This is a genomic window from Staphylococcus sp. MSU001, assembly GCF_052976705.1.
This window is the reverse complement of sequence record NZ_JBRIKK010000001.1, coordinates 115,343-173,013: the sequence shown is the minus strand read 5'-3', so window position 1 is coordinate 173,013 and position 57,671 is coordinate 115,343. Positions and strand designations below refer to the sequence as shown.

26 protein-coding genes, 1 other RNA gene and 1 pseudogene (2 of these 28 running past the window's edge) are annotated in these 57,671 nt (G+C 31.8%); 4 read left to right on the top strand and 24 right to left on the bottom strand.

Features of this window, described 5'->3' with window-relative positions; translation table 11 throughout:
• The 5 genes and pseudogenes from ACVBFA_RS00730 to ACVBFA_RS00710 all read right to left on the bottom strand — a co-directional run.
• On the bottom strand, nt 1–526 hold the 5' portion of the coding sequence (locus ACVBFA_RS00730; protein WP_447158756.1) for an ABC transporter ATP-binding protein. 137 nt of this gene lie to the left of the window's left edge; 526 of the gene's 663 nt are visible here — the first part of the coding sequence; the start codon lies at nt 524–526; its stop codon lies off the left edge, out of view.
• Nucleotides 527–541: 15 nt separating this feature from the next.
• A pseudogene (locus ACVBFA_RS00725) lies at nt 542–1,590 on the bottom strand (ABC transporter permease).
• Nucleotides 1,591–1,791: 201 nt separating this feature from the next.
• A complete protein-coding gene (brxA, locus tag ACVBFA_RS00720) occupies nt 1,792–2,229 on the bottom strand; it encodes a bacilliredoxin BrxA (RefSeq protein WP_002457670.1) in 438 nt (145 codons plus the stop codon).
• A gap of 51 nt (nt 2,230–2,280) precedes the next feature.
• Complete coding sequence (locus ACVBFA_RS00715; protein WP_001831110.1) at nt 2,281–2,541, bottom strand: NifU N-terminal domain-containing protein; 261 nt, start codon at nt 2,539–2,541, stop codon at nt 2,281–2,283.
• An 11-nt stretch (nt 2,542–2,552) separates the two neighbouring features.
• Nucleotides 2,553–2,747 carry a zinc-finger domain-containing protein gene (locus ACVBFA_RS00710; protein ID WP_002446447.1) on the bottom strand — a complete coding sequence of 65 codons (195 nt, stop codon included), beginning with the start codon at nt 2,745–2,747 and terminating at the stop codon, nt 2,553–2,555.
• A 251-nt stretch (nt 2,748–2,998) separates the two neighbouring features.
• On the opposite strand from ACVBFA_RS00710, the gene ACVBFA_RS00705 reads away from it, so the two are divergent.
• On the top strand, nt 2,999–3,703 hold the full coding sequence (locus tag ACVBFA_RS00705; protein WP_002446448.1) for a queuosine precursor transporter: 705 nt from the start codon (nt 2,999–3,001) through the stop codon (nt 3,701–3,703).
• A 326-nt stretch (nt 3,704–4,029) separates the two neighbouring features.
• Nucleotides 4,030–4,425, top strand: coding sequence for a ribonuclease HI family protein (locus tag ACVBFA_RS00700; RefSeq protein ID WP_002446449.1), 396 nt, complete (start codon nt 4,030–4,032; stop codon nt 4,423–4,425).
• A gap of 172 nt (nt 4,426–4,597) precedes the next feature.
• Here the strand turns inward: ACVBFA_RS00700 and ebh are convergent, their stop codons facing one another.
• The 9 genes from ebh to ACVBFA_RS00655 form a co-directional block, all read right to left on the bottom strand.
• Nucleotides 4,598–35,044: a hyperosmolarity resistance protein Ebh gene (gene ebh / locus ACVBFA_RS00695; protein ID WP_447158755.1), complete on the bottom strand. Its 30,447-nt coding sequence runs from the start codon at nt 35,042–35,044 to the stop codon at nt 4,598–4,600.
• Nucleotides 35,045–35,387: 343 nt separating this feature from the next.
• On the bottom strand, nt 35,388–36,266 hold the full coding sequence (locus tag ACVBFA_RS00690; RefSeq protein WP_002446451.1) for a 5'-3' exonuclease: 879 nt from the start codon (nt 36,264–36,266) through the stop codon (nt 35,388–35,390).
• A gap of 18 nt (nt 36,267–36,284) precedes the next feature.
• Nucleotides 36,285–39,722 carry a dynamin family protein gene (locus ACVBFA_RS00685; RefSeq protein ID WP_002486999.1) on the bottom strand — a complete coding sequence of 1,146 codons (3,438 nt, stop codon included), beginning with the start codon at nt 39,720–39,722 and terminating at the stop codon, nt 36,285–36,287.
• Nucleotides 39,723–40,098: 376 nt separating this feature from the next.
• Complete coding sequence (locus ACVBFA_RS00680; protein ID WP_164539695.1) at nt 40,099–40,737, bottom strand: SDR family oxidoreductase; 639 nt, start codon at nt 40,735–40,737, stop codon at nt 40,099–40,101.
• Nucleotides 40,738–40,904: 167 nt separating this feature from the next.
• Entirely contained in the window at nt 40,905–42,041 is a 1,137-nt protein-coding gene (locus tag ACVBFA_RS00675) for a THUMP domain-containing class I SAM-dependent RNA methyltransferase (protein WP_002446454.1), read from the bottom strand.
• Between the two features lie 189 nt (nt 42,042–42,230).
• Nucleotides 42,231–42,614: RNase P RNA component class B (gene rnpB, locus ACVBFA_RS00670), an RNA gene on the bottom strand.
• Nucleotides 42,615–42,682: 68 nt separating this feature from the next.
• A complete protein-coding gene (gene gpsB / locus ACVBFA_RS00665; RefSeq protein ID WP_001831034.1) occupies nt 42,683–43,021 on the bottom strand; it encodes a cell division regulator GpsB in 339 nt (112 codons plus the stop codon).
• 13 nt (nt 43,022–43,034) lie between these two features.
• A complete protein-coding gene (locus tag ACVBFA_RS00660) occupies nt 43,035–43,601 on the bottom strand; it encodes a DUF1273 domain-containing protein (protein WP_002456190.1) in 567 nt (188 codons plus the stop codon).
• 11 nt (nt 43,602–43,612) lie between these two features.
• Nucleotides 43,613–43,945, bottom strand: a complete 333-nt coding sequence (locus ACVBFA_RS00655; RefSeq protein ID WP_002446455.1) for a YppE family protein — start codon at nt 43,943–43,945, stop codon at nt 43,613–43,615.
• Between the two features lie 343 nt (nt 43,946–44,288).
• Between ACVBFA_RS00655 and recU the strand changes: the two genes are divergently transcribed.
• Entirely contained in the window at nt 44,289–44,915 is a 627-nt protein-coding gene (recU, locus tag ACVBFA_RS00650; protein WP_002457677.1) for a Holliday junction resolvase RecU, read from the top strand.
• Nucleotides 44,912–47,143, top strand: a complete 2,232-nt coding sequence (locus ACVBFA_RS00645; protein WP_002487004.1) for a transglycosylase domain-containing protein — start codon at nt 44,912–44,914, stop codon at nt 47,141–47,143. The genes recU and ACVBFA_RS00645 overlap by 4 nt, the downstream gene beginning before the upstream one ends.
• Before the next feature lie 184 nt (nt 47,144–47,327).
• Here ACVBFA_RS00645 and ACVBFA_RS00640 read toward each other — a convergent pair whose 3' ends face one another.
• From ACVBFA_RS00640 to ACVBFA_RS00595, 10 genes are all read right to left on the bottom strand, one after another.
• Nucleotides 47,328–47,660 carry a YpoC family protein gene (locus ACVBFA_RS00640; protein WP_002457679.1) on the bottom strand — a complete coding sequence of 111 codons (333 nt, stop codon included), beginning with the start codon at nt 47,658–47,660 and terminating at the stop codon, nt 47,328–47,330.
• Nucleotides 47,661–47,664: 4 nt separating this feature from the next.
• The gene (gene nth, locus ACVBFA_RS00635; protein ID WP_002446458.1) at nt 47,665–48,324 is read right to left on the bottom strand and encodes an endonuclease III; all 660 of its coding nucleotides are present in this window, start codon (nt 48,322–48,324) and stop codon (nt 47,665–47,667) included.
• Nucleotides 48,314–49,000, bottom strand: coding sequence for a DnaD domain-containing protein (locus tag ACVBFA_RS00630; protein ID WP_002446459.1), 687 nt, complete (start codon nt 48,998–49,000; stop codon nt 48,314–48,316). Before ACVBFA_RS00630 ends, nth begins: the two co-directional genes overlap by 11 nt.
• A 93-nt stretch (nt 49,001–49,093) precedes the next feature.
• Nucleotides 49,094–50,386, bottom strand: a complete 1,293-nt coding sequence (asnS, locus tag ACVBFA_RS00625; protein WP_002439780.1) for an asparagine--tRNA ligase — start codon at nt 50,384–50,386, stop codon at nt 49,094–49,096.
• A 120-nt stretch (nt 50,387–50,506) separates the two neighbouring features.
• Complete coding sequence (locus ACVBFA_RS00620) at nt 50,507–53,215, bottom strand: helicase C-terminal domain-containing protein (RefSeq protein ID WP_447158754.1); 2,709 nt, start codon at nt 53,213–53,215, stop codon at nt 50,507–50,509.
• Nucleotides 53,216–53,239: 24 nt separating this feature from the next.
• On the bottom strand, nt 53,240–54,211 hold the full coding sequence (locus ACVBFA_RS00615) for a biotin--[acetyl-CoA-carboxylase] ligase (RefSeq protein WP_002486960.1): 972 nt from the start codon (nt 54,209–54,211) through the stop codon (nt 53,240–53,242).
• Nucleotides 54,198–55,400 (bottom strand): CCA tRNA nucleotidyltransferase, encoded by a 1,203-nt coding sequence (locus ACVBFA_RS00610; protein WP_002486951.1) that lies wholly within the window; start codon nt 55,398–55,400, stop codon nt 54,198–54,200. Before ACVBFA_RS00610 ends, ACVBFA_RS00615 begins: the two co-directional genes overlap by 14 nt.
• Entirely contained in the window at nt 55,390–56,532 is a 1,143-nt protein-coding gene (gene bshA / locus ACVBFA_RS00605) for an N-acetyl-alpha-D-glucosaminyl L-malate synthase BshA (protein ID WP_002486972.1), read from the bottom strand. Before bshA ends, ACVBFA_RS00610 begins: the two co-directional genes overlap by 11 nt.
• A 21-nt stretch (nt 56,533–56,553) precedes the next feature.
• Nucleotides 56,554–56,871, bottom strand: a complete 318-nt coding sequence (locus ACVBFA_RS00600; RefSeq protein WP_001832769.1) for a nucleotide pyrophosphohydrolase — start codon at nt 56,869–56,871, stop codon at nt 56,554–56,556.
• 179 nt (nt 56,872–57,050) lie between these two features.
• Nucleotides 57,051–57,671: the 3' portion of a zinc metallopeptidase gene (locus ACVBFA_RS00595; RefSeq protein ID WP_002446466.1), read on the bottom strand. It continues 75 nt past the right edge of the window; 621 of the gene's 696 nt are visible here — the last part of the coding sequence; its start codon lies off the right edge, out of view; it ends in the stop codon at nt 57,051–57,053.

The following is a 57,671-nucleotide window of genomic DNA, read 5'->3' as shown; positions in this document are numbered from 1 at the left end:
TTGCATTATTCGTATCTAGTGAAGCGGTAGGTTCATCTGCTAGTATGATTGATGGATTTGTGTAGATAGCTTTAGCTATTGCCACACGCTGTTTTTGACCACCGGATATTTGATTTGGTAATTGATTGGTAATATCCGATAAATTTAGCTGTTTAACCAATTTTTGATATCCATCTTCACTTAATGTATCTTTTTTATATTTGCCAAGAAGTTTGAATTGTTGTTCGATTGTTAAAAAAGGCACGAGCTTCGTCGATTGTAATATAAAACCTATTTCGTTAATTCTTATTTTTGATAAGTGCTTTTCAGATAATATTGATATATTTTTGTTGTTGATGTAAATATTTCCTGAAGTAGGTCGTTGTAAGGCGCCAGCCATAGTTAAAAATGTACTTTTCCCTGAACCTGAGGGTCCCACAATAGCAATCAGTTCACCCTGAATTATTTTTAAATCGGTAGGTTTTACTGCCTGAATTATTTGATTGCCGTCTCTGAAAGATTTGCTCACTTGTTTGAACTCTAACATGTTTATGATTCCTTTCTATCCAATTGCTTTAAGTGGATTTATTTTTATTATAGACAGAACAGAAAATAGACTGCCTAATAAAGAAATAATGATAAGAACAATTCCATATATCAACATCGTTAATAAATTAAAATGAATTGGAACAACACTAGGCAAAAAGGTACCTGTTAATAGTGTTAAGAGAAATCCAATGATTGTTCCAATTAAAGATAATATGAAAGTTTGAGCAAAAACCATTTTTGCTAAATAGCCGTTGGTAAAGCCTTGTGCTTTAAGTACACCAAATAAGTGTGTTTTTTGGAGCGTTATAACATATAAGAATACGCCAATAACTGTTGCTGAAATTATAAATAAAAAAACGATCATAAAGTTCAAAGTTAAATTTTGAGCTTTATAGCCAGGAAGATTTTTAATAAACTGCGAGATTGAAATACTTTCTAAATCTTTGTTAAGTTTATGATTTTTCCAATTTGAGTCTTTGACTACTATGGCATTTGTTTTATCTTTTGATAATTTGGGATTAAGTTTCTCAATGGTTTTATTATTAGAGAATAGCACGGGTGAAGCATTATATTTAGCACTTTCTACAATACCTACCACTTTTAGCTTTTCATCTGATTGAGATAAAGATAAGATGTCACCTATTTTGAACCCCTTATCGGCTAGTGATTGATCAATGACTACTTCATTTGAACTTTCAACTTGATGACCTTTAATTATAGGAGGGATTAAAAATGATTTGTGTGTAACGCCGAAAAGTAACGCGTTTTCTTCGTGATGATGGTTTGAGATAATGACCCCTTGTTGTTTTAATGTGGTTGATTGTTCATAAGTATTTTGCACTTTGGATATATTGAATAAGGATTGCTCTACAGTTTGATTAGCATCTTTTTTTAATATGATAGCGTCTGCATTCCACTTTTCTATACCTTCAGTATTCATTTTAATAAGGCCGTTTGCAAGTCCAGACAGTAGGAATAATAAATAACTTATAAGTACTAATATGCCATGACTAAACTGAATTTAATTTTATTTCTTTTTATTTCATTCCAAGCTAAAAACATGAATGGTGCACCTCAATTTTTTACATAATCGTTGGTAGAGAAAGTAATCAAATAGAATGAGTTAAAGAACAATTACATTTAATATGTAAGTATGATTGTAATTGAAAAAAATAGGACAGGATTCATGTTGAATCGACTGTCCCACTCTAGTGAATGATATTAGTTTTAGTGATTCTTTGACATAGCTAGACAATATTAAGTTTATTGACAATTATCGTCAAAAGCATCTTTTAAATCCATAGCTATATCATTGATGTCGCGCCCTTCAATATGTTCTCGAGGTATAAAATGAACTAAATGTTGACCTTTAAATAATGCGTATGAGGGACTTGAAGGAACTTGTTGGATGTAATCTCTCATTGTTTGTGTTGCTTCTTTATCTTGACCAGCAAATACGGTTACTTTATGATCTGGTTTTACTTCATTTTGTTCTGCAACTGCAACAGCTGCTGGACGTGCTAATCCTGCAGCGCAACCGCATGTTGAGTTGATTACAACAAATGTTGTGTCATCATTATCTATATTTTGCATATACTGATTGACATCATCACTCGTTTCAAGACTTGTGAATCCATTGTCTGTTAATTCAGCTCTCATTTGTTGTGCAAGTTCTTTCATATAAGCTTCGTACCCATTCATCATAAAATGCTCCTCTACTATAAATTGTTTCTAATTGTACTATATAGAAAATTAATTGCTTTTAGCGAACGTGTTTTCTATTTGTGGTAATAATTCATTCCAGTTAGCGTTATCTTCTTTATCAATTGATATAAAATCCAAAACATAAAATATTGATTTAACACCTTCTATTTCAAATAATCGGTTAATAAATTCAGGTTGACCTTCTTGAGCGGCAGTATATGTTGTAGATGAGTTATCTTGACGTGGTTCACTCAAAGAAACTTTCATTGTATTATGATTAGGTGTTTCTGAAATTGCTATAATCTCCATGTGACATCCTCCTATTGTAACTCATTACCAATTTGTTTAATTTGTTTACCGACCGTGCATTCATTTATACAAAAATGATGTGCTTGTGTTTTACCGTGAGTTTTTCTATTGTGCTTTTTTAATGGACATTGGTGACAATAAATATTCATCAATTGGTCGATGTGTTGAATTGCTTGTTGTTCTGTATAAGTGAGTATAGCTTCCACTTCCCTTAGCTATAGACTATTTATAATATATACTCATTTCACATGTTTGTATTATAGCATTTATAAGTTGGGAATTTGAAATAATCAATTTTAGTTTTGAGAAAATTGATAACTTAGATGTTGGTTTAAGTTAATATTTATTTACTCTTCTTTTTTAGCATTGCATTAAAGATAAATTTTAAGTAAACTAGTATAGTTAATTTTGGCGGTTTCTAAACACCCGCTTTAACAAAATTTAGGAGGAAAATGATATGTATAATGAAATATTTGGTATTGCGTCATTTATTGTTACATTCGCTTTAATGGTACTGATGTATCGTTGCTTTGGTAAACAAGGACTAATTGCTTGGGTAGCAATAGGAACGATTATCGCTAATATACAGGTCATAAAAGCAGTTCATATTTTTGGTATTACGGCTACGCTTGGAAATGTCATGTTTGCTTCTATATATTTAGCTACTGATATATTAAATGACATCTATGGTCGTAAAGTTGCTAAAAGAGCAGTGTGGCTTGGTTTCTCTTCAACCTTAGTAATGATTATAGTCATGCAAATGTCATTGCATTTTATTCCTGCTCCAGTAGACAATGCGCAAAACTCATTAAAAATGATTTTTGATTTAGTGCCTAGAATTGCTATTGGTTCCATTATTGCTTATATCATAGGCCAACATATTGATGTATTTATATTCAGTATGATTAAAAAGATATTTAGCTCTGATAAAACCTTTATTATTAGAGCATACGGTAGTACCATTTTAAGTTCTATTATTGATACCGGTTTATTTGTTTCAATTGCTTTTATTGGTACTATGCCAGGTACTGCTGTTTTTGAAATATTTATTACAACTTACCTGTTAAAATTAGTGTCAACAATTTTTAATGTACCATTTGGATATATTGCTAAGTCACTATATCGAAAAGGAAAGATAGAACAATTAGATAATGGGTATTAATATTTATTGTATTCGATATGTAGATATACAAAAAAACGAAACAGAATTCCTTGTGCTGAACTAGCTTCGAAATTCAATTTGATTTGTCCGTAGAAATTCCAAGTGAAATTTTCAATGATAGGACGTACGACCAAAGTTAAATAAATCTTAATATAAGGGCTCAATATAGACATCAATGCCTTATTTGTTAGCAGAACCTGTAGTATATATGTTATCTTAGGTTCTGTTTGTTTTTGATTTAATTTTTAGCGTTTTGTCTTTTTAGTTTGATACAATAAAATAGATACATTTTAGCGAGTAGACAATTCTGAAGAGGAGTAAAAGTAATGGCTAAAATACATTTTGATGCTGCGACTAAAGGAAATCCCGGCCGAAGTGCTTGTGCGATTATTATAAAAGAAAATTCACAAAGATATGCATTTACGCATGATTTAGGTGAAATGGATAATCATAGTGCAGAATGGGCAGCAATGTTGCACGCTTTGGAACATGCACGCGAATTAAAAGTATCTAACGCGTTACTTTATACTGATTCAAAATTAATTGAAGATAGTATGCTACAAGGTAAAGTTAAAAATGCTAAGTTTAAAGTTTATTTTGAAAACATAGAAATCTTAGAGCAAAGTTTTGATTTGATGTTTGTGAAATGGATTCCACGAAAACAAAATAAAGAAGCGAATCAACTTGCTCAACAAACACTATACAAACTTACATCACAATAATCTAAAGTGTTAATATGATATATTACGTATTTAATTGTTTGTTCAACCTCACCAATAAGATTTCGGCTTTGAAAAGCTTATTATAATACGTTCATACTCAATAATCGATGATTAACACAAAAACAAGCCCGAGACATTAAGTCCCGGGCTTGTTCTGTGTTAAAGATATATTTTACTTTTTAGAACGCTTTTTGTTTTTTACAACTTTTTTAGTTGATCGAGGGGTTTTCTTCTTTTTAGAAGCAACTTTCTTCTGTTTTGTATCATTGTTATCACTATTTAGTTTACGTTTAACGACGGGGATTGAATGAATATCCTCTTCACTCAATTGCTTTTCTTTAGATTTCTTACGTTTAGCAACTGGAATTGAATGTTTGTCATCGTTTTGTATTTGTTCTTCTTTATCTATTTTACGCTTAGTTATTATCATTGGATCTATTTTATCAGTATCTGAAAGACGAATGTCTTTGCGATGATTTTTTATCGATTGTTTTTCTTCTTCTTTTTTACGTCTTTTAGCTAAAACTAACCAGAAACTAGAAAGTAAACCAGTTAATGTGATAACACCTACAGTTTTGCCAAAATTATCAACTAAATGTTTGAATAGGCTATCATTATCATTCTTATGAAGTTTTGGTTGCTGTGTCTCTTTATTGGTTTTACCTGGTTCAACACCCGTTCCTTTTAGAACTTCTTTGAATGTTTCAGTTTGTACGATATGGTTTGCAACATCCGTTTCTCTTAATCTAGCATCAAATTTTGATTGAAGATAATTAAAGTTATGCAAAGAATCCTTGAAGGATTGATTTGTAATATTTACATTTACTTTCATGATTTGCTCTATACCTTGTAACAATGCTTTGTGTACATCTTGTACGGTATGTGCATCACGAATTGAATTCATCGTTTCTAGTTGAATTTGTTTAATTCTATCAAGTGCCCATTGTTTTATAAAGTAAGAAGCAGATTGATTATTTAGTATTTGCTGAGTTTTATTTATTACAACATATCCTAATTTATGTTCTGCTATATGTTTTTCACCTAGTAAATGTGCCTTGTTTATAATATGTTCATATCTATTATTAAACTCTTGATGTAATTGATTTAATTCTACTAAATTATGAGCATAATCGACTTTTGCTAAAAATTCTTTTTGTAGTGCAGTTAACTGTTTATCAAACTGAGTTTTTTCTTTAGAAGTCAAACCTTTTATTGTTTCGATTTCTTTGAAACCATTTTGGATTTGAGTATTAACATCAGTAATGATATCCTTTTTAGCTTTATTTAGCGTAAAGCGTTTAGGATCAAATTGATCTATTTCTTTAAAATCAGTTCGTTTTACTGTTTCAATATCTTTAATCGATTTTGAATGATTCACTTTATCGATAGCTTGCTTTTTCAATCTTTCAATTTCAGCTTTTGCATCTTCACGTTGAATAGACGTTAATTCGTTATTAGAATCTATATCTTTGATTTTTTGTTTTACCAGAACATCAATTGTTTTTATAGCATCATTTTTAGCTATTTGTAATTCTTTTTCTACAACTTTCACTGGAACATTTACAGTGATATATGAGCCATCAGCTAACATAACCTTAACTATAGCGGTTAAGTGATCAGCTACTTTATCAGTCTTTGGTAATGAAACAATATTTGCTTTAAGTTCATCAGTTAAAGTCATAGCTCCAATTATAGCTTCTAATGAAATCGTTTCATCTCTGTGAACAACCACCTCACTTGTTACTAGAGCATTTTGAAGGCTCAATTCAGGTAGTTCAAAAACTAATGGTTGTTGATCAGTATCCCAAATAACAATATGAGCTAAAGTATTAAATGCATGCTCTTTATTGTTACTGATATCATCAATTGAATTAGAATTTTCGATATGTTGAAGTGCATCTTTTTCTGTTTTATCAATATCTGCTAAAGCATGTGCTTTTTGAGAAGGTGTTAAATCAGTGTTGTTATTTATTGCATCTCGTTTCTTTTGTGATAACTCTTTTATCACTTGTTTAGCTTCTGCTTTGGCGATAATTAATTTTTTAGTAGTATCAATGATTCCATCTAGTTTTGTTGTAGCATTTTCTATTTGTTGTTTATTTATAGCTTGATGAATTTCATTCTTAATTTCATTTACTAACTTCTTAATTTGAGATATTAGTTTATTTTTTTCTTCATTTGATAAGTTTGGATTTTGACTAATTAAGTGATTTATATTTTCAACTTTTTGGTCAATCATTTGATTAGCATCTAGTTTTGCTTTAGGTAATTCATCTGCATGTATGTGTTCAATTGCAGATTGCCCTTCATCTTTTGCTTGATTAACTAAATCATTTGATGTTGCGTCATTAATATTAGAAAGCGCTTTTCTAGCTTCCTCATTTACCATTTGTTTAGCTTGATCTTTAGAATTTGATGTTGCATTAGCATGTTCAATTTCATCAAGTTGACGTTTAAGCGTTTCTTTAATGTCATTATGTGCTTTTGCTTGAGCATCTTTAAGTCTTGCGATTCCATTTAAAAGTGCTCTAGCATCATCCATATTTTGAATCATACCAATTATGATATTAACGTCTTTATTTGTACCGTTTTCTTTGTCAAGAACATTATTCGCTAAGTTGATAGCGTAATCATATTGTAATTTTAGGTCTTCATCGGCATTTAAATATTCGATGTTGTCTTTTGTAGTTGCTGTTAATTGAGTTACATGTTCTTTTAAACTTTGCATAGCATCATTTAATTCAATTGCATTATCAACAATTTGGTTAATAATTTTAATGTCTTTAGACGCTCTAATCTGATTAATTACTGCAGCTTTTTGAGCATTATTAAGTATATCTAATTCTTTAATAATATATACTTCAGATTTTTGTTGATGTTCTTTTAGACGTTGTTCACCATTTAATTGATCTTTTGCATTATCTATTTGTGTTAAAAGATGCTGAATGTCATTGATATTGACATTTGTACCGCTATTTTTATTTAACACGCCTTTAGCTTCTTTTAAAGCTTTGTTAAATTGACGTTTTAAATTATAATCAGCATTTCTATAATTTAAACTTGCCTTAACGGAATTTACTAAGGTTTTAAGTTGATCTCTCAATAATTTCATTTTATCGTTTAATTCTAACGTTGATTGAGTGAGCTGAGATAACTCTGTTAAAGTATTTGCTGCATTTACCTTGTTTGTGACATCTTCAAGTTGCGCTTTATTTAAATCTTTTAATCCTTTTATTAATTTTAGATCTTTGCTTTTCTCAGTTGCAAGTCGTTGTTCACCATTTAATGCATTTTTTGTATCGTAAATGGCTTGACTAAGGCCTAATACTTCTTCAATCGTTGCTGGATTTTCTGAAGTTTTAGAGCTTGTTGCACTTGCTTGTTGTAGTGCCTCATCAAATTCAATTTGTAAATTCTTATCTGCATTAATATAATTCACACTATTTGGAACAGAAGATGAATTACTTTCTATAGTATCTTGTAAGTCTTTCATTGCATTATCTAAATCACTAGCATTAGATAATGTATTTGCTAAAGATGATAAATCATCAGAGTTGTGAATATTATTTTCAGCAATATGACGTTGTGCATCATTGATATAAGATAAAGATTGTACATATTGAATTGCTTTATCTTTAGCTTTTGATAAACGTTGGATACCATTTAAAGCATCTTTAGTATCCTCAATCACTTGTTTGAGTCCCTCAATTTGTATTTCATCTAAGTTTTTACCAGTTTCTTTTGCAAGTACTTTTCGAGCATTACTTAAAGCATGGTCAAATTGTTGTTTTAAATCTTCATCTGAATTTATATAATTTGAGCTTGCTTGGACAGGAAGAGCTTGATTATTAAGTGCATCTCTTAAAGATTTCATTGCATCATTTAAATCAAATGCTTGATTCACGATTCTAGACAATTGTGCAATAGAATTAGTATTCATAATTTCATCGTTTGCATGTGTGAATTGAGCTTTATTAATAAATTTTAAACTATCAATTAGTTTTTCTGCTTTTGATTTTGCAGCTGTTAAACGTTCAATACCATTTAGTGCATCTTTAGTCTTGAATATATCATCTTTAAATGTATCAATTGAATTGAAATCTAAGTTCTGACCTTGAGTTTTGTTAAGCACATCACGTGCATTGTTGATAGCTTGCGTAAAGTTATCTTTGCGTTGGTTGTCGGCGTTAATGTAATTTATACTTGCTTTGGTTTGAGCATAGTTATTAACGATTGCCTTAGCTAATTCACCCATAATGTCATTGAGGTTTGTACCTTCGTTGACAAGATGTTCTAATTCTAATAAATCATGCGATTGCGTTACTTTATCCTCTAAAGCGGACTTTTGAGCATTGTTTATTTTATCTAGTGATTTGATATATTCTAAAGCTCGTGGTCTAGCATAATTTAATCTTTCAAAACCATTTAACGATGTTTCTGCATTTATTAATTGTTGTAACGCCTGTTTTGCTTCATTTTGGGTTGCGTTAGTTTTTTGTATATCTTGTCCATGTTCTAGTGCTTCATCATAAGCGATAATTTTGTCGTCGTCGGCTTGTCTATAATTATCACTATTTTCAACAGAATCAGCATGATTAATGAATTGTTCTAATTTACCCATTACTTTGTTTAATGCCTGAGCATTGTTACTAGCAGTAGCGATTTCTTCTAGTTTTGTTGCGTTTTTAACACTTTCTTTCGCAGTTTGTTGTTGTAATGAATTAAGATGTGTTAATTGGTCAATTGTTTGATTAGCATGAGCTTTAGATTCTTCAACTCGCTGATCACCATTTAGATTTTCTGATGCTTGAGTTAATTGTTCTAGTGCTTGTTGTACTTGATCTAAACTTACATTTGAGCCATTTATTTTATCAATGATAGCTTGAGCATGTGAAACAGTTTGGTCTACTTTTTCCTTTTTATCCTCTGAAGCTTCAGTGTAATTAGGCAAAGTAGTATCTGTAATCACTACTTGAGTTTTATCTTCAAGTGATTTCATGGCTTCATCTAGGACTTTAGCTTGTTGCAGAAGTTGCTTAACTTCAGTTCTTAAAGCTGCGTGAGAAATCATATCTTTTAAAGATTGCTTTTGTGCATTATTAAGATAATTCATATGTTTAACTTCATCATTTGCATTTGATTTGTCATATGATAGTTTTTCTGCACCAAATAGTATTTTTTCGTTAGCTAAGACATTATCTTTAACAATATCGACCTTATATGGTTCTAATGTTGGATTTGTTGTCTGATTAAGTAGTTGTTCAGCATCAGCAATAACTCGATCGTATTGTTGTTGATATTTTGAATCTTCATTTAAATATTTACTATCGTTCAATATATTATTTTTATGAGCAACTACTTGTTGTAGTGCTTCCATAGCTTTATCAAGAGCTTGAGCATTATCTAAGTTCTTCGCAACTTGTTCGCGTGTTGTAGCATTTGTATTCGCATTTATCATGACATCGCGTTGAGCAACGTTAAGATGAATTAGACCATTAATTGCATTAGCAGCATCTTGTTGTGCATGAGTAAGTTTCTGATCACCATGTAAGTTATTTTGAGCAGTTTCAAGTTCATGAGTTATGCTATTGATTACTGTTGGATCCATTTCAGGATTTGTTTGTCTATGAATGATTGAATCAACATGATTTATAGCTTGTTGATAGGCCTCTTTTTCGGGTTGATCTTCGTTAATGAATCGACTACTATCTAACACTTTATCTACATTTTTATAAACTTTGTTAAGTGCTTTCATTGAATGATTTAATAATTTTGCTTTTTCAATCGCTTGCGCAACTTCTGTTCTCGTTTTAGCAGTATATATTTGATTAGATATTGAACTGCTTTGTTGTGATGTTAAATCATCCAATTTACTTAATTCTTTATCAGCTAAATCGATAGTTTGATAAAGTTTTTGTTTACCTCTGAGTTGTTTTTTCGCTTGATTAACTTCGTTGATAGCATGCTCTATATCTTCAATAGATAACGTTGGATTTACTGTTTCGTTAAGTATTTCTGTCACATGATTAACGGCGTTATCATATGTTTCTTTAACATCAGGGTCTTCGTTAATATAGTTACTTGACTGTTTAACTTGCTCTTTATCTTTGATACTTTCTTCTAAATTCTCCATGACTTGATCGAGTAGTTTTGCTTGGCCAATAATAGCAGCAACTTCAGTTCTGGTAACTGCGCTATTAATTTTCTCATTTAATACGTTTTGTTGTGCTTGATTTAAGTGCGTCAATGTAGGTATAGATTGATGTGCGTTTTGCTTATCAGCTTCTAATAATTCAACGCCATTTAAGTCATTATTCGCTTGATTTACAGCATCCGTTAGTTGCTTAATTATTTCTTTATCCAGTGTTGGATGTTGTTCATTGATAATATTTTCGACTTCTCTAACTGCATGATTATATTGCTCTTTTTTATCATCACTTGCATTAATATATTTGCTCTCTTGTCTTACAGTTGATTGATTTTGAATGCTGTTTCTTAAATGCTTCATAGCATCATTTAGAGCTTGCGCACTTTGAAGTTGTTCAGCTACTTTTTCTCTTGTTTGAGCTTTATTAACCAATCTATTTATGGCATCTCTTTGTGGTGCATTTAAATCGTTTAAACTATTAATCAATAAGTTTGCATTTTCTTTTGCTTGTTGTAATTTATGTTCTCCATCGAGTGCATTGATGGCATGCTTTATATTATTGATTGCATTCTCTATTTCGTCATGAGACATCGTAGGGTTTGCTACTTGATCAATGATTGATTGTGCATGATTAACTGTATCGTTGTACATATTTTGAGGTGCACTATCCTCGTTTATATAATTGTTTGATTGTCTCACAATATCTTGCTGAGCAACGATATCTTTAAGTTTTTTCATATCATTATTTAAAGCTTTCGCTTTGTTATAGATATTATTTACTTGTGAAACTATAGTTGCTTGTTCAATTTCATGAGTTAATGCTTCTTTTTGAGCTTGATTGAGGTTATCTAAGTGATTGACTGCAAAAGTTTTTGAATTTTTATTGTCATTCAATTCACGTTCACCATGAAGTGCATCTTTAGAAGTTTTTACATTTGATGTTGCACGTTCCACCTCTAAAGGATTCATAGTTGGATTAGATGTTTGATTGATTATTTGTTTTACACGATCGACGGCATTGTTATATGCAGTTTGTTTACCAACAGTTTCATTAATGTAGTTACTTGTTTGTTTAACATTATTTTCATCAGTGATACTTTGACGTAAAGTATTCATTGAATCGTTTAAAGCTTGTGCTTTATGAATTACTTGATGTACTTCAGAACGGGTATGAGTTTGTTGAATTTCTTGATTTAATTGTTCTTTTTGAGCTTGGTTTAGACCAGCCATTTGATTAATAGTATTGATGGACTGTTGTTGAGCTTGTTCTAGTTTTTGTTCGCCATGTAAATCATTTTTAGCTTCAGTAATTTTATCAGCAATAGTGTTAATATTAGCTGGAGACAAATTTGGATCTGTTTGTTCAGCAACTATGTTTTTACCTCTATCTGTATATTCATCAAAGTTAACTTGTTGAGAAGTATCCTCATTAATATAATTACTCGTTTGTTTTACTGCGTCATTACCAGTTAAAGCATCTTCTAATTTTTTCATCGCTTCATTAAGTTGATTTGCTAATTGAACTACTTTTTGTACTTCTGGTCTAGAATTAGAGTTTTGAACTTTAGTTTCAAGATTACTTCTTTGCGCTTGATTTAAGTGATTTAACGCATTTAATGTTGCTTGAGCGTTTGTCTTGTCATTAGCAAGTTTTTGATCACCATGTAAATTATCTTTAGTTTGTTTAACTTCATTTAGTACACTTTGAATCGCATCAATTGCCATTACTGGTGTTGGTTGATCATTAATGATATTTTTAGCTTTATTAACAGCTTGATTATAAACATTTTGCTGTTCAGAATCTTCATTGATGTACTTACTACTTTGTAAAACTTCAATATTATCAGCAATAGAATCTCTAAGTGCTTTCATTATATTATTTAATTGTTTAGCACTTGCAATTTTTTCTCCTACTTGATTTCTTGTTGATGCACTGAAAATATGATCTAAAATCGTATCTTTTTGCCCGTTCGTCAAGCTATTCAGATTTTGTAGTTGTTCTGAAGCTTCTTTTTTATCTTCTAATAGTTTATTACTACCATGTAAATCATTAAGTGCTTGTTTAATATTTGTAATAGCTTGATCTATTTGATTTTTATCCATGATAGGAGGATGAGCAGTTATCAAATCTTTTGCTGCTTGAATTGCATGATTATAAGCATCCTGTTGGCTAGAATCTTCATTAATGAAATCACTATTTTGTTTTACTGTATTGTCATTGTTAACAATTTGTTGTAGTTGATTCATAGAGTTATCTAACTGTTTAGAGTTATTTACTATATCATCTACCTGTTGTTTAGTTTGAGCTTGATTAATTAAATCATGTTGTTTATCTTTTTGTGCTTGTGTTAATCCTTGCAAATGTTCGATGCTTTGATTTCCATCTGACTTAGCCTCTACTAATTTAGATTGCCCATTTAAATTATTTTCAGCATTTTTAATCGTTTGAGTTGCTCGATTTATTACATCTTTATTAAGCTCTGGTGGTTGAGTAGTTGTAATAATTTGAGAACCATAATTTAACGCAGAATTGTAATTTGCTTGAAGACCACTATCAGCATTTATATATTTACTATCAGCCTTGATTTGTTCTTTTTTATCTATTTCAGTTTTCAGTGCTTTCATAGCTTCATTAAGTTCTTTTGCTTTTTGTAAGGCTTCTTGAACTTCTGGTTTGGTTGATGCTTGGTTAACTAATGTTTTTTCAGCAAGAACCTGTCCTGGATTTAATGCTTGTAAATGATCAATTTCAGCAACAGCTTGATTTTTAGCCTCTTGAAGTTTTTGCTCACCATGTAAACTTTCTCTAGCGTTTTGCAATTCTAATAAAGCATCTTCAATTGTAGCTTTATCTAAAGTGCTAGTTGGAACGCCATTGATAATGTCTTTAGCTTTTTGAAGTGCATTACTATATTCATTTTGTGCCGCTTCATCTGCATTGATAAAGTCGCTTAATTTTTTAACACTGTTTTCAAGAGCAACTTCATTCTCAAGTTGACGCATAGCTTCATTAAGTGATTTAGCATGATTTAAATCATTAGAAACTTCAGTTCTTGAAGGCGCAGAATTAATCTCATCATGCTCACTTTGTCTTTGAGAATTGTTTAGATTTGTTAAATAGTTTAATTCATTATTTGCATCTTGTTGTGCTTTTTGTAATTTTTGCTCACCATGTAAATCGTTTTTAGTTAATTGAATGTTTTGAATGGCATCTGCTATTTTATTGTTGTTTAAAACATCATCCGTAGAACCGTTTAATATTTCTAGACCTTTTTGAATGGAGTCATTATAAATATTTTGAACTTGTGGATCTTCATTAATATATTTACTTTGTTGATGAACTTTTGACTGTTCCTCTACGAGTGTTTTCAGTGTGCCCATATCATTATTTAACTTATTAGCTTGTGCAATAATTTCTGCCACTTGTTGTTTAGTTTGAGCATGATTAATTAAGTCATTTAATGCTTGTTTTTGTTTATCATTTAAGTTTGTTGATTGATTTATTATTGAATTTGAATCTGCTTGATTTTGTGCTAGTTTATTTGCACCGTGCAATGAATCTTTTGCTTGAATGACTTTTTGAGTAATAGCTTGAATATTACTTATATCCATAGTTGGGTCGTTAAGTTGATTTATGAGTTGTTCAGCTTGGCTTACAGCATTATCGTAAGCTAACTTTTTCTCAGAATCTTCATTGAGATAGTTACTAGAATTTAGAGTAGCATCCTTATTGGCTATACTTTGTTTAAGTTGTTGCATAGCTTGGTTTATAGCTTTTGCTTCTTCTAGTTTCTGAGTTACTGCAGGTTTAGTTATTGTTCTATCTATAGCTTGGATTAATTTTGTTATTTGAGCTGAATTTAATCCGTCTAAATTTTGTATTTCATTCTTTGCAGTTTCCTGTGCTTGTCTTAATTTATTTTCGCCATGAAGATTTTGTTCAGCGACATTAATTTCTTGAATGATACGATTGATATCAGTACTACTTATTGTTGGATTATTTTCAGCATTAATTATTTCCTGACCCTTTGCAATAGCTTGTTCATATGCTTCTTTTTCAGAGGCATCTTCGTTAATATAGTTACTATTTTGTCTTACTAATGGCGCTTTGGCAACTGCAGCTTTTAATTCTTCCATTTTTCCATTTAAGAATTTGGCATAACTTAACTGTTTAGCAACATTTGGTCTACTTGTTTGTTGGTTAATGATGTTTTTCAATGCTTGTTTTTGTGGTTCAGTTAAACCAGTAAAGTTAGTAATTTGTTGATTAGCATCTGTCTTTGCATCTTGAAGTTTTTGATCTCCATTTAATCCATTTATAGCTGTATTTAAATCTTGAGTTGCTTTTTTGATTATTTGAGGATCCATCGTCGCATTGTCTTCACCAATAATGCTATTTATATTGTCAACTGCATGATTATAGGCATTTTGTTGAGCTAAGTCTTCATTAGTATAATTGCTATTTTTACGAATTTGCTCTTGATTCATAATGCTATCTCTCATTGCTTTCATAGCATCATTAAGCTCTTTTGCTTTCTGTAATTCTTGAGCTAAACTTTCTAGAGTTGTCACATGGTTAATGTTATCCTTAACAGTTTGACGTTGTGGAACATTGAGACTGTTTAAGCTATCTACGTCGTTTAAAGCATTGTCTAATGCCTGTTTAAATCTAGATTCTCCATTTAACTCGTTATGCGCTTGGTCTATCTTGTTCAATAAATCTTGTAATACTTTATGATCTAATGTATCTGGGTGATTATGAATTAAATCCTCAGCTTCTTTAATAGCATTATCATAATTTTGTTTTTTATCATTATCAGCATTAATGTAATTGCTTAAATGTTGAATTTGATCTTTATCATTTATGACTTTATGAAGTGTACTCATATCACCATTTAATTGTTTAGCAATCTCTAGTTGTTTATTTACTTCATCACGAGTATCAGCATTATTAATTAACGGTTTAAAATGGTTCTTTTGTTCTTCGGTTAAGTCATCTAAATGATTTAATTGATTATTAGCGTCTTGTTTAGATTGAGCTAATTTTTGATCACCGTGTAAATTATTCACTGCATCTTTAATATTTTGGAGTGTATCAGCAATTTTTTGTTTATCTAAGGTTGGATTAGATGTTTGATTAATTATATCTTTTGCAGCCTGGATTTTATCATTATAAATTTTTTGTTTGTCTGAGTCTTCATTTATGAATGGGCTGCTATTTGAAATTTGATCATCTTGATTCACTTGGTCTTCAAGTTGTTTCATAGCTTCATCAAGCGCTTCGGCCTCTTTAAGTTTTTCTGCAACTTGGTCCCTAGACGTAGCTCCATTAATAGCTTGTATAAGCGCATCTTTTTGAGGTTGATTAAGATGATTTAAGTTACCAATGGCTTGATTAGTTGTATTTTTGTCTTGCTGTAATTTTTGAGCTCCGTGAAGATTATCTTGTGCTTGTTTAATATTATTTAAAGCATTAGTAATGTCTTGTGCATTTAAGTTAGGATTTGAGTTGTTATTAATAATGTCTTCCGCTTGTTTAAGTGCATGATTGTACGCATCTTTTTGTGCAGAATCTTCATTTGTATAATCACTGTTAGCATGAACACCATCTTTTTGCGCAACTTGTTCTTTAAGTTGTTTCATTGCGTCATTTAGTGCTTTTGCTTGCTCAATTTTTTGTTTGATATCATCTCTACTATTTGAACTATTAATTTGTTCTCTGAGTTTTTCACGTTGTGCATCTGTTAAATCTGTTAATCCATCTAGTTCAGTCGAAGACGTTTGTTTGTCTTGATTTAATTTTTCAGCACCATGTAAAGCTTGTTCTGCATTTTGAACTGATTGAGTTGCTTGGTCAATGTTTGCTTTAAGTAATTCAGGATTTTGAGTTGCGTTAATAATACTTTCAGCACGTTGAACTGCATCATCATAGTTTTGCTTAATTTGTGGATCTTCATTTAGATATTTACTATCTGCTTTCACTTGATCTTTGTTAGCAATACTATGTCGTAACTCACCCATAGCATTGTCTAATTGTTGAGCGGTTTGTAAGTTTTGTTGAACTTGTTCTAATGTTGATACGCTATTAACTAGATTTTTCTCTGCATCTTTTTGGGCATTGTTCAAATTAGATAGATTTGTGATTGTTTGATTAGCATTATTTTTAGCTTCCTCTAATCTATGATCACCATCTAAATCATCTTTTGTATTGTTAACGGCTTGCGTTGCTGTATTGACATTACCTTTATTAATAGTTGGTTGATTTGTCCCGTTTATTATATTTTGAGCATTTTGTACAGCGGCATCATATGCTTGTTTTTTAGATGGTTCCGCATTGATGTAATTACCGTTTGAAACAATATTAGCATTATTTTTAATACTCTCTTTTAAGGCACTCATTAATCCATCTAAAGCTTGAGCTTCTGTTAAATCATGTTGGACTTGCGTACGTGTAGATTCATTATCAATTAAAGAATCTTCCATATGTTTTTGAGCTGAATTCAAATTCTGTAATTGAGCAATCGTTTGTTTAGCACTATCTTTAGCGTGTTGTAGTTTAGTATCTCCATGAAGATTAGATTTAGCTTGAGTTACGGCATTTGCTAATTGATTGATTGTATCTGGATTTAAAGTTGCTTGAGATTCGTCAATGAGTTGTTGAGCATTATTTACAGCATTGTCATAAGGTTGTTGTTCGTCATGATCCTCATTGATATATTTACTACTATTTTTAGTATCGTTTTTATCTTTAATGCTTTCACGTAAACCATGCATTGCAGTATCTAATGTTGTTGCTTCTTGACGAATATTACTCACTTCATTACGTGTTGTTGCTGCAGTTACTTTAGCTACTTCAGCATTTTTCTGAGGTTCATTGAGACTCGTTAAACCACGTATTACAGTTTCAGCAGCTTGTTGGTCTTGTGTCAGTTTTTGAGCACCGTGTAATGCATCTTTTGTAGTGTTAATAGTTTGAGTTAAACGTTCTATAGCTAATTTGTCTAGAACAGGTTGAGCATTGTTGTTGATTGTAGCTTGAGCTTCATTGACAGCATTATCATAATTGTGCTGTTCAGGTTGATCTTCATTGACATAATTGCTACTTTGTTTCACTTTATCAATGTGTTGTACACTATCTCTTAACGCTTTCATCGCATGATTCAATTCATTAGCTTTAGTTACTTCTTCTTGTACTTTTGTACGTGTATCTGCTGAATTGATTAACTGATTTAATTCACGTTTTTGTCCATCATTTAAGCTGTTTAACCCATTTACAGTTTGTGTAGCTTGTTGTTTAGCATTAGCTAATTGTTGAACACCATCAAGATCTTGTTGTGCTTGTTGAACGCGTGATAACGCTTGTTCAATTGTAGCTTTATTAAGCTCTGCGTTTGGTGTGGCATTGATGATATTTTCTGCGTTCTGTAGTGCTTGATCGTAAGCTGTAGCTTTAGTCGGATCTGCGTTGATATATGCACTGCTATGTTTGATGTCCTCTTTATTTTGAATGCCATCTCTTAAATTACTCATAGCAGAATTTAATTCTTTGGCTACAGCTAACTTTTGAGCAACTTCTGTTCTAGTAGTTGATTGGTTTACTAAACCTTTTTCAGCATTAATTTGAGCTTGGTTCAAACTAGATAAACCTTCTATTTGTCTATTTGTGCTTTCTTGGTCAGTGTGTAATTTATTTTCTCCACTTAACGCTGTTTGAGTCGTATTGATCTGATTAATAGCCTGTTCAATTTCATTTTTGTTCATGATTGGATCTTGAATTTTATCAATAATAGTTTGACCGGCTTGTACAGCATTATCATAGTTATGTTTTGGTTGTTCATCTTCATTGAAATAATTACTTTGTTGATGAACGTTATTTTGTTGGCCTATTTTATCTCGTAAAGCTTGCATTGCAGTATTTATATCTCTATCCGAAGTTAATTGTTGATTAACTTCTGGGATTGTCTGCTGTGCTTGAACATTTTCAATTGCTTTTTGACGTTGTGCACCATTTAATGCTGTGAGTTTGTTGATTTCAGAAATAGCATTATTTTTAGCATTTTCTAAAAGATGTGAACCTTGTAACGCATTTTGAGCGTCAGTCAATTGTTGTAAATTTTGTTCAATTTTCGATTTATTTAATGTTGGATTACCGTTTTCATTAATAATATTTTCTGCCTCTTGAAGTGCTTGATCATACCCACGTTGATGTTCAGTTGAATCATTAATGTAATCGCTACTTTGTTTGACATTAGTCTTTTCAGCTGCTTTATCTCTTAATTGCTTCATAGCATTATTTAATGCTTTAGCTTCATTAAGATGCTCTTCTACTTCAGAACGTGTATTTGAACCGTTGACTAAGGCTTCCTCACCAGATTTTTGAGGGTCATTTAAATATGCTAATTGTCCAATTTCTTGGTTAGCAGTGCCCTTATCTCTTTGTAACTTTTCTGCACCATGTAAATCATTTTTAGCTGTGTTAATTTGGCTAATCGTTTGATCAATAGTAGATTTATTTAATTCTGGATTGTGTTGACCAGTTATATATGTCGAGCCATTATCAATTGCATTATCATAAGTATTCTTTTGAGTTGAATCCTCGTTAAAATAATTACTTGTTGAATGGATTGCATTTTGATTGTTAACTAAGTCACGTAATGTTTGCATAGATTGATTTAATGCCTTTGAATCACGTAAAACGTTAGCAACTTGATCTCTTGTTTCTGCATCATTAACAGCTTGATTTTCTTTAGCTTTTTGCTCATTAGTTAATCCGCTTAGGTTATTTATTGAAGCAACAGCATCTTCTTTAGCTTTAGTCAGTTTGGCTTCACCGTTTAGATTGTTAATTGCAGAGTTAATATTATTAATTGCTTGTTCAATGTTAGCTTTATCTAATTCAGGATTTTGAGAATTGTTCTTAAGTGCTTCTGCAGTAGCAATCGCATTCGTATATGCTTGTTGTTGATTCGCATCTTCATTGATAAATTTACTGCTATTTATCATTTGGTTTTTACCGTTGATGAGATTGTTCAGTTGCTCCATCACCTTATTTAGTTCTTTAACTTTTGCTAATTGAGAAGCAACTTCTGTTCTAGTTTGAGAACTATTGACTAAACCTTTTTCACTGTTTCTTTGTGCATCAGTCAATTGATTTAACGTATTGATTTCTTGATTGGCATTTTCTTTAGCACGACGTAATTGATCTTCACCGTCTAAAGCATTCTTAGTAGTGAGAATCGCTTGTGCTTTCTGATTAATTAAATTGGCATCAAGAGTGGCTTGTTGTTCATTAACAATTTCTTTAGCATTATTTAGAGCCTCAGTAAACGTATGTTGTTTTTCGGGTTCAGCGTTAATATACTTACTTTCGTTTGTTACTGATTCGTTGTCAGAAATGTTTTGTCTCAACGTGTGCATTGCACTATTTACTTGATTTGCTTTACTTTGCTCTGCAGTTATATCAGTTCTTGTATGAGCAGTGTTAATAGCTGTTTTAATAGACTCTTTCTGAGGAGTGTTTAAATCAGCTAATGTATTAAGTGCATTAATTGCTTCCGTTTTAGCAGTTGCTAATTTTTGTTCACCATGTAGTGCATTCTCTTTGGTTGAAATGTTACTAACTGCGTTATCAACTAAAGTTTTATCAAGTACTGGATCAGCTGTTTTATTAATTATAGTTTGTCCCATTGTAATGGCATCATTGTATGCAGATTGTTCAGGTTGATCCTCGTTAATATAGTTGCTTGTTCTTTGTACTTCAGGTTGTTTAGCAACTAATGATTTTAACGTGCCCATAGAACTATCTAGTGACTTAGCTTGGTTAAGTTGTTCTTGTACTTCCGTACGAGTTTGTTTACTATTTACCAGTTCCTTTTCTTTAGCTTTTTGAGTATTAGTTAAGTTTGGTAAGTTACCGATTTCTGTATTAGCACTAGTTTGTGCTTGTTCTAACTTTTGTTGTCCATGTAAATTCTGATGGGCAGTATTTACTGCTTCTGTTTTTTGATTTACTACGTCACGGCTCATTTCAGGGTTAGATTGTGCATTTATCAATGTTTGAGCATGAGTAACGGCTTGATTGTAAGCTTCTTTTGGACCATTATCTTCATTTATATAATTGCTATTTGCTTTAACATTGTTAACGTCGTTCACACTGTTACGTAACGCTTGCATAGCAGTATTCAATTGATTGTAATCTTGTAACTGACTCGCAATATTTGTTTTTGTAGAAGCTTTGCCTACATTTTCTTTAGCTTTGTTACGTTGAGCTTCATTTAGATAAGTTAAACCATCGATGGTTGTATTAGCTTCTCTTTTAGCTTCAGCCAATTTGTCATTACCATTTAGATCATTTTTAGTCGAATTGACTCTTTGTGTAACTTTATTAATTTCAGCTGGATCAAGTTGTGCTTGATTAGCATCAGATTGATTAATCAGTTGTTTAGCATTGTTAACAGAATTATTGTAAGCATCTTGCTTGTCTTTATCTGCATTAATGTAATTGCCATCAAGCAATTCGTTGTCATAGTTAGCAATAGTTTTCTTCAGTTGAGTCATTGCTGTGTTAACAGTATTAGCTTTATCTTTAGCTTGATTTACTGAATTGATGTTTGGAGAGTGATTTATAGTATCAGTTAAAGCTTGTCGCTGAGCATCGTTTAAATCATTTAAGGTATTTAAATGAGCTATTGCTAGTTGTTTAGCTTCTTCTAATCTATGATTTCCGTCAAGAGCATCTTTAGTACGTTTTACTTCTTCAGCTTTTTGATTAATCACATCAACACCCATAGTCGGACTTTGAGTTTGGTTGAGAATTCCTTTAGCCGCATTGACTGCATTGTCATAGTCTTGACGTTTATTGTTAGATGCATCTAAATAATTTTCTTGTTGTTTTTGATTTTCGTAATCTGCAATACTTTCACTTAATGCTGTCATAGATTGATTTAAAGTATCTGCCTTGTTTTTAATCGTTTCTAAAGCATTATGATTAGGTGCTGAGTTAACTTGAGCTTTAAAATTATCTTTTTGCACGTTATTTAAATGACTTTCATTATTTATATGATTGATATATGGCTCTCTATTTAATGTAAGTTGAGAACGAGCAGTGTCTAACGCTTGTGTATGACTATTAGCTTCGCTAGTGTTCTGTCTTATTTCAGCTACTGTAGGTTGGCCGTTTAAAACTTGAGTGATTTTTTCAAGATTTTGTCTAGCTTTAGTTAATTTATCATTGTAATTATTAAGTGAATCTTCAGTCATACCGTCAGTATCTGTTTGTTGGTTAATACTATTTTCTAATCTATTTTTAGCTTCTTGAAGTTGAGTTTTGTCTGGAACAAGTGAATTACGAGCATTTTGTAAATCTTGTATAACTTGTTGTGCATTAGCAACGCTTTCTTTAACTTGTGCTACTGTCGGATTACGTTTAAGTAATTTATTTACTTTGCCTTTTTCTATAATTGCTGCACTTAAGCTATCATTATAGTTATCCACTGAATCTTGAGTCATTCCATCTGTGTTAGTACCTTGATCAATTTCATCTTGTAGTTGTCTTTTTATTTTTTCTAAAGGTTGAGTATCAACTTGTAAGTTATTCTTAGCTTGTGTTAAATCATTACTGATTCGTTCCGCTTCTGCTTTATTTGTTCTAATTGCATTAACATCAGGATTATTCGCTAAAACGTTATTAATTGTGTTAATTTCGTTTTTAGCTATTTGTAGTTTTTGATTATAGTTTGCAACAGATTGCTGAGTCATACCATCTGTAATAGGTACTTGGTCGATGTTATTTTGTAACTTTGTTTTTGCGGTTTCTAATGGTTCTTTATTAACAGTTAATCCGTTAATTGCTTGAGTCAAGTTTGCAATTTGCTGATTGACTCTGTCTGTTTCAGTTGTAATTTGTTGTTCAGCGGCATCGCCATTATTAATTAATGCTAAAGCAGTGTTAGATTCATTTTGGGCTTCACGTTTAGCGTTTTGATAAGCGTCTACTGATTGTTGTGTCATACCGTCAGTTTGTACTGTTTGATTTATTTTATTTTCTAACTCTAATCTTGCAGCTTTTAATGCATCATTATTTGATAGCGGCTGAAGTTGACTAATTGCTTCAGTTAATTGTTGATTCAACTGATTCACTTGTTGTAATGCATTATTTACTTCTTGAACAGTACGTATAGGTTTTTGTATCACAGCGTTGGCATTATCTTTAGCAGACGTAATTTGTGTTTCTAATGATTGAATTGCTTTATTATATGCACTGATACTTCTTGGCTTTTTATTATTTATATCGCCTCTTCGGTTTAATTGTTGAACAGCTGTTTGTAATTCAGTAGTATCTGCAGTTAATTGTTGTTTAGCATCATTCAAATGTGCTAGTGCTTGTTCAACTTTTGATTTCCCGTCTGAAATTTGTTTTGCTGATGCATCGCCATTGTTGATGACAGATTCTGCATTTCTGATAGCACTTTGAGCCTCATTTCTCTTAGCTTCATAGTTATTAATAGAAGCTTGAGTCATACCTGTTGTTAATGGTTGATCATTAACTGCTTGTTGCAGTTGATTTTTTGCTGTGACAAGTGCACTATTATCTTCTTTATCTTGAAGCATTGCTATCGCTTTATCCAATTCAGGTTGTACGGCTTCAACTTTTTGTAATGCTTGTGCTACTTCATTAACTGAAGGGTTACCATTTTCAAGAATTTGATGTGCTTCTGATTTAGCGTTATTGTATTGTGTCTCAATGGCTTGTCGAGCAGCTTGGTATTGTTGAATACTTGCAGGTTTTTTACCATTTATATCAACATTTTGTATTAGTTGGTTATAAGCATGTTCTAATTGAGACTTATCAGCACGTAAATCGTTTTTAGCTTTATTTAATGCATTAATCGCTTGATTTACTCTATTTGTTTCGGTAGTAATTTGTTGCTCAGTGGCATCGCCATTGTTAATGATTTGTTGTGCTTTTTGTATTTCATCTTCTGCTTCACGTTTTTTGGATTTATAGTTATTAGCAGTATCTGTTGTCATGCCTTGTGTTGGATCTGCTTCATTAACAATTTGTTCAAGTCTTTGTTTTGCTTTAACTAATGCATCATTGTTTTCTTTATTCTGTAATAATGCGATTGCTTTATCTAGTTCAGGTTGAACGGCTTTTATTTTGTTTAACGCAGCAGTCACTTGTGATACTTGAGGATTGTCATTTGTTAAAACACTGTTTGCTTCATTTTTAGCTGAATCAATTTGAGATTGAATACGAGACTTAGCTTCATTGTATTTCTTAATACTTGATGGCGTTTTACCGCTCGTATCAATATTTTGAGTTAATTGATTATATGCATTTTGAAGTTCCTCTTTGTCTGCTCTTAAACCAGTTTTTGCATTATTTAATGCTTCTAAAGCGCGTTCAACATTTGTTTTTGCGTTAGAAATTTGTTGTGTAGTTGCATCGCCATTATCGATAACTTGTTGTGCTTTTGTTATTTCTTGTTGAGCAGCTTGTTGTTTTGAATTGTAATCATCTTTAGTTTGTCGCGTCATTCCTTCAGTTGAAGGAACTTGATCAACTGCTTGTTGAAGTTGCTCTTTTGCTCGAACTAGTTCGTCGTTGTTTTCTTTATTTTCTAAAAGTGCTCTGGCTTCGTTTAATTTTTGTTGTACTTCTCTTACTTTATTTAGTGCATTGTTGACGTTAGCTACACTTGGGTTTTGCTCTTTTAAAATTCGGTCAGCATTTGTTTTAGTATTGTTCAATTCATTACTAAATTGTTGATATCTTTGATTGTACGCATTGATAGTAGCTGGTTTCTTATTATTTAAATCCGTTGGTTGAATCAACTGGTCATATGCATGCTGTAATTCTTCTTTATCAGCTCTAAGCGCTGATTTGGCGTTGTTCAATTCATTGAGTGCTTGCTCTACCTTAGATTTCTCAGCAGACACTTGTTGTACGCTAGGTTGAGCGTTTTCAATTACTTTATTTGCCTTTTGAATAGCTTGCTCAGCTTTTTGACGTTTAGCGTTATAATTTTGAATTGTTGCTTCAGTCATACCAGTTGTATTTGGTTGATTATCTAAACTTTGTTGCAAAGCAGTTTTTGCATTAATCAATGGTTGTTTATCAACAGTAAGACCTTGTTTCGCTTGTGTTAACTCGTTATTGATTTGTTCTGCTTCAACTTTGTTTGTTCTGATGGCACTAACATCTGGATTGTTCGCTAAGACATTATTAATTGAATTTATTTTATCTTTAGCTTCTTGTAATTTACGTTGATAGCTTTGTACAGATTGTTGCGTCATACCATCAGTGCTAGGTTTTTGGTCAATATTTGCTTGTAATTGTGTTTTAGCAATTTCTAAAGGTTCTTTATTAACTGTTAAGTGATTGATTGAATTTGTTAATTCAGACAGCTTTTGATTTAATTTTTCTATTTCTGTAGAAACTTCTTGATCAGATGCATCCCCATTATCAATAAGAGTTTGTGCAATACTAGATTCATTTTGAGCTTTTATTTTAGCTTGATTATAATTTTCAACAGATTGTTGAGTCATACCTTCTGTTTGAACGGTTTCATTAATTTTACTTTCAAGTCGATTACGAGCTTCTTTTAAGCTTTCTTTATTCGCTAGAGGTTGTAGTAAGTTAATCGTATCTGTTAAGCGTTGATTCAATTGGTTTACTTCATGTAATGCATTATTTACTTCTTCAACAGAACGGATAGGCTTATTGATGATAGCATTTGCTCTATTTTCAGTCTGTGTAATTTCAGATTGTAGCGAATGAATAGTATTGTTATAAGCACTAACACTGCTAGGTTTTTTGTTGTTTGTGTCGCCTCTCCTACTTAATTTTCGTACTTCAGTTTTTAACGAAGTTGTATCTGCAGTTAAATGTTGTTTTGCTTCATTAAGTGCATTAGTTGCATCTTCAACTCGAATTTTATTTTCTGTTATTTGTTCTATAGATGCATCTCCATTATTAATAATAGTCTCAGCAGAACTTGCTATATTTTGTGCATCTCTACGTTTTGCTGTGTAATTATTAATAGATTCTTGAGTCATACCATTTAGTGATGGTTGACTATTAATGGCTTGATCTAATCTTTCTTTTGCTCTGACGAGTTCGCTATTATCTTCTTTATCTTGAAGCATATTAATAGCTTTTGTAACATCTGGTTGAATTGCATTTATCTTACGTAGGGCATCCTCTACTGCATTTACAGTAGGGTTTGTATTTTCAAGAACATTATGAGCTTCGTCTTTAGCGGTATTATATTGGTTTTCGATATTTCGTCTTGCAGACTTATAGTTTTGAATACTAGATGGTTTTTTACCATCGGTATTAACATTTTGTATAAGTTTATTGTATGCAGTCTGTAATTCTCTTTTATCAGCTCTTAAGTTATTCTTAGCATTTTGTAATGCTTGTAATACTTGCTCTACTTTAGATTTTTCAGAAGAAATATCTTGAGCGGTAGCATCTCCATTATTAATAATCGTGTTCGCTTTTTGTATTTCATCTTGAGCTTCTCGCTTTTTAGCGTTGTAATTATTAATTGTTTCTTGTGTCATACCGTGTGTTGGATCTGTATCATTTACTGCATTTTCAAGTCTGTTTTTAGCATTGACTAATTCTGTATTATTTTCTTTGTTTTGAAGCATGTTGATTGCTTCGGTTAATTTTGGTTGAATAGCTTTGATTTTGTTCAAGGCTTGAGTTACTTGTGAGACTTGTGGATTATCGTTACCTAAAATTCGCTCCGCTTCATTTTTAGCATCATTAATTTGATTTTGTATTCTGGCTTTGGCTGTTTCGTATTGACGTATACTCGCCGGTTTTTTACCGTTGGTAGATACGTTCTCAATTAATTTGTTATATGCAGTCTGTAATTCATTCTTATCAGCTCTCAGATTACTTTTAGCATTAGTTAAAGCTTGCATTGCTTGCTCTACTTTAGATTTTTCAGAAGAAATATCTTGAGCGGTAGCATCTCCATTATCAATCACGCTTTGTGCAGATGTAAGTGCTCTTTCAGCTTCACGTTGTTTGTCATTATAATTATTAATTGTTTGTTGTGTCATACCTTGTGTTTGAGGTATGTCATTTACAGCGTCTTGTAAACGTTTTTTAGCTTGTACAAGTTCTGAATTATTTTCTTTTGGTTGAAGTAAAGCAATTGCTTGATTCACTTTAGGTTGAACAGTATTTATTTTATTTAAAGCGTCTCTAACTTGTTCAACGGAAGGGTTAGTGTTTCGCAAAGTACTACTTGCATCCGCTTTAGCTGTATCTAATTCACTTCTAATACTTGAAATGGCCTCATTATAGCGTCTTACAGATGCTGGCTTTTTATCATTTGTTAACACATCTCTATTTAACGTATCATAAGCGCTTTGTAACTGTGACTTATCAGCACGTAAGTTACTTTTGGCTTCAGCATATTCTCTCTGTGCCTGTTCAACTGTGTTTTTAGCATCATTAATTTGTTGGGATGTCGCGTCTCCATTATTTATAACGCCATTTGCGTGTTGTATTGCTTGTTCAGCAGCTTGGCGTTTATTGTTATAGTTCCTAGTGCTATCTTGAGTCATACCATCAGTTGAAGCGGCTGGTTGAATCGTTTGTTGTAATTGATCTTTTGCTCTCACAAGTTGACTATTATCAGCCTTGTTTTGTAATAATACTTTAGCATCATTTATTTTATTTTGTGCAGCTTGAACTTTAGATAAAGCTGAATTTACTTGTTGAGGTGTTGCAAATTCTGTTCCTATAACTTGGTCAGCTTCACTTTTAGCTGTATTAATTTGTGATTGAGCACGATTCAGAGCTTGATCAAAGTTTCTGATACTTGATGGTGTTTTATTCTCTTTACTAATTTCTTCATCTAGGCGACGACGTGCATTGATTAATTCGGTTTTATTAACTTTAGTTCTAACAGTCTCAGTAGCTTCTTCAGAACTTCCGTCACTGTAATAAATAACTACTGGAATATGCGATGTACTACCACCAGCTAAATTTGTTGGAAGAGTGTTTCCTTGTTTAATCGTAACTCTATTTTTATTTGGCACTTGAACCGCATTATTAATATCATCATTAGTCACATTTTGACCTTGTTCTTTAACAATTTCATTGATTGTTAAAGTATGTTGCGCAGGTGCTTGAATTACAGTAGGATTTGTGTTTTCAGTGTTACCCAGACCTGCTTTTGGGGTTATTGTAATTTGAGAATTAGGTTTAACTGTATTGGCTGAAAATACAACTTTACCATTATCCTGATTGAACTCGACATAATTTGGTTTATTATTTATCGTCCATTTGCCGTTGTTATTTTTAGTAACTGTGAATGATTTTTGTGTTTCATTGCCATTAAATTTTTCAGTGTAACTGATTTCGACACGTTCAGTTGGATTTAAAGAATTACGTGAATTGTCAGGTAATATATCGAATGTTCCATTATCATAAGTATGAGTTGCTACTTGCTCAGGTTGTGGAGCTTTGACAATATAAATTTCACTAGTTGCTGAAGTACTTATAGTTTCTCCAGAACCTTCAGTCGCTATTGCTTCTATTGAATCGCCAGGTCTAACTGCTAATCGACTTAAAGATATAGCTGTTCCATTATTTGTTGGGCCGATACCGTTTATGTCAGGTGATCCAGTTTCTACAATCCAACGACCATCATTATTCTTAACAAATGTAGTTAATTTATTTCCGTTTTTATTAATAACAATCTTATCTGCAGATGTTTGGATATAATCATTTGTCCCACTTATTAGTATATTACGCACAGCACCAGGTGTTACTGTTACATCACCAGTTTTAGACTGGGTTATGATTGGTTGATTAGGCTTAGCATTTGTAACTATAAATTTAGCTGATTGTGATGTTTGCCAAACACCCCAGTTGCTAGGATTAACGACATCATAAGTACCAGTTTTAACAAAAGGAGTTCTAGTATATGCTAATGATTGCCATTGATCACTAGTAGTTCCTGTACTTTGCTGGTTCCAATAAAATCTCCAACCATCTATTGGTAATCCCTCACCATTTTCAAGATGTTTGTAATAGCCTACCCATGTTCCTTTAGGGGATGTATCACCTACTTGAATTTTGTAGATAGGTTGAGGGAAATCAAAATTATATACCCACACTTTAACAGGAACTTCTAATGGTGTAGATATGCCAGGATAATTAACAAGTGCAGTTAAATTTTGTACACCGGCTATGTTTTTATCAGGTTGACGATTGTCTTTCCAAGAAGCTGTTCCTCCAAGACGGTTATTATTTTCAAAAATAATATAATTATAAACGTCAGTACCATTGGTTAAGTTTCGCCCTTTATGATCTCTTACTGGATTCTTAGCTGTAACTGTTGGATAGATTGTTATTGGAATATCTACAGTTCTAGTACCTTGATGATTAGGTAGAGTAACCGTAACAGTTTTTGTTGTAGTACCAATGTTGTTTTTCCAACTATTAGGCTCCTCGTTCCATGTAAGAGTAGAATGCGCTGGTATATTACTTATGAAACTATTGAAGTCATTAAAATTATAGTTTGTACCTTTAATTATTTTAATACCATCATTTTTAGCTTGCATGCCAGCGGTAACATTTACTTGATCACTTGTTTCTGAAAAAACACTTATATCTTCAGTTGTATTTGAAGCAATTCCACTACTATTTTGTTTAGTGTACGTTACATTATTTGTCATTGAGGTTTTAGCAGTAATATTTCCGGTTGGTAGAGTGCCTTGAATTGTTACAGTAGCTATACCGTTAGAATCTATAGTTGTATTTGTATTAGGAATAACAGTTCCATTTGATTGATATAGAGTGACTTGTGCATTTTGTGGAACATTTCGAACTAAAATTTGTTGGCCATTTAATTGTCCTTTTGAAATCACACTATTACTATCAATAACAGGTTTATTTGGTTTGACTTTGAATAGTACATTAATGTTTTCAGTTTGGCCGTTTTGATAAGCTACCGTAACTGTTTTAGTAAATGAACCTGCATTACGAGAACTTGGTGTACCTGATCCTTGAGCCCATCTGAAGTCCATATGTTCTGGCCAATATTGATTTACTGCTTGAACAAAATTTCCTGGATATGCATCGCCTGATGAATTAAATCGACCATTGATAGTTGTTTCATATACTTGCTTTGGAATAGATTGACTAAGTTTGTAAGTCGTATCTTTTCTAATTGGTGTTGTTTCACCATCAAAGAATATTTCAGCATGTAATGTTAAATCTCTACCAATTTGATTACTGTTTATATCGGGACCCTGATTATTAACCCAAACTATTCTCGCATCAACTGGACCTCCCGTTCTTAAACTAAAGAAATCATTCGGGGAAGTTCCTTTGCCGGTTGGAAATTGTTGTCCTCTTACTGTTGTTCTAGTATTAGGTACAACCTCTAATAACACATGTTTAACTGGAACAGTTATTGTATTAGTTGTGCCATCAGAAAATGTAGTTGTAACATTAACTGTAGCATTGTTTCCACTTCTATTTACTTTACTTACAACTTGACTACGAACGTCATTATTTGACTCGTTGACATAATTTCTTGTACCTAAAACTTTAGTCATGCTGAGTGAAGATTTTACTCTATTTTGATCTTCAATTGAAAGGTTAGCATTGTTTTGAATATTACTAATTCTCACTGGTGTTTGATTGCTTGATGAAGTTGTTATTCTATATTTCTCGTTTAATGGTTTTATATTTACTGTGAAAGAAACAATACTTTCATTTCCACTTTTATCTGTGGCTTTAACTTTTACAATTTTATTTGTGCTATTAGTAACATTAGGAGCCTGACCTACTAACTCGTTGTTGTTTCTGGTCATAGTAATTGCACTATCACTTGTAGAAGCTACTGTATTTAATCCATAATTATCATTTACATTGATAGTATTTTTAAATGTTTCACCAGAATATACCGTATGATGGTCGTAATTACCTACAGTTATACTAGGATTTACTTTATCAGAAGGCACAAAATAAACATTAATCACGTTATTGGTATTGCTTAAATTTTGGCCTAATTTTTCAATGTAACCTTTTGGACTGTATGGTGCTAAGTATAATTGTGCCTTATAGATAACACCCATAATACCATTATTTGCCGCATTAGCTTTAACAACTTTATCAATATTAAAAGCGGATGCCCCATTAGCTTCTGGAACCTGACCATTTACGATAGTGGAATTTTTTTCATTATATACAACGTTAGAATGACTGACTTGTCGTCCACCGTAACCGTTTTCTGGTTCTACTAAGTCTAATACTTGAATAGGATTTGAGTTAAGTAAATAAGATTTCTCACCATCATCTCTAATTATAGATTTAGAATACCCATTAGTACCTCGTTCTGCTAACTGTTTTTCATTACTATTAATATTTGAACGTAAATTTGAACTTTTAGCTGTTGCTTGAAGTAAAGTTAACACGTCATTAGTATTTATTTGTCTACCTAATGTTGCATCATATTTATAAATAAGTGATTTATGATCTGGTGACCATTCTAATCCACCATCTGTATTTCTACCTTGAATCTTACTAGAAGTCCACGAAATGGTATAATCATCCCTTATATTAACCCAACGTAAGAAATTCATATTATTGAGATTTGATGAAAACTCTTTTATCAAATCGCCCTTACGTATAGTTACTGTCACACTACTAACATTTCTATGATCGAAGTTATTCGAAACAGTGATATCGTTATCGTTTAAATTAAGTCCAGAATTAGCTGCTTTAAATGCTTGTTTGATTTTATTGATTTCATCATTAGTTAAATTATAAGTACTAACTCTATATACACGATTATTACCAGTAGGTGCATTAACATCTACTATTTTAAGTTTTAAATTAAGTTCTTGTTGAGTCTTATGATAAGCGTTTTTAGCATTAACTCTATAGTTATAATTTCCAACATTGAGTCGACTAATTTCACTCGATGAAGGTAAAAATCCAATAGCTGATATAGAGGTGAAATCTCTATTAGGTAAATCCGAACCATTACTTAATGAGAAATATTTTCTCAAGTTTGGACCAATGGAATAGTTTTGTCCTCTAGCAATAGTGATTACTGCTTCTTTTTTATTTGTATTACCATTTTCACTGAAAATGGATTTTCTTTCGGGTTCATATGTGATTACATTTTCAGCATCAATCACATCTACAGAACCATCTCTATAATAAAATGTGACGTCGCCGTTTACTCCAGCGAGTATTGGGTTATTTTGTAATAAATATGATCTTATATTAGCATTTGCTTCACTTATTTTTCTTTTTACTTCTTCTCGTTCTGAATTAGATAATGAAGAAGGGTCTGTCACTAATTGTAGTTGATCTCTAGATAATCCGACTGGATTTAAATCATCAGCCAACTTACCAACATTTAAAATAAAGGTTTTAGCTGGATTTGTTGTATTTCCAGAATTATCAGTTGCAGTTATATTGAAATGATATGTCGTATTATATGCTTCATTACTAGGTATATTACCGATTAACTTAAGCGTACCCTCAGTATTATTATTAGGATTGATCGTAAAAGATTTTGTCCAACCTTGAGGTAAATTGACGTTTACATCTCTTAAACCTGAACCGCCAGCATTATCAGTGACTGGAAGAGTAATTTCTACATGATCTCCTCTGTAATACTTATGAACTAGTCCTGCTGGTTCATTAATTGTAGGTGGTGTTGTATCACTACTAAACGGAACGCTATTACTAAAGTTTGATTGTACATATTGATTGTAATAAACAATTGCCTTTAATTCACCGCTTAATGGTAGATCTTTAAGGTAGTCTGATGAACGGAATGTTAAGATCCCATTTTTACTTGGATCATTATCATGGTATGCTTCTGCAACTACTGTGTAGTTTTCAGGGACAGTATATGGATTTATTTCTGGATCATGATCACCATCGGTTCCACCCATCACAAGTTTGATTTTAGCAGTAGTATCATTTGGTATATCTGTTACTCTTATTTCAGGCTTGTGGTTAGGATTTCCACGTAATTCATTAGCAGTTGTAATGATTCTTGGTGGTGTTGGTTTTGATCTAATTTCAAATTGTTCTACTTTATCACCAAACTTAACAGTGATGAAATAATTTCCTGGATCAATATGACCAACAAGAGCTAAGTTTTTTTCAGTAGCATTATTTGTTCTACCCACAGCGTTTTGTAATGCAAGCGTGTTAGGATATCCTGTAATAGACCATTCACTATCTTTAATTGGTTCATTACTAGTAAGTTTGATACGTATCTCTTGTTGATAAGGTAATATTCCTGATCCTACAGTGTTATGAAGCGTTCCACTCATTACTTGGAAAACGCCATGGCCCGCTCGTTTCGATACTGAAAATTCCTTTCTATTTTGTTTTTCATTATCGTGATATAACTCAATTGTATGTTTTAACTCAGGTTTTACATATAAATTTACTGGTAAAAGAGTTTCAGGGTTATGATGGCTATCTTCAACATCAAAACCTACAAGAAATTGAATTGGACGGCCTGAACGTGCTGCATTTTGAAGATTTTCTTGTGAAAAAAGTTCTTCAATTTGATAGGCATTCATTGCATTAGCTCCCTGCCATCTTTCCTGATTATAAGGAAGATAAGATGGATAAATACCTAGGACTGTACCAGTCACATTCTTTACATAACTTAATGGGTCGTATACCGAATCAATACTTCCGGAACCGTCACTATCCAAAATAGGAACATCAGTAGTTCTCTGTAATGTAGGATCGAATTGTCTGATTGTTCTTTTTAAATGAAGTGTACGATTTTTAACTTGGACATTTGACTGTACTCGATTTCGATAATTCTTATAAGGTTCGACATAGAGTTGGTTATAGTTCGTTGCTTGTTTATATTCACCAGAACGCGCGCCAGCAGCATAATACAATCTTGCAGTTGGAGCTCCTTGAGTTTTAAATGAAATACGATAACTTACATCACCACTACCTTTAAAGCTATATATTGTATCTAATCCTCTTATTTGATCTGGTTTCTCACTATTTAACATTGCGAAGTTTTCATCGCCATAATATTTATTAGTTTGTGTAGCGCCTTCTCTGTCGAAGTATAATTCTCCCCCTCTAGCAAAGTCAGAAAAATTATTAACACCATCATAAAATGCATAATTTGTAGCGGAACCATGTTTAAAATCATTCGCTACGCTAGAATTAATAGCACCTGCTGATCTCCAAAATTGAGGTAGTGGTGCACCTGATCCAAATCCCACTCCACCAGTAGATGTACTTGAACCATCACGGTTAATAATAGTGAAAGTTACAGGACCAGTTGGTGTTTGATCACTTGGAAGTCCAAACCAATAGTACATATATTCATGACCTTTATGATTACTATTAAATAAAATATCCCATTGATATCCATCTTTAAGTCGTTTTGTAGTGATATAAGCATTACCTTGTACATCAGAAGCACGTAAGATGTTCCTAGATCTTGGTAAATTATAAGGCCATCTTCTATTTGAAGCATGGAAGAAAGTACCAGGAGGGAAACCAGAATCATCATCATCTTTTGAAACATAATATTCAGTTCTTGCATCTAAGTAATCGCTTCTTGATGATCGTTCCTCAACAACACTTCTCGTACTTCTTCTACCACGTTTTTCTGTAGTAGATCGTTGTGGTAACGTACGTGCAAGTTCTAATGCTTTTTCTAATTGTTGATATGCCGAAACAAGCTGTTCTGAAGGAATATTTTGATTATTACCTAGTAGGTCATTGACGTAGTCAAAAGCAGATTTGACTTTTTGATATTCTGTTGTATCCGCACGATCTATATCAATCATTCTGTAATTGTGATATGATGCGTCAAAAAAAGCTTGTAATGCATTTTTATCTAATGGTGGCTGTACTTGCTGTGGTTTATCTTTCTCTTGTAGATTCTCTTTTTCTTTGTCATTTTTACTTGCTCGGCTTTCCGCAAGTACATTTTCTGTTAGTTTATGATGTTCATTTCCAGAAGTATTTCCATTGCTATCGCTTACTTTTTTACTATGTGCTTGCATAGTACTGTTATCAACTTGCAATGGTTCGTTATTCATATTTGTTTCACTATGCGATTGATTGATACTATCATCAGAAATATTTGTAGGTAATTGTTGCGATGTTTCATTAAGGTCTTTGACTTGATCCGATAATGATGCATTTGCTTGATTATGACTAGTTGATGAACGAAATGATTCAGTCTGACCAGCTGAATTTTGCTTGTTATTTTCGATTTCTTGATTATGCGTATTCGAATCATCATCATCTGTTTGATTTAATTGTTTAATTAACTTTTGATTTTGATTCAACTCGTCGGCACTTGCAAGGTTTGGATTGATACCCATGAATACAAGTGTTGCAATCACAGTAGAAAATGTTCCAATTGCGTATTTTCGGATACTAAATTTTTGTAATTTATCACGATTATTCAAAGCTATTGCCACTCCTATTCTTGATGTTTTTTCTTTGTTGTTTGATGTGATTTGAAAATTATACGTATTTAATGTTGATAATTTTGACAATGAATAACTTATACATTTGCTCAATAAAAAAGAGCAGATGTTCCGACCGTTTGATTTCGGTTTGCTCTTCATTTATCACAATAGCATTTTGAACAACAATTTATTTGTTCTAAACAATAATATCACTTTAAGATAACTTTGTGAAATTAATTCACGAAGTTTTAATAAAATATTTATATTTTTGATGGAGATGCTAATTGATATTAAAAAAACCAATGAACAATATCTAAATGAAATGTTCATTGGTTTATGGTTAGAGGTGACTTGCAATATATTTACTTGAAACGTATAGTTCATGTTCATTACAAATGGATAAAATCTCATTTAGTGTATGAGCATATGTCATCTCTTCAAAAAGTTTGTCTGTTTCGATTGGAACTTTCGTATATATTTCTGCGAGTGACTTTGATAAATGCAGATGATTTAAATTATTTGTTATTTTCTTCTGTTGAGCGGGAGTTAGTGATGATAAATTGTTCACTACATTTTCGACAGTTCCATGATTTTGAATCAATTTAATTGCCGTTTTTTCACCTATCCCTTTTACACCAGAATAGCCATCTGCAGTATCACCCATAAAAGCTTTAACATCTATTAATTGTTGAGGATTAAGCCCGTATTCATCAATGAAACGATCAAGCGTGTAACGTTGATAGATTGTAAAACCTTTTTTTATAAGCCAAACTTCTACATTATGATTAATGCATTGGAGTAAGTCTCGGTCTCCAGTAATGATATAAACTTCATGTTCTTGTGAATATGTTTCCGCTAAACTACCAATAATATCATCAGCTTCATAATTACGCTTACCAACATTTACAAAACCAAACTGATGGGATATTTCTTTAACATAATCAAATTGAGGTATAAGTTCATCAGGAGGTGCTGGGCGATTTTGTTTATAGCCATCATACATTTCATTTCTGAATGTTTCTTGCCCCATATCCCAACAAACTGCTACGTGAGTAGGTTCGATTTCCTTGATAGCGCTAAAAATATGTCTTACAAAACCTTGAATACCATTTGTAGGAATTCCTTTAGAATTGTACATAAATTGATTGTGTAAGCTTGTTGCATAAAAATGTCTAAATAATAAAGCCATTCCATCAACGAGCAATACTCTTTGAGGCATTTTTAATCCTTCTTTCTACTATAAAATATTGTCTAATTGTGTCGTTTTCAATTCTAGTTGTTGTATTAATGTGTCATCGATAGTGAATGAAAGTAACTCATCAATTTGTTGTTGAATGGATGTCTCCAACATTTGAAATTGATGTTCGGCAAGTTGAGTCATCTCATGGATATAATCATTTAATTGTCGGCGCAATGAGTTCAAATCATCTTGTAATAATTCAAGAGTTTGATTAGCTATGTGTACTTGTATATCCTTTTGTGACTTTGGATTAACTATTTTACGTTTAGTTAACTGTTTTGGTAGTGATTGCAACATTGAATTAAGTTCAATTTGAAGTAACGCCGTATCAACGAGTGATGGCTCAACATTAAATTTTGCATTTATAATAACATGAATCTGATTTAACTTTTTTATGACTGGTAGGATTTGTTCTTCTAGTTGTGAATTAAAATATTTTTTAATCCTTTCTGTGATAAGTGATTGCTCTAAGAATAAGCGTTGATGAATTTGATCTAAATATATTTTAGTTGAAATTTTCTTTTCCTCATTAAAGTCGTTATTTTGTGTCATCTGACTATTAAACACAGATTTAACCTCATCTAAAAGTTGTAGTTTTAACCGTTCATTTAGATGATATACTTGTTCTTCTACTTCATTGAAAGTACGTTGTGCAGTTGTATCAATCAACTCTTGATTTAATAGGGTTTGGTTTTTATAGTGATTTAATTTATGTTGTCTAGCTGATAATTTTGCGTTGTCATCGTGAAAATCTTTAATCATTTTTTTAAAGGAGTTATTCATTTGTTGCAATTGATAAGTCATCTGCTGCTCTAAAATTGTTCTAGATTCAACCTTTGCAAAGTATTGTATACTTTCTCTTAATTCATTTATGCCAATGTTATTCCCATTTAAACTTTGACGACTTGAAACACTATATATATCAGAGTGTAAGTTAACTTGCCCCAGTGCATCTGCAACATAATCCTCAACGGCTTGTATATCCTGTTTATCTTCAGCTAGGTCAACCGCATTAATTATCATTTTAAAAGCTTGATTTTCATTTAATTGATTCATATCTTTCATATGTTCGATAAAGGCTTTGTCGTTATCTGTAAATGAATGATTGAAGTAAGTTACATACAAAATAAGGTCAGAAGAAGTGAGAATTTGTTCAGTTTCATTCGTGTGTCTTTGATTATTGGAATGTAAACCCAGTGAATCAATAATGATTTTACCCTTAAGCCAATCTAAAGGTAGCTTAAGGTGTACAGTTTTCACGAAAGTGGCATACTCATCCTCGGCACTCCACTTTTTAATTTCTTCAAGCGATACTGTGTGTATAAGTGAATGTTCTAGCATTGACGTGTACATTTCATAATGTTTCTCAATTGCACTAATAAATGCAAGTTGGTTCTTTTCTAGTTTCGATTTTAACTTCTCTAAATCGCTCTCAATAAAGTTGTCTAAGGTGTTAAACGATATTTCATAAAATTCTAGTACATGATTAACTTCCTCTAGTAATTGCTCTTTAGATTTTAATGTGATTTGACTCTCTTTACCATATGATAATTCCGTCGTTGCCGCTGTTGTTGGATTAGGAGAACTAACTAAATAGTTATCACCTAGTAGAGCGTTGATTAAGCTACTTTTACCTGCGCTAAATGTACCAAAAACACCTACTTTTGTTATTTGATTATCGAGTCTCAGAATGGTATCGTAGATATCTTGTTTAGTGCGATCAAATAATGGTACATCTTTAACGATATCTAATGCACGCTTAATATCTTGATTAGATGTAACAAACTCTTTACGATGTTGTGTCTCATGTTTACGATGATAAGCAGTCGAATTTTCTTGTTTAAGTTCAAAATGAGTCTCTGTTCTTCCAATTAATTTATCTAAAGAATCGTCTAAATGTATATAGTAATGTTTGTAGTTGTGGGATGTAAGCGAATCCTTTAATGTGTTAAGTTCAATGTATCTATCATATTCATACCTATCTTCATTTTCATCATTCGATAATTCATTAACTTGTACATGATTGACAGCTTCTTCAAATAGTGGCGTTGACTCATTTTCTATTTTTTTATTCAAAGCTTTTATAACTTCATCTGAAAATGTTAAAACGTATGTGTTGCTAATGCTCGTTTGAGTTTGATATAGCTCTGATATAAGTGACGGAACGACGTCATAATCTTGATTTAGTATTTTTTCATTCACAGCATGTTTATTTATGAATCTAGTTAAAAATGACATATCTTCACGAAGTGGTTGTCGTACTTGTTGATTAACTTTCTCTTGCAATTGAGTGGTCGCCTCATTAAGTCGTTTGATTTGTTCTTCTTCTTTTTTCTTCTTTTTATTAAAAAATCCATTCACTTTAAAATCAGTTGCCATGCTTTCTAAATAATTCCGTAAAGATTCACGCATATCGTACGTCATGATATAAGCATTATCTAGTATATCTTTACGCTTCTGTTTTAAATAATTAAATAATTGATTAGAGTCATTGAGCAATTGTGCTTCTGCGCTGACTTCTTGATTTTGTTGAAATTGAATATATGCTTCCTCGAATTGTTCTTCATTAATTTGAAGGGTGTCAAGAATAGATTGCATTTCATTTTGAATGTATATGTATTGTGCATCGGTAATGAATTGAATTGTTCTATTAACATAGTCCTCTGTTGATTCACGATGTTGATCCATAAATACTAGAAAATTTGAAAGTTTGTCAATTTCATTCTGTGGATGATCAAACTTTGAAACGTAATAAGTATCTTGAAGTTTGATATCCCAGTCTTTGATTGATTTTTCGACTCTTGATTTAAAAGTTTCAAATGTAATTTCTTCTTCATTATGTTTATCAATCTGATTAATCACAAAAATAATTGGTATACCAGCTTCATTAATACGTTTCATAAATTTAAAGTTCAACGCTGATTGGACATGATTATAGTCTACTGTATAAAACAACAAGTTACTTGTATACATAAATTGCTCTGTACTCGACTGATGCGTTGCAACGTTAGAGTCAACACCTGGTGTATCTTGAAATGTAAACCCTAGATTAAATTTGTTTGATGGAAAATTAATTTCTATCGATTCTACATCGACATTTTGTCGATTCATTTGTTTAACATCGTTGTACGTTTTTAATTTTGTATATTGTTGTTGCGTAAGATTGGCAATGATTTCGTCTTCCTTGGCTACTGAAACGATAGCTGTATTGCTCGTTGTTGGTACTGGAGAACTTGGTAGTATATCTTGTTCTAATAACAAATTAATTAACGTTGATTTTCCAGCTGAGAAATGTCCTACAAATGTTGCGGTGTATTGATTTAAATAAACTTTTTTTATTACTTGATTAATGGTATTAATTAAAGGTCTGTTATTAGATTTTTCCAATTCTTTTTTTAATTTATATAAAGTATCTAATTGTTCATTTATTGCCATAAGTATTACCCCTTTAGTTCAGTGATAAATCACAGTATTTTTACTCGATTAAAGTAACAAAATCAGAATTCAAAATTATTTGAAAGGTAAATTAAATTTAAATGAAAAGTATCTGTAGCTAAATGATTATTGTGACTTTCATCAAAGATATTAAAAGTATAATAAATGAATTCTATCTTGTTTTTATAATTGAATGAAAGATAATCCCCTGTTTGAATTTAAGTAATATTGTACAATTTATTTTATGATAATTAGCAATAAATTCAAAAAAATAAGGCAGCCATGATGACTTGCCCTAAATTTAAGCTTATTTATCTATTTCAAATTCTATCATAATATTGATTGAAAACCCATGCATGTAGATACAAACTTTATACTAATTGAACCAAGCAGGTTTATTACCTTCTGTATTAGGTTTATTCACACCAATATTTTCTTTAGAGTGTAGTTCTGGGTTTTTGGCAATTTGTACTGCTAAAGATGCTACACTTTTACGTGATACTTCAGTACCTTTAAATGTTTCGTTCTTTGCTGTGATCTCATATACATTTTCATTTTTATCTGTAAGCCAGCCTGGACGTATTATGGTGTAATCTAAATCTGAATTTTCTATAATATCAGATGCTTTGCGGTAGCGATTCAATTTTTCGCCAAATTGTTCTTTATTCCATTGATTGAATGGTTCTGGTAGTTCATCATAAATACCAGGAGCTGCTACAAAAATCAGTCTCTTAACATTTTTGTTATCCATGGCTTTTACGATAGTTTCAGCTGGTTTATCAAGTGATCCCGATAAACTTGCAAAAACAACATCAACATTGTTTAAAGCACTTTCTAAATCCTCAATATTTTTAGCGTCTCCCTCATAAACTTTAATTCTATTAGAGGCGTAATCAGGTATACGATGCGCATTTCTCAAAAATAAATCAACATTAAATCTTGAGTTCTCTAGGAAAATTTTTGTCGCTTCGATAGATACTCTACCATTTGCGCCTACAATCAAAACAGTCTTCATATTTAAAAGCCCCTTTCTAATTAAAATATGATACATTTTTAGTATATGACTTATTTTTTAATAAAATTAAACACTCCTATTTAACTGTACTACAGTCAAGATAAGAGTGCGAATAAATAGTACTTGAATAATTACTATAATTACACAAGTATTATAAAATGTAAAATTTAATTTTTATTACTTTGCTTTTTACCCCAATACTGATAGTACGTACATTCAATATACCCGTTGAACAACTTTCGTCTTTTAGTCGCTTTTCGATTAACTAAGTATTCAAATTCTTTGTTACTTGTTAATATATAGGCCGATAAATGAGGATGTTGTTTCAAAAGTGTACCTATATAACGATACATTTCTTCAACTTCTTCACGATCTCCAATTCTTTCACCATACGGTGGATTGCCAACAAGTGCTACAGGCATGTCGGTATCAATAGACAAAGTATTCACATCTTTAACATTGAACTGTATGATATCTCCGAGACCAACTTCTTCTGCATTACGTTTTGCAATTTCAATCATTTCTGGATCAATATCAGAAGCATATACTTGTATGTCTTTATCATAGTCAGCTAATTGATCAGCTTCATCACGAAATTTGTCATAAATATTAGGTGGCATCATATTCCATTGTTCAGATACAAAATCCCTATTAAAACCAGGAGCAATATTTTGTGCAATAAGACATGCTTCAATAGCAATGGTGCCTGAACCACAGAAAGGATCAATTAAAGGTGTGTTACCATTCCAATTTGCTAAACGAATGAGGCTTGCTGCCAATGTTTCTTTAATGGGTGCTTCACCTTGAGCAATGCGATAACCTCGCTTGTTGAGTCCAGAACCAGCAGTATCAATGGTCAATAATACATTATCTTTTAATATTGCTACTTCTACAGGATATTTGGCGCCTGTTTCACTTAGCCATCCTTTTTCTTGATGAGCATGCTTAAGTCGTTCTACTATAGCCTTTTTAGTAATTGCTTGGCAGTCAGGTACACTGTATAATGTTGATTTTACACTCCGCCCTTGAACAGGGAAATTACCTTCTTTGTCAATTACGGTCTCCCATGGTAATGACTTTGTTTGCTCAAATAATTCGTCGAAAGTAGTAGCATTGAATCGACCCATTACAATTTTTATTCGGTCTGCGGTACGTAACCATAAGTTACATCTAACAATAGCACTTTCATCACCTTCAAAAAAGATACGACCGTTTTCTACTTGTGTATCGTAACCTAATTCTTGTATTTCTTTAGCTACAACTGCTTCTAATCCCATTGGACATACTGCTAATAATTGAAACATGACCGAGTCTCCTTTTAATTTATTGAATCAATATATGTATAATTTAATATTTATAAGTATTAATTAATTTAATTTTGAAGCGGAAAACCATAAATGTAAAGTGTATATTGTAATAAATTATTCTAAATCAATTATGATTTCAATTAAAAAAGCTCTCCATAAATGGGAGAGCTAAACTAGTGATGATATTTCTGTAAGCCATGTTCTGTTCCGTTGTACTCATAATGTGTACTAGTTACACTGGTACGTCGGTGGTAACCATCTGTCTACATATTTTTACTTTCGCGTAAAAATCGTCTCGTTTATACGTTGAATTCCGCTAAACAAGTGCTCCTACCCAATTTGGATTGCTCACTCGAGGGGTTTACCGCGTTCCACCTTTTATATTTCTATAAAAGCTACGTCACTGTGGCACTTTCAAACTATTCTAACCATATCAACTGACTTAGGTTATTTCATTGCCGTCAAATTAATGCCTTGATTTATTGTTTCATCAAGCACGAACACTACAATCATCTCAGATTGTGTGAGCATGGACTTTCCTCTATATTGCTATAGCGATTACCCGAAATATCACTTTTGAGATTATAACATAATTTTAAGTGTAAAGTCATAAAATTTATACGAAATAAGTAAAAATTTTATTTACCGAATACTGCTTTTTCAAGGTTTGAAATACGTTTTAAAATATCTACATTATTTGAAGCACTGCTTGAATTATTTGAAGAAAAGTTTTTATTGTCTTGTGGTCTTGATGTAGCAACACGTAATCTTAATTCCTCAAGTTCTTTTTTTAATTTGTGATTTTCTTCAGAAAGCTTTACTACTTCATTGTTCATATCCGCCATTTTTTGATAATCTGTAATGATATCATCTAAAAAAGCGTCTACTTCTTCTCTTCTATAGCCTCTTGCCATAGTTTTTTCGAAATCTTTTTCATAAATATCTTTCGCTGATAATTTTAATGAAACATCTGACATCTTTTTTTCCACCTCATTCGAAACTTTGATCTTGAGACCACTGCAAGTCGTTGATGAAGTCAGTGAGTTCATCAAACGTCACAATATCACAAGTATAGTTTGTTTTTTCCATAAATTCAACTAACATAGCCTTAAAGTATTTAGGGCTTGCCTCTTGTTCATCATCATAAATTAAAATAGTGTAATCGGTATGATCAAGCATGAATTGATCTGCTTGTTTAAATTGATAGGCACCCATATACTCAGTGTGATGAATGCTTTCAGTAAAATCGGCTTGTTGTATAATATTTGTATACTTAGCTTGATTCTTATCATTCCATCGTTGTGTATGACCTAGAAATGGTGTAATTATTCCTAGTTTAATATCTGGGAAGTCTTTTTTTAGTTCAATCACTACTTCAGCAGACCATAATTCTATACCCATTTGTCCTTGTATCAATACCCACTCTAAACCTTCATCTAAAAGATGTTTTAATTTATGAGCTATAAATTGCTTTAAATAATATACTTCTGGCGCATCGTCTTTATAGATATTCAGTTCAAAAGATTTATAGCCAGTAATATAAACAGTTTTAACCATTTTTTTCCTCACTAAACATAATTCGATAAAATATTTTTTAAATCGTACTGGGCACTTTTAAGTTTTTCGACAAATAATTTACGGCTCGTTCTAGGAAAATGACAATCTACAGAAAGCTTTTGTATATTTAATATCAATAGATCTAACTTTTGTTGGCTCATATATTGTGTTTCTGTAATGCTTTTTGAGTAAAAGTTGAGTGCCTCTAAATGATTATCAATATTTTTGACATAGGGTTCAACATCTTTATAAAAATCGAATGAACCGCCGTTAATTTTTACATGTTGATACCTATAATTCATTTCATCAATATCCTCTAACAATTGTTTAATGATTTGATACATTTAGATGCCTCCTACTTAATTAATTTAACATATTATAAATCGGAAAGTCATGGAAATATACATAGAGTAAAAAATTAGAAAATGATATTTTTGGTTTGTTAAATTCTATTAGTAATACTAAATAAAAAAATATAAAATTTATGGAATTTTATTAACTTGAAGATTACATTTATCTTTCATTTATGAAAGAAATCGTGACAGATTGGCATAAGCAAGTTAAAATAGTGATTGATGTATGTTTTCTTTGTGACATATACATTCAAATACGATAGTTTGTTTTAATTTTATAATTTTAAATAATCATTTAGTATAAAATAGGAACAAACTTGTGTGGTGAATTATGATGAATTATCCAAATGGTAAACCATACTCTAAAAATAAGCCTTTGGACGGACGTAAGAGTTCGCCATTTTCAAGTAATATTGAATATGGTGGACGAGGTATGACACTTGAGAAAGATATTGAACAATCGAATACTTTCTATCTTAAAAGTGGCATAGCAGTTATTCATAAAAAGCCGACTCCGGTTCAAATAGTTAATGTTCACTATCCGAAACGTAGTAAGGCTGTAATAAATGAGGCTTATTTTCGCACTCCTTCAACAACTGATTATAATGGTGTCTATAATGGATATTACATTGATTTTGAAGCTAAAGAAACTAAAAACAAAACTTCATTTCCACTCAATAATATTCATGCACATCAAGTAGAACATATGAAAAATACATATCATCAAAAAGGAATTGTCTTTTTAATGATACGTTTTAAATCACTTGATGAAGTGTATCTTTTACCCTATTCAAAATTTGAAAAATATTGGCACAGATACATTAATAATATTAAAAAGTCGATAACTGTTGAAGAAATTCGGAAAAATGGTTACCATATTCCTTATCAATATCAACCAAGATTGAATTACCTCAAGGCAGTTGATAAGTTGATATTAGATGAAAGTGAGGACCGCGTATGACGGAAAATAAAGGGTCTTCCCAACCTAAAAAGAACAACAATGGGAAGTCCAATGGAAAAAAGAATAGGAATGTAAAGAGAACGATTATTAAGATTATAGGTTTTATGATTATAGCCTTTTTCGTTCTATTGCTACTCGGTATTTTGTTGTTTGCTTATTATGCGTGGAAAGCTCCAGCATTTAGCGAATCAAAATTAGATGATCCAATTCCAGCAAAGATTTACGATAAAAACGGAGAACTTGTAAAAACACTTGATAACGGACAGCGACATGAACATGTGAATATCAAAGATGTTCCTAAAGACATGAAAAATGCTGTTTTAGCTACTGAAGATAACCGTTTCTACCAACATGGAGCATTAGATTACAAACGTTTATTTGGTGCCATTGGTAAAAACTTAACAGGTGGATTTGGTTCGCAAGGTGCGTCTACACTTACACAACAAGTTGTAAAAGACTCATTCTTGACACAACAAAAATCTATCGGTCGTAAAGCACAAGAAGCTTATCTTTCTTATAGATTAGAACAAGAGTACAGCAAAGATGAAATATTCCAAGTTTACATGAATAAGATTTATTATTCGGATGGCGTTACTGGAATTAAGGCCGCCGCTAAATATTACTTCAACAAAGATATGAAGGATTTAAATTTAGCTGAAGAAGCTTATCTAGCTGGTTTACCTCAAGTTCCTAACCTTTACAACATTTACAACAATCCTAAGGAAGCTAATAATCGTAAAGATACTGTGCTTTATCTTATGCATAAACATAACCGTATTAATGATAAACAATATGCGGATGCTAAGAAGATTGATCTTAAAGCTAACTTAGTTGAACGTACTAAAAAAGAACGTCAAGTCACTGGAAATGAAAAAAATCCTGAGTATGATTCTTACGTTAATTTCGTTCAATCTGAATTAATGAATAACAAGTACTTTAAGGATAAAAATTTAGGTTCAGTTCTTCAAAGTGGTATAAAAATTTATACTAATATGGATAAAGATGTTCAACAAACGTTACAAGATCGAATTAACAATGGTTCTTTCTACAAGAATGAAGACCAACAAGTTGGTGCAACAATTCTAGATAGTAAAACTGGTGGATTAGTTGCGATCTCAGGTGGACGTAATTATAAAAATGTTGTTGAAAGAAACCAAGCTACTGACCCTCACCCTACTGGTTCATCATTAAAACCTTTCTTAGCTTATGGACCTGCAATAGAAAATATGAAGTGGTCAACAAATCATGCGGTTCAAGACGAATCATCATATTGGGTAGATGGTTCTCAATTCAAGAACTATGATACTAAGAGTCATGGAACAGTATCTATCTATGATGCATTGCGTCAAAGTTTCAATATTCCAGCTTTAAAAACTTGGCAACAAGTTAAAAGTCAAGCTGGTAATGATGCACCTCAGAAATTTGCATCTAAATTAGGATTGGATTATAGTGGCAAAATTGGACCTTCAGAAGTATTAGGTGGATCTTCATCAGAATTCTCACCTACTCAACTAGCTTCCGCTTTTGCAGCAATAGCAAATGGTGGTACTTATAATAACGCGCATTCAATACAAAAAGTTGTTACTCATGAAGGAGATACAATTGAGTATGAACATACGAGTCACAAAGCTATGAAAGACTATACATCATATATGTTAGCTGAAATTCTTAAAGGTACATTTAAAGCATATGGTTCGGCTTATGGACATGGTGTGTCAGGCGTAAACATGGGTGCGAAAACTGGTACTGGTACGTATGGACAAGAAATATACGAAAAGTATAATTTACCTGATAATGCTGCCAAAGATGTTTGGATCAATGGTTTCAGTCCAGAATATACTATGTCGGTATGGATGGGCTTCAATAAGGTTAAACAATACGGAACAAATTCATTTATCGGTCATTCAGAACAAGAGTATCCACAATACTTGTATGAAGATGTAATGTCTAGTATCTCATCTAAAGATGGTGAAGATTTCAAAAAGCCTAATGATGTACAAGGAAGTTCACCGGACAGTCTATCTGTATCAGGTCATTCTGATAATAATACTACTAACCGTAGTGTTCATGGAAGTAGCGATACATCTTCTTCATCAAATGGTGGCTCTAACTCAGCATCAAGTGGAAACAGCTCGAATAGTTCAAATGGTGCCAGTCAAGGTAACTCGGGCAATACATTTACACGTCTATTCAATTTAAACTCTATATTCGATTATAAAGTTTCATAAATAATTAAAATTAAAGCTCCAATTTCAAGAAAATGAAATTGGAGCTTTTTCTGTCCTAGAAAAGTAAATTTAGCATGTGCAGTAATAATCTGAGTTCTCTAGTTATTAATTAATTTGATTAACTACATCGAATGTGAATTATAAATGTTGATATAGGTATAAAATAGAATAATTAAAATTAAATTTATTTTTGTTGACGTTGCTTTCTAATTAGATAAGATGCATTCATTTTTATTAATTCTGATTTCAATGTTTTCATTTGACGATAGCCCATAAAATGGTGTTTACGTGCAACCATATAATGATAGCGTTCATCAAAATTCATTGGAACCACTGGATATGTATCGAGTTGATTAAAATGAATTTCATCTATGTTATTTATTTGTTTAAAATAGTTAATGATTAAATCGAAATAAGTATCTAAAAGTTCCCTAGCTTCTGGTGTTTTGAGTTGTTTATTACTTGCTAGTTGATCAAGTTGGTCTTCTATATGATTGAAATCCTGTTTTTCAATCATATCATCACGCCTCCTTTATCTTTGCTTTATGTCGTTTTTGCCCTTCTCTACAATCATTTAACAATGGACATATCTCACATTTAGGTTTTCTAGCAAGACAATGATATCTCCCAAAAAATATTAATTGATGATGGCTTTTATTCCATCTATCTCTTGGGATAATATCACATAATCGATCTTCTACTTGTCTTACATTATCTTTCCAACGATTAATTCCCAAACGTTTAGAAACTCTCTCAACATGAGTGTCGACAGCTAAAGAAGGTTCTCCAAATGCAACACTCATTACAACATTTGCTGTTTTACGTCCCACTCCAGCTAGACTCTCTAATTCTTTATGTGTTTGTGGGATTTGACCATTAAATTGTTCAATTAAAGAGTGACATAATTTTTTTATATTTTTGGCTTTATTGCGATATAATCCAATAGAGCGTATATCATTTTGTAATTCTTCATCACTCACATTTAAATAATCTTCGGGTGTTCGATATTTTCTAAATAATGATTGCGTAACACGATTGACTAGATTATCAGTACACTGTGCTGATAATAATACAGCTATTGTAAGATCAAATGCATTTCTATGGTTTAACTCACATTCTGCATTAGGAAACATATCCGCTATAACATCAATCATTTGTAATGCTTTTTTCTTACTTATCATTAGGATTCTCTCCATTCAACCAGTCAAATTTAGGCACCTTTTTAACAACATGCTTCATTTTTGGTTTGTTAAACTGTTCTCTTATTTTCTTTGAATCGTCAACTGTTTTCACATTATTCTTTTTCCAATTTAATAAAATACGATCAATATATTTAAAACTAAGTTTATTTTGGCTAAGTGCCTCATCAAGAGCGGCTTGTATAACTGATAAGTCATGGTGATCGACATCAATCCACTGATTTAATGTTTCAATTTCATACGGCGATAGTGGTCTGCCGAACGATTGCTCAACTAACTGAAACAATTGCTTAAATTGCTCTTTTTTATCTTGTTCCTCATGTTTTAAGTATTGATGTTTTAATAATTGATTTAATTTGTGATAGAAGGGATCTAAATTCATGTATTCAGTGAATTTACCTTCTTCGTCTTTATTAACATTGAGTTCTAATAATTCTCTTTGAATTAAGTTTTGTATTACGGAAGTAATTTGACGAGGTTCCATAGTTGATCCTTTTTGAAGAAACTCAATAGAAGGTTGCTTATTAGAAGTTTCAGATGCATATAAAAGTTTTATCAAAATAACTAAATCTTGTTCATCCAAACCTAACTCTGAATAATGATCAAACAATTCTCGTCTTATAACAACAGGTCTTGTTTTTAATTGAATTAGATCCATAATATTACTACCTCCTATTTAAAATGAACGCCCAGCCTTAAAATGACTGGACGTTTCAAAAATGGTATTTTGAACATAAATACGAATAATCAATTATGGATATAAGCGATTAAGTAAACGTGGGAATGGAGATGTTTCACGAACATGTTCAACTCCAGAAATCCAAGCTACTGTTCGCTCCAAGCCTAAGCCAAAACCACTATGTGGTACGCTACCATAACGACGTAAATCTAAATAATAGCTATAACTTTCTTCATCCAATTCGTGCTCATTAATGCGTTGTTCTAATAATTCTAAATCATTAATACGTTCGGAACCACCAATAATTTCACCGTAACCTTCAGGCGCAATTAAATCAGCACATAATACTGTATCTTCATTATCCGGATTTGGTTGCATATAGAATGGTTTAATTTTAGTTGGATAATTTGTAATGAATACTGGTAAATCATAGTGATTAGCGATTGCTGTTTCATGTGGTGCACCAAAGTCTTCACCCCATTCAATATCATCGAATCCCTCTTTTTTCAAGAATTCGATAGCATCATCATAAGAAATTCTAGGGAAAGGTGTAGCAACTTTTTCTAGTTTAGTTGTATCTCTATCTAAAGCTTTGAGTTCTAATTGGCAATGATTTAAAACAGATTGAACAATGTGAGACACATACTGTTCTTGTATTTCTAAGCTTTCTGCATGATTTGTAAAGGCCATTTCTGGTTCAATCATCCAGAATTCAATTAAATGGCGACGTGTTTTAGATTTTTCTGCACGAAAAGTTGGGCCGAATGAAAAAACACGTCCGTGAGCCATTGCGGCTGCTTCCATATACAATTGCCCACTTTGTGATAAAAATGCATCTTCATCGAAATATTTTGTATGGAATAACTCACTTGTTCCCTCTGGTGCACTTGCTGTTAAAATAGGTGGATCAATTTTAGTGAAGCCATTTTCATTGAAAAACTCATATGTTGCACGGATGATTTCATTTCTTATTTTCATGACAGCATGTTGTTTTTTTGAACGTAACCATAAGTGACGATGATCCATTAAAAATTCTGTTCCATGATTTTTTGGTGTAATAGGATAATCATGTGCTTCATGTACAATTTCGATTGATTTAACTTGCATTTCGTAGCCTAAATCAGAACGATTATCTTCTGTAATCGTTCCTGTGATATATAAAGATGATTCTTGAGTAATATCTTTTGCTAGTTGAAATGTTTCTTCATCTACTTCAGATTTTACTACTACTCCTTGCATAAATCCTGTACCATCGCGTAATTGTAAGAACGCTATTTTACCACTTGAACGTTTATTAGTTAACCAAGCACCAATTGTTACTTCTTGGTTAAGATGTTTTTTCGCTTGTTTAATCGTAGTCTTCATAACCAAACTCCTATATTTTTCTTTTTAAATACTCATTTATTTTAACAAAATATGTCTTTAACTTCTACAAGTTGAGTAACTGGAATCATACGATATGATTTATTATAGATTTCTAAAAAGCTAGCTTTTACTCTCATTATCAATAGACTTCTGTATTTGATTCAATAATTTATTAAACTGTTTAATGTTACCTTTTCGCTGTTTAAAATGTTCTAGTGATTGAGCAAAAAAGTTTTTATATGTGCTATTTATCAGTCGATCATCAAATGACACAATAAGTCCTTTGTCGTCTTCGTGTCGAATAAGACGTCCAAGACCTTGTCTAAACCTAGTCACAGCATCAGGTAATACATAATCTTTGAAAGTTGATGTGAATTCAGAGTCCATGAGCCAGTATTTAATATTATGTTTATTCATAAATGGTAGTTTAGCTATCATTACACATTTAAGGCCATTGGCTTGAAAATCAAAACCTTCAAAAAATGTTGATGTTCCAAGAAGTATTGATTTATCAAAGTTATTAAACTGTTGAACAATTTTATAATTTTGGTTTTGCTGTTGGGTTAAAATGACATAATCTTCTAATTCAGGTAATTCATTTAACAAATCTTGAACCATATGCATCATTTTATAGCTTGTAAATAAGACAAGACATTTTGACTGTGTTACTGTAATGTATTCAACAATATAGTCAACAATTGAAGCTACATAATCGTCTAAATTTTTATAATTGTACGTTTCAACATCATTGGGCACAAAAACATTTGTATGATTGGATGATGTTAAAGGTGTTGAAATTTCAAATGTATTAAAGTCTATGTCTTCATTAAACCAATTTTGAAATGCTTTAAATGAGTGATTGAAAGCTAATGTGCCTGATATAAATGTAAGAGACTTAAATTTTTCAAGTACTTGTTTCGTCAGGATATCCTTAACATCATAATCCTTGACTAAGAGTCGGATTGTTGATTTTTGTGCTAAATTTTTAATTGAAATAAAGCTAGTATGGTGATTTTTTATACTTTGTTCGATAAGTTTAAATTTGTCATGTAAGTATAATAATTGTTTCCGTATGGACTTGATTGTTTTGTGATTCATTCCGTTAAATATTTCTATTGTTTTATTTAATTTATCTATGATTGAACGTAAATCTTTTAAAATCTCACTCGTTTCAAACTCATAAACGTAATGATACTTATGAATGTCATCATCATAAACGTCTGATGTTTGAATAATGTTATAAATTGTAGTGAATAGTTGCTCATTTAAATCATGTAACTCATTGATATTTATTTTTAGACCAAAAACGTCTATAGGTGCAATATCTAGTTTCTCTAAAATACGTTGTTGCTCAAGTTTGTCTACTGCTTTAAGTAGTTTTTCATTTTCATTTTTGCCAATAAGTCCTAATTGATATTTAACATCTGAATAATTTAAATCATTGGTAACTTGATTTAGCGCATAGTCAGGCAATCTATGTGCTTCATCGATGATGCAATCATCAAATAGTTGATATATAGTGTTTTCACTGTCTGAATGAATTAAATGCGCATGATTAGTGATACCAATTTGTATGTTTTGAGCATTCCTTTTTATATAATTGTAATAATGGATATCATGACGAACTGGAACGTATGTTTCAATTTTTTGGTCAACATACATTTTTTGTCCACCTTTAAGATTTAATTCTTGTATGTCCCCAGTATTTGTTTCAGTTATCCAAATAAGTAACTGCATTTTAAGAATATTTACTTCATAATTACTTGTATCATCTTTAAGAATTTGGCTGATAAGACCAAGAGATATATAATCATTTTTACTTTTGATTAATGACGCGTTAATTTTAAAATCTAAAACTTCATTGAGTAATGGTATGTCTTTTTCTAATAGCTGACTTTGTAATAATTTTGTATTTGTTGAAATCATTACATGACGACCGGTTTCAATATTATACATTGTTGCTGCAAGCAGATAAGCAAGAGACTTTCCACTACCTAAAGGTGCTTCAATCATTGCTTTATCACTATGCATCAACTGATCAAGTATAATTTCGGCTAGGTATAACTGTTGTGGCCGATATGTAAGATTTAAAGATTGAGTAACATTTTTATATAAATCTTTTAAGGTACCATCAAAATTGACAGCCGGTTTTTTTAAATCAATTTGTTTACGGTAAATAATTTGTTCAAATTGTTCAAATTGGTTGTTAGGCGGTTTAGTTTGATAATTTCTAACCATTTCAAACAAAATATGATAAAGATCATACTTGAGATTTTTACTTAAATAGTACAGTTGTTTTTGAGTATCTAAATGCAATTGCTCGAACTTCTCAAAAGCTTTAATCATCAATTTAGCAGTTGTTGTTGCATCTTCATCTGCTCTATGTGCATTATTTAACGGGATATGATGTGATTCAGCCAATGCGCTTAACTGGTAGCTTTTGTCTGTAGGGAATGCGATTTTAAACAATTCTAAAGTATCCATGACTCTTTTAGGTTTAAATTGAATATTACATTTTTCAAAAGCTTTTTTTATAAAATTAAGATCGAATGAGATATTATGTGCAACAAAAACACAGTCTTTGATAAGTCGATAAATGTCATCTGCGACCTCATTAAAATAAGGTGCCTGTACCAACATTTCTTCTTCTATAGAAGTTAAGGCTTGGATAAACGGTGGAATTTCTAAATCGGTACGTATCATTGAATGGTATGTATCAATGACTTGATTCTGACGTACAAATGTAATGCCAATTTGAATGATTTCATCATAATCCAGTTGATTTCCAGTTGTTTCTAAATCCACAACTGCAAATGTTGCTATTCCCATAATGTCCGCTCCTCATTTTTGTGTTTATAAATCTATATCTGCACTCATAAGTCGATGTAATTGACCTTCTTCATCTTTAACTATAAGGAATCCATCTGAATCAATATCTATGGCTTCCCCCAAAAATTGATGATCATTTTCAGTGAATTTAAGTTGACGATGCCATATATTTGTAGCGTGAATATATTCTTCTCGAATTGACTCAAAAGTTTGATGTAAAAATTGATCAAATCGATGTATAATTTGAGTTAATAATGTAGTTAAAAAAGTATATCTATTAATTTTACTATCGGAATGCATACGTATACTTGTTGCTTTATCTTTAATATCCTCATCAAAATCACTTTCAACATGATTCATATTTATACCTATACCACAAATTATTGCTTCTATTGCATCATAGTTAGCAACCATTTCAGTTAAAAATCCGCAAATTTTTTTATTACCAATATATATATCATTTGGCCATTTAATTGTTACACGTTCGTTCGAAAATTGTTGAATTGCATCTCTAATACCTAAAGCAATAAATAAATTAAATTTAGGTATCATAGAAAAAGGTACGTCAGGTCTTAGTACAAGTGACATCCACAACCCTTTTCCTTTAGATGATTCCCAATTACGATTGAATCTACCTCGACCTTCTGTTTGTTCATCGCTCAAGATTAAAAATGTATCATTATTTCCAACGAGTGCTCTCTTTGCTTTTAATTGTGTTGAATCTACAGTGTGATAAACTTCTAGATGATTAAAAAGACCAAGTTCATCAAGAATGGGTTTTACAATACCGCTATACCACTGATCAGGTAATGAATTCAGTTGATGGCCTTTGTGGTTTATTGACTCGATATCACAACCATCTTCTTTTAATAGGTCAATAACTTTTTTGACACCTGCCCTAGAAATATTGAGTTGATTGGCAATATATTGCCCTGATATGTAATTTGATTGATGTTCATACAACATTCTAATGACATCTTGACTATATTTTGACATGTGCATCCACCCATTCTAATATTTCTTCTTTAGTGTTGGCTATTTGATTTGATATGACTGCGATTTCTATTTCTCTAAGTGTATCTTTTAGCCATGGTCCTGAATTTTTATTCGTATGATTGAGTATATCTTTACCATTTATTGCCAATTCTTTTCTGCAATGGATAGGTAATTTTTTATTTGCTTCGCGAACACTTATTTCATTAATGATTAAATGATTGGCTGTTGTAAGCCCATTTTGTTTAAGCAAATGATGTAATGATAATAGGATTTCAATATCTTTTAAATTGTAATCATATACTAATGTTATTAAAGATTGCTTTGACTGTATCTTAGGCAATGTTTGGATGAGTGTAATCCATTTTTTGATAGTTGCTTTTTCTTGATTGCTAATTTTCAAGGAGCTTAATTGTACATCTTTTGGTTGTTGGACGATTAAGATTGCAATCCAAAGTTCAAATGTGATGGGCTCATCTATATGAAGATGAGACATCTCAAATGATTTGAAAAAAGGTATATAATTAAATGCTTTCATGTTTTGCATGACTTCAAAGCTTTGTTTAACATTGTTTCCCATGATAAGCTTTTTAAGCTCTACTACTACACGTTCAACGGATAAATATTGTATATCTGAAATATGAGAAGACATTGCATGTAATGTGTCTGAATCAATTTGAAAATTAAGTTGTGATTGAAAACGTAACCCTCTAATGATACGAAGCGCGTCTTCTGAGAACCTTTCACTTGGTACACCAACAGTACGAATTACTCGATTTTTTATATCTTGTTGACCATTAAAATAATCATACAACTGGTAATTTAGATCCATTGCTATAGCATTCATTGTAAAATCTCTACGTTGAACATCTTGATATAAATCTCTTACAAAATACACTTCACTGGGCCTACGATGATTGATGTATTCATCTTCAGATCTAAATGTAGTGATTTCATAATTGTCATTTTGAAAGACCACGTTGATCGTACCGTGTTCTTTACCCACTGGTATGGTTTTGTCGAATATAGATTCTATTTCGTCAGGCATTGCACTGGTGGTAATATCAACATCATGTATAGGTCGTTGCATGATGTAATCACGTACTGATCCACCAACGAAATAAGCTTTAAAACCTTTATTTTGAATTTTTTTTAAAATAGGTTTTGCTTGTTCAAATATTTCATGACTCATTGCTGTTCTCACCTTGTTCTAGCATCTTTCGATAATAGTTTTCATATTGGTCAGTAATTAAATCTGAACTAAATCTTGCTTCAATATCTTTCAGCATTTGGAATTGCATTTTTTGATATAATTCTGGATTTGATAAAAGTTTAATAGCATACTTTGCAGCTTGTGTACTATCTCCTATATCTACTATAAATCCAGTTTCTTCGTGTCTGATGACCTCTTTAATACCACCTGCACGACTCCCTATAGGTAAGACGCCTGTTTTCATTGCTTCTAAGAGAGTTAATCCAAAACTTTCTTTCTCACTTAAGAGCAATACTAAATCAGATAGTTGGTAGAATGCGCTTACGTCATTTTGTTTGCCTAAAAAGAGTACGTGTGCTTCCACATCGAGCTCTCGTGCTTTATGTCGCATATCGATTAATTCTGGGCCATCTCCTAAAAGTATCAACTTGGACGGTATACTCTCATGAACTTTTGCAAATGTCTCAATCACTGTATCAATGCGTTTTACTTTTCTGAAATTAGAAACATGTATCAGTACCTTTTCTTCAGAAGAGATACCATAACAATCTTTTAATTCTTCATTATGACGAGTTGGGAATTCATTTTCCCGTACAAAATTATATATAGGGATGATTTCCTTTTGAGTATTGATAATTTCATAAGTTTGCTGTGCTAGTGAATGACTAACACTTGTCACAATATCACTTTGTTCTATGCCAAATTTTATCGCGTTTTGTAAAGTATGGTCATAACCTAACACTGTTATATCAGTGCCATGTAGTGTTGTCATAATTTTGACGTCTTTACCTGACATTTGTTTAGCTAATATACCACATACAGCGTGAGGTACAGCATAATGCATATGCAATATGTCTAAATCATATTCTTGTATAACGTCAGAAATTTTTGTACTTAATGTAATATCGTATGGTGGATATTGGAATACGGCATATTGATTGACTTCAACTTGGTGGAACGTCATGTTAGGTAAAGGTTTGCGTATTCTAAAGGGTATATTTGAGGTAATAAAGTGAACTTCATGGCCACGTTCTGCCATTTTAATACCGAGTTCTGTAGCAATAATGCCAGAACCACCCATGGACGGGTAACATGTTATACCGATTTTCATTTGTGCCCATCCTTTCTTAAATTATTTTCTTTCAAAGCGATTTTTATCTCTTGTATTAAACTTATTCATCGTGTCATTAAAGCTTTCTGTCATATCTATGTTCAGAGAGTTTGCAATACACAGTAAAACAAATAAATTGTCTCCCAATTCAGCTTTAATTGTATTATCTTCTTCAGTATCTTTCTTTTTTTTCTCTCCAAAATGATGGTTTATTTCGCGTGCTAATTCTCCAACTTCTTCTGTCATTCTTGCAAGATTAGCAAGTGGTGAAAAATAACCAGCTTTAAATTGACTGATATAGTCATCAACTTCTTGTTGCATTTGCTCCATAGATTTCATATGAAAGTACTCCTTTATCGCTATTCTTATATAGTATATTACAAAATAAAGTGACTTGCATTTCAAGTGCAATGTTTAATATGTATTAAAAGATAGGCTTTTGTCACGTATTCAAATAAAAAAGGTAACCATTACAAATCAATTGTAATGATTACCAGGAACTGCGTTGTTATATATGATTAATCACTTGATCTTGCAATTAATATAATACGAGCAAGTTCAGCTAATGCAACTGCAGTAGATGCCACATATGTCATTGCTGCTGCAGATAAAACTTTTTTCGCGTGTTTGTATTCTTTCTCATTAACGATATTTAAAGCCGTTATTTGTTTCATCGCTCTTGAACTAGCGTTAAACTCAACAGGTAATGTCACGATAGAGAATAAAACTGCAAGTGACATTAAACCAGCACCAACCCATAGAACTGTAGAGCCAAAGACACTACCGAGAGCTGTTAAAACAATACCTACCATAATAATAATGTAGCTTAAAGAACTACCAATATTAGCTAATGGTACTAATGCTGTTCTAAATCTTAATGGTGCGTAACCTTGCTGATGTTGAATTGCATGTCCTACTTCATGGGCTGCAATTGCAGTACCAGCAACTGATGGTCTATCGTAGTTTGCAGGAGATAAACAAACAACTTTTTTATTTGGGTCATAGTGATCAGTTAAGAAGCCTTCGCCTTTAACGACGTCAACATCGTAAATGCCATTAGAATGTAAAATTTCTTCAGCTACTTCACGACCAGTTTTACCACTTGTGGATCTCACTTGTGAGTATTTTTCATAATTAGA

Bases quoted from the DNA above. Each gene is read 5' to 3' on its own strand.
- ACVBFA_RS00660 (WP_002456190.1), bottom strand. From the start codon at position 43,601: ATGGTTAAAACTGTTTATATTACTGGCTATAAATCTTTTGAACTGAAT.
- gpsB (WP_001831034.1), bottom strand. From the start codon at position 43,021: ATGTCAGATGTTTCATTAAAATTATCAGCGAAAGATATTTATGAAAAA.
- ACVBFA_RS00705 (WP_002446448.1), top strand. From the start codon at position 2,999: ATGTATAATGAAATATTTGGTATTGCGTCATTTATTGTTACATTCGCT.
- ACVBFA_RS00615 (WP_002486960.1), bottom strand. From the start codon at position 54,211: ATGTCAAAATATAGTCAAGATGTCATTAGAATGTTGTATGAACATCAA.
- nth (WP_002446458.1), bottom strand. From the start codon at position 48,324: ATGATAAGTAAGAAAAAAGCATTACAAATGATTGATGTTATAGCGGAT.
- ACVBFA_RS00690 (WP_002446451.1), bottom strand. From the start codon at position 36,266: ATGCCTCAAAGAGTATTGCTCGTTGATGGAATGGCTTTATTATTTAGA.
- ACVBFA_RS00715 (WP_001831110.1), bottom strand. From the start codon at position 2,541: ATGGAGATTATAGCAATTTCAGAAACACCTAATCATAATACAATGAAA.
- recU (WP_002457677.1), top strand. From the start codon at position 44,289: ATGAATTATCCAAATGGTAAACCATACTCTAAAAATAAGCCTTTGGAC.
- asnS (WP_002439780.1), bottom strand. From the start codon at position 50,386: ATGAAGACTACGATTAAACAAGCGAAAAAACATCTTAACCAAGAAGTA.
- bshA (WP_002486972.1), bottom strand. From the start codon at position 56,532: ATGAAAATCGGTATAACATGTTACCCGTCCATGGGTGGTTCTGGCATT.
- brxA (WP_002457670.1), bottom strand. From the start codon at position 2,229: ATGAATGGGTACGAAGCTTATATGAAAGAACTTGCACAACAAATGAGA.
- ACVBFA_RS00700 (WP_002446449.1), top strand. From the start codon at position 4,030: ATGGCTAAAATACATTTTGATGCTGCGACTAAAGGAAATCCCGGCCGA.
- ACVBFA_RS00680 (WP_164539695.1), bottom strand. From the start codon at position 40,737: ATGAAGACTGTTTTGATTGTAGGCGCAAATGGTAGAGTATCTATCGAA.
- ACVBFA_RS00645 (WP_002487004.1), top strand. From the start codon at position 44,912: ATGACGGAAAATAAAGGGTCTTCCCAACCTAAAAAGAACAACAATGGG.
- ACVBFA_RS00655 (WP_002446455.1), bottom strand. From the start codon at position 43,945: ATGTATCAAATCATTAAACAATTGTTAGAGGATATTGATGAAATGAAT.
- ACVBFA_RS00610 (WP_002486951.1), bottom strand. From the start codon at position 55,400: ATGAGTCATGAAATATTTGAACAAGCAAAACCTATTTTAAAAAAAATT.
- ACVBFA_RS00685 (WP_002486999.1), bottom strand. From the start codon at position 39,722: ATGGCAATAAATGAACAATTAGATACTTTATATAAATTAAAAAAAGAA.
- ACVBFA_RS00675 (WP_002446454.1), bottom strand. From the start codon at position 42,041: ATGTTTCAATTATTAGCAGTATGTCCAATGGGATTAGAAGCAGTTGTA.
- ACVBFA_RS00640 (WP_002457679.1), bottom strand. From the start codon at position 47,660: ATGATTGAAAAACAGGATTTCAATCATATAGAAGACCAACTTGATCAA.
- ACVBFA_RS00620 (WP_447158754.1), bottom strand. From the start codon at position 53,215: ATGGGAATAGCAACATTTGCAGTTGTGGATTTAGAAACAACTGGAAAT.
- ACVBFA_RS00630 (WP_002446459.1), bottom strand. From the start codon at position 49,000: ATGGATCTAATTCAATTAAAAACAAGACCTGTTGTTATAAGACGAGAA.
- ACVBFA_RS00600 (WP_001832769.1), bottom strand. From the start codon at position 56,871: ATGAAATCTATGGAGCAAATGCAACAAGAAGTTGATGACTATATCAGT.